The sequence below is a fragment of the Methylobacterium nodulans ORS 2060 genome, assembly GCF_000022085.1.
GTDB classification, from domain to species: Bacteria; Pseudomonadota; Alphaproteobacteria; order Rhizobiales; family Beijerinckiaceae; genus Methylobacterium; species Methylobacterium nodulans.
This window is the reverse complement of the sequence record NC_011894.1, coordinates 2,309,425-2,364,429: the sequence shown is the minus strand read 5'-3', so window position 1 is coordinate 2,364,429 and position 55,005 is coordinate 2,309,425. Positions and strand designations below refer to the sequence as shown.

The window sequence follows — 55,005 nt, the reverse complement described above, 5'->3', positions numbered from 1 at the left end:
CCTGAGCGGCTACCCGGTCACCGAGAGCGTCTTCACCCAGGGAGCCGCGCCCACGCGGGTCGATCCGAACGGCGACTTCGAGGTGGAGCAGATGTACGTCCAGTACCTGATCCCCGAGCCGCAGCGCGCCATGTATCCGTTGCTGATGTGGCACGGGGGCGGCCTCACGGGCGTCACGTGGGACACCAAGCCCGACGGCCAGCCCGGCTTCATGCAGTACTTCTTCCGGGCCGGCCATCCGATCTACGTGTCCGACGCGGTCGAGCGGGGCCGTGCCTCGTGGGCGCGCTACCCCGAGATCTATAAGACGGCACCGTTCTTCCGCACCAAAAAGGAGGCGTGGGAGCAGTTCCGGATCGGCCCGATCTATGCGACCGACCCATCCGAGCGCGCCGCCATGCCGGGAGGGAAATTTCCGGTCCAGGCGTTCGACCGGTTCGCTAAGCAATTCGTCCCGCGCTGGACGAGCAACGACGGGATCACGCAGCGCGCCTACGACGCGCTGATCCAGAAGGTCGGTCCCGCCGTCGTGATGGTGCATTCGCAGGCCGGCAATTTCGGGTTCCACGCGGCCCTGAATGCCCCGGACAAGGTCAAGGCTCTGATCGCCATCGAGCCGGCGGGGGCGCCCGCGCCGGGGCCCGACCTCGACCGGCTGACCGCGATCCCGATGCTCATCATCTGGGGCGACAACATCGAGCGCGAGCCTGTCTGGGTGCGCCAGCAGCCCTTCTCGCTCAAGTTCGCGGCCGACCTGAAGGCGCGCGGCGGCGATGTCGAGGTGATCGAGCTGCCGAAGGTCGGCATCACCGGCAATGATCACATGATCATGATGGATACCAATTCCGATCAGATCGCAGGACTGATCGAAGATTGGATGAAGAGGAAGGGGCTCACGCAATAGCCCGATCCGCTGCGGGGCCGCAAGCGTCTCGCAGCCTTCGCGAACCGCGATGGCGGCTTCCCGAATGACCATTATGGCGGGGCGCCACCGCGGGGTAAGGCAGATTCAACTTCAACGATCGTGCGACGGCGCGGTACCGGGCGGGACGGCCCGGGCCGGACGCGGCGGGAGGGGACAGGATGGAGGCGAGCCCGGGGCCGAAGACCCTCGTGGAGAAGATCTGGGACCGTCACCGCGTGACGACGCGCGAGGACGGGCAGGACCTGCTCTTCATCGACCGGCACTACATCCACGACGTCACCGCGACGGCTTTCGCGATGCTGCGGGAGAGGGGCCTCAAGCCCCGCGCGCCGTCGCGGATCTTCGGCACGGCCGACCACTACGTTCCGACCCACGGCCGCGACCTGACTGCCGTGAACCATCCCGAGCGCCGGACGATGATCGAGGCGCTGACCCGGGACGCGTCGGAATCCGGAATCACCCTGTTCGGCATCGACGACTCACGCCAGGGGATCGTCCACGTCGTCGGGCCCGAGCAGGGGCTGAGCCTGCCGGGCATGACGATCGTGTGCGCCGACAGCCACACGGCCACGCATGGGGCGCTCGGGGCGCTCGCCTTTGGCATCGGTGCGACCGAGGTCGGTCACGTGCTCGCGACCCAGACGCTGTGGCAGCGCCGGCCGCGGCGCATGCGGATCCGCATCGACGGCTGGCTCGGTCGGGGCGTCACACCCAAGGACGTCATCCTGGCGGTGATCGCAGAGATCGGCGTCGCCGGCGCTACGGGACACACGGTCGAGTATGCCGGGCCGGTCATCGAGGCGATGTCCATGGAGGGACGCCTGACCGTCTGCAACATGTCGATCGAGGCTGGGGGCCGGGCCGGGATGATCGCGCCCGACGACACGACTTTCGACTACATCCACGGGCGGCCTTATGCCCCGCAGGGCGCCGAATGGGACCGCTCAATCGCCGCGTGGCGACTCCTGCGCTCGGATGACGCGACCTTCGACCGCGAGGTGACCCTCGACGGGAGCGACATCGTGCCGATGGTGACCTGGGGCACGACCCCCGAGGACGCTGTCGGCGTGACGGGCCGGGTGCCCGATCCGGAGGATGTCGCTGATCCCGCGCGGCGGGAGGGAATGGCGAGGTCGCTCGCCTATATGGGGCTGACCCCGGGCACGCCGCTGGAAGAGGTTCCGGTCGACCGCGTCTTCATCGGGTCCTGCACGAACGGGCGGATCGAGGATCTGCGCTCCGCGGCCGCGGTCGTCCAGGGGCGCAAAGTGGACCGGCGCGTCGAAGCCTGGGTCGTGCCCGGCTCCTCACAGGCCAAGGCCCAGGCTGAGGCCGAGGGGCTGGACCGCATCTTCAAGGCGGCGGGCTTCGAGTGGCGCTACGCCGGCTGCTCCATGTGCCTCGCCACCAACGGCGACACGGTCGCGCCGGGACAGCGCTGCGCCTCGACCTCCAACCGCAACTTCGTCGGCCGCCAAGGGCCTGGCGCGCGCACGCACCTGATGAGCCCCGCCATGGCGGCAGCCGCGGCGGTAACGGGGCACCTCACCGATGTGCGCCGGCTGATGGAGGCCTGAATGGAGCGGCTCGACAGACTGGAATCGCCGGCGCTTCCCGTCGCGATCGTCAACTGCGACACCGACCAGATCCTGCCGGCGCAGTACCTGCAGAAGCTGCGGTCGGAGAATTTCGGGCCGTTCCTGTTCCGGCAGCTTCGCTTCCGCGACGACGGATCGGAGGTGGAGGACTTCGTCCTGAACCGGGCTCCCTACCGCGCAGCTCGAGTCCTCGTGGCCGACCGCAACTTCGCCTGCGGCTCGTCCCGCGAGCACGCCGTCTGGGCGCTCTACGATTACGGATTCCGTGTCGTGATCGCGCCGAGCTTCGGCGACATCTTCTTCGCCAACAGCCTGAAGAACGGCCTCCTGCCGATCGTGCTGCCCCAGCAGGTCGTGTCGGCGGAGCTGGAGGCGCTCGCCCGCAACCCGGGCGCGATGATCGCGGTCGACTTGCCCGAGCAGACGGTCCGGCTTTCCGGGGGCGCGATCCACAGCTTCGAGGTCAATGCCTTCGCCAAGCGGTGCCTGCTGAGCGGCCTCGACGAGCTCGGCTATACGTTGGCCCATTCGGACGAGATCGACGCCTTCGAGGCGCGTTACGAGAGCGGGCGCTGAGCGGCTCGCGCCTGAGACGACACGGGAGGACGGGAATGACGATAGCGGTCATGGGCGGCGATGGCATCGGCCCGGAGGTGACGGCGCAGGCCGTCAAGGTGCTGCGCCACATGCTGCCCAACGCCGAACTGGAATGGGCGCCGATCGGCCTTGCGGGCATTGAGGCCCGCGGCAAGCCGCTCCCGGACGAGACGCTGGCCCTGGCCAAGCGCGCCGACGCGATCCTGCTCGGTTCGGTCGGCGGGTCGGTACGCGGCCTTGACGAGGCGCGCCTGCCCCGGGCCGAGCGCCCGGGTACCGGCCTCCTCGACCTGCGCGAGGCGCTCGTCCTGTTCGCGAACTACCGTCCGGCGGTCCTGTACCCGGAGCTGATCGGCGCTTCGAGCCTGCGCCCCGAGGTCATTGAGGGACTCGACCTCATCATCCTGCGGGAGCTGAACGGAGACGCGTATTTCGGCGAGCCGCGCGGCATCACGACGACGCCGTCGAACGAGCGGGTCGGCATCAACACGATCCGCTACACCGAATCGGAGATCGAGCGCATCGCGCACGCCGCCTTCCGCTGCGCGCGCGGCCGCCGGAAGAAGCTGTGCTCGGTCGACAAGGCAAACGTTCTCGAGGTCATGCAGCTCTGGCGCGAGGTGGTGACGCGCGTCGGGCGCGACTACCCGGACGTCGAGCTCTCGCACCTGTTCATCGACGCGGCGTCCATGGAACTCGTGCGCAAGCCCACGCAGTTCGACGTGATCGTGACCGGCAACATGTTCGGCGACATCCTGTCGGACGCTGCCGCGATGCTCACCGGCTCGATCGGCATGCTGCCCTCGGCCTCCCTGGGACACGACCACCGCGGCCTGTACGAGCCCGTGCACGGCACGGCGCCCGACATCGCCGGCAAGGACATCGCCAACCCGCTCGCCGCCATCCTCTCCGTCGCCATGATGCTGCGGCACAGCTTCGGGCTCGAGGACAGGGCGGCGCAGGTCGAGGCGGCCGCCCGCGCGGTCCTGGCCCAGGGTTACCGCACGGCCGACATTCAGCAGCCGGGCTGCCGGCTGGTGGGCACGCGCGAGATGGGCGATGCCGTCCTGGATGCACTGCGGAGCGCGTCATCGCACTAGCATCGCGCAGGGTCCGGCCATCACCGCCACAACGAGAAAAACAGCCCGGAGGAAGCAGAGTGAGGACAATCACCTTAGCGATCCTGTCGACCGCGCTCGCGATCGCCGGGGCGCCGGTCTCCCAGGCCGAGGAGAAGCCCGAGAAGACGGAGGTGCATATCGGGGCGGCGTCGACGGGAATGACTTACTTGCCGCTCCTCGTCGCCAAGCAGCGCCGCTTCTTCGAGGATGAGGGCATCACCGTCACGATCGCAGCCTTCTCGGGCGGCTCGAAGGCCCTTGAGGCGCTGCTCGGCGGTTCGAGCGACGCGGTCGCGGGCGCCTATTCCAACACCCTGACGATGGCTGCGAAGGGGCAGAAGCTCGTGACCTTCGCGGCGCAGGTGAACTGCCCGGCCTGGATCTTCGGGCTCGCCAAGAAGAACTTCGGCAAGGTCAGCTCGATCGCCGACCTGAAGGGCAAGCGGATTGGCGTCTCCGCGCCGGGGTCGAGCACCCACATGGCGGTGACCTACATCCTCCACAAGGCGGGGCTGAAGCCGGAGGACGTCTCGTTCATCGGAGTCGGCCAAGCGGCCGGCGCGGTCGCAGCGATCAAAGCCGGGCAGCTCGACGCCCTGATCGTCAACGACCCGGTCGCGACGCTCCTGATGGATGCGGGCGAGATCCGGCCGCTCGCCGAGATGCGGACCGAGGAGGGCAACAAACAGGTCTTCGGCGCCGACTATCCGGAATCGAGCCTCTACTCGACCAAGGCGTTCATCGACAAGAATCCACGGACCATCCAGGCAATCACGAACGCGATCGTCCGCGCCGAGCAGTGGATCGCAAGGGCCACGCCGGAGGAGGTCGCGGCCTCCGTTCCGCCGGAGTACATGGTCGACGACAAGACCCTCTACGCGAAGGCGTTTCAGAACAGCCGCCGCTGCATTTCGCAGACCGGCCAGCTCTCGGCGGAGGGCGCGCGGACGGTCAAGGAGGTACTCGCCGCCTTTGAGCCTAGCGTCGCCAAGGCGGCGATCAACCTCGAGGCTACCTACGACAACAGCTTCGTCCAGCGTGCCGCGGAGAAGCGGCCATGAGCGCCGTGGCCCGCCGCGTCGCGGCACAGCCCGCGCGCGCCGCCGAGGCGCGCGAGGCCGTCTCCTTCGCCGGTGTCACCTGCACCTTCGCAGGCCAAGGTGGGGGAGGCTCCACCTACACCGCCGTGCAGGATGTCAACCTCGTGATCCGCGAGGGCGAGTTCGTGTCCGTGGTCGGGCCGACCGGATGCGGGAAGTCGACCCTCCTCAACGTCGCGGCCGGGCTGATCGCCCCCTCCTCCGGCACATTGCGGGTGTTCGGGCAGGATCTCGGCGGCGGTCTCAACCGCGACGCCTCCTACCTGTTCCAGGTCGACGCGCTGATGCCGTGGAAGACCGCCGAGGACAACGTCGCGGCCGGGCTGCTCTTCCGTGGGACGCCCAAGGCCGAGGCGCTGGCGACGGCCCGCGACTGGCTGGTCCGGGTAGGCCTCGACGGCCACGGACGGAAGTATCCGCACCAGATGTCGGGCGGCATGCGCAAGCGGGCCGGCCTCGCGCAGGCCCTCGCCCTGAACCCGCGTATCCTGCTGATGGACGAGCCCTTCAGCGCGCTCGACATCCAGACGCGCCAGCTGATGGAGAACGAGCTGCTGCAGATCTGGTCGGCGGACCGCAAGTCCGTGATCTTTGTGACGCACGACCTCGAAGAGGCGATCTCGCTGTCGGACCGCGTCGTCGTGCTCTCCGCCGGACCCGCGACGCGGCCGATCGCCGAGTTCGAGATCGATCTCGAGCGGCCGCGCGAGGTCGCGGAGATCCGCATGACCCAGCGCTTTCTCGAACTGCATGCAGCGATCTGGGACGTCCTCAAAGGAGAGGTGCTGAAGAGCTATGCGCGCAACCGTCCTTGATCCGCGCAACCGCGCCCTCGTCCAGGCCGTCCGCCTCGCGCTGCTGCTCGGTGGGGTGTTCCTGTGGTGGCTCCTCACCGCCCTCGACCTGATCCCGGTCTTCTTCTTCGGCGACCCCGTCGGGGTGGCGAGGCAGCTCGCCACCTGGTTCGCGTCGGGAACGGTGTTCACCCACCTCTCCGTCACCCTGATCGAGACGCTCCTCGCCTTCGGGATCGGGACGGCGCTCGGGCTCGGGATCGGCCTCTGGTTGGCCCTGAACCCCTTCCTCGCCGAGGTCTTCGACCCCTTCATCAAGGCGTTCAACTCGATGCCCCGCCTGATCTTCGCGCCGATCTTCGCGCTCTGGTTCGGGCTCGGCATCTGGTCGAAGGTGGCGCTTGGCGTCACCCTCGTCTTCTTCGTCGTGTTCTTCAACGTGTTCCAGGGCGTGCGGGAGGTGAGCCCCGTGGTCCTGGCCAACACGCGCATGCTCGGGGCCGGGCCGCGGCAGCTCTTGCGCCACGTCTACCTGCCCTCGGCGACGAGCTGGGTGTTCTCGAGCCTTCACAACGCGGTCGGGATCGCCTTTGTGGGCAGCGTGGTCGGCGAGTACCTCGGCTCGGAGCGGGGCGTCGGATACCTCATCCTCCTCGCCGAAGGCGTCTTCGACATCAACGCGGTGATCGCCGGTATTCTCCTGCTGACCGTCTTCGCCCTCCTCCTCGATATCGCGGTCTCCTTCCTAGAGAACCACCTCCTGCGCTGGCGCCCGACTGCCGGCCAAACCGTCGCGGCGAGTGCCTGATCATGCAGCGCAATAGCATCAACCTCGAAGGGCGCGTCGCGGTGGTCACCGGCGGGGCGCAGGGGATCGGCTTCGCGATCGTCCGGCGCTTCCTGACGTCGGGCGCGCAGGTCGTGGTCTGGGACGTCAACCCGCAGCAGCTTGACGCGGCGACGGCCGAACTCGGCGCAGGGGCCCGGGTGCGCGGGGAGAGGGTGAACATCGCTGCGCTCCGGGAGGTCGAGACCGCCGTCGCGGGCGTCCTGGCTGCGGAGGGGAGAATCGACATCCTCGTCAACAATGCCGCCATCGTGGGGCCGAACGCTCCGCTCGCCGACTACCCGGAGCAGGCGTGGCGCGACGTCATCGACGTCGACGTGAACGGCACCTTCCACTGCTGCCGCGCCGTCGTCCCGGCCATGATCGCCCGGAACTACGGGCGCATCGTGACCATCGCCTCGATCGCCGGCAAGGAAGGCAACCCGAACGCGGCCGCCTACAGCTCCGCCAAGGCCGCCGTGATCGCGATGACGAAGTCCCTCGGCAAGGAGCTCGCCGCTCACGACATCGCGGTGAACTGCGTGACGCCCGCGGTCGCCCGCACGCCGGGAGCGATGGAGCAGTCGCCCGACCACATCGCCTACATGCTGGGCAAGATCCCGCGCGGCCGATTCCTCGAACTCGACGAGGCGGCCGCGATGGTCGCGTGGCTGGCGAGCGAGGAGAACTCCTTCGCGACCAGCGCGGTGTTCGACCTCTCTGGAGGCCGGGCGACCTATTGACCGCAGCGGGCGTGCCGCGCGCTGCGGGGATGCGGGACGAGTCACGCCCCCGGCGAACGATCAGACATCCGGCGACCGAGGATCAGCCATGGCCCGCCTCCCGACGATCACGCTGACCGCCCTCCTGGCCGCGGCGGCGCCGCACGCCGCGCACGCGCAAGCCGCGCCGGAGAAGCCGGAGATCCACCTCGCCGCCGCGGGCCTGGGCTTTCCCTACCTGCCCTTCATGGTTGCGAGCCAGCGGGGCTCTTTCCGGGAGGAGGGGCTCGCCGTCCGGATCGCCGTGTTCCAGGGCGGGGCCAAGGCACTCGAGGCCCTCCTGGGCGGAAGCGCGGACGTGGTGGCGGGGGCCTACTCCAACACGATCACCATGGGCGCCAAGGGGCAGAAGCTCGTCGCCTTCGCTATCCAGGCCGATTGTCCGGACTGGGTCTTCGGCGTGACCCGCAAGAGCGCGGGCGCGATCCGGTCTGTCGCCGACCTCGTGGGCAAGCGGATCGGCGTCAGCTCGCCCGGATCGAGTTTCCACATGGGCGTGAACTACCTCCTGACGCGGGCCGGCCTGAAGCCCAGCGACGTCTCGATCATCGGGATCGGCTCGTCGAGCGGCGCCGTGGCGGCGGCCCGCGCCGGCCTCGTCGACGCGCTGATGGTGAACGACCCGGTCGCAACGATCCTCATGGCGTCCGGCGACCTCCATCCGCTCGTCGAGATGCGGACGCAAGGGGGCAACCGCGCGGCCTTCGGCGGCGACTACACCGAGGCCGCGATGTACACGACGAAGCGCTTCGCGGAGGCGAACCCGCGAACAGTGCAGGCGGTGGCCAACGCCATCGTCAAGGCCGAACGTTGGCTCGCGACCGCCACCGCGGAGGACGTCGCGCAGAGCGTGCCGCCCGATTATGTGACAGCGGACAAGGCCGTCTTCGCCGAGGCCTTCCGGCACGTCCGCTGCCTCTCCCGCGACGGCCGGATGACCTCCGAAGCGGCGAAGACCGTCCTCGATGTCCTGACCGCCTTCGACCCCGTCCTCGGTGCCGCAAAGGTCGACCTCGGTGCCACCTACGACAACACCTTTGTCGAGCGGGCCCCGAAATAGGCCCGACCGTCCCCACACGCGCGGAGAGGCAGGATGACGGACTTCCAGGTCATCGCGAGCGACCTGCAGTTTCCCGAGGGGCCCGTCGCCTGCAGCGATGGCTCGCTCTTTCTCGTGGAGATCCAGCGGGAGACCATCACGCGCATCGCTCCGGACGGAACGGTCGCGATCGCTGCGTGGACGGGCGGCGGGCCGAACGGGCTCGCGGCCGGCCCGGACGGCGCGCTCTACGTCTGCAACAACGGCGGCTTCCTCTTCCAGCAGATCACGGGCTTCAACCGGACGCGCCCCGGGGTGCATCCCGACTACGCAGGCGGCCGCATCGAGCGCTTTGATCCCGCAACGGGGGATCTGCGCACGCTCTACGACCGGTGCGGCGCCCACCGGCTGTGCGGGCCGAACGACCTCGTCTTCGACCGGCACGGCGGCTTCTACTTCACGGATTTCGGCAAGAACCGCGAGAGGGACCGCGACCACGCCGGCCTCTACTACGCCCGCGCAGACGGCTCCTACATCGTCGAGATTGCCTACCCGCTAGTGACGGCCAACGGGGTCGGGCTCTCGCCGGACGAGTCCGTGGTCTATGTCTCGGAAACCGAGACCGGACGGGTCTGGGCGTTCGATCTCGACGCGCCTGGGCAGGCCCGCAAGCACCCCTTCCCATCGCCGAATGGTGGGCGGCTGCTCTGCGCCCTGCCGGGCTACCAGCGCCTCGACAGCATGGCGCTCGACGCGCACGGCAACCTCTGTATCGGAACGCTCATCAGCGGGTGTATCACCGTCATCTCGCCCGCGGGGACGATCCTGCAACAGGTGCCGTTCCCGGACCCGATGGTGACCAACATCTGCTTTGGTGGTCCCAACCTGCGGACGGCCTACGTCACGCTCTCGGGGACCGGGCAGCTCGTGGCGGTGGCATGGCCCGAGTCCGGGCTGCCCCTGCCCTTCTCGCGGTGAGGGCGTATCGCCCCTTCATCCACGGCGCGAGCTTAGGTGCCGCAGGAGAAGCTGCACGGGTGCCGGCAGGGCGTCGCCCTCGCGCACCCCGATATGCCAGTGGCGCAGCGCCCATTCCTCGTCCAAGGGCACGGCGACGAGCGGCGCCATGGTGACGTAGCGCGCGGCGTGCTGCTCGGGCACGAGCGCGATGCCGAGCTTTGCCTCCACCATGCTCCGAGCAGGCTCGAACCCGTTAACGCGGATGCGCAGCTTCAGGGGCTGGCTGAGGTCCGCTGCGGCGCGGAGCACGAGCGCGTTGAGATAGCTGCCCATCTGCGGGCCGACCAGATCGTGCTCAGCGACTTCCGCGAAAGTGAGCTTCGGCCGGTCCCGCAATGGATGGTCGTCCGGCATGATCACGACGAGGCGGTCGGTGCGATAGGGAACGACGTGCAATCCAGGGACGACGCTGCTCCCGCCGAAGATCCCGATATCGGCAGCGTTCTCGGACACGGCCCGGATGACCTGCTGGCTCAGGCCCTCCTCCAGCTGGATCTGGATCGCGGGATACAGGTTCAGGAAGTCCCGGATGTCGTTCGGCAGGTACTGCACCACGGTCGAGAGGCTCGCGTGCAAACGGATCTGCCCCCGGTGACCGGTGGAATGGTCCAGCAGCTCGCTCTCCATCTGGCCGAGGTCGCGCAGAATGATGCGCGCGTGTTGGAGGAGCGCGTGTGCTGCCGGTGTGAGTTCCAGCCCCTTGTTGCTCCGCGCAAACAGCGGAACACGCAGCGTGTCTTCGAGCAGGGAGATACGCTTGCTAATGGCGGAGGGAGCAATGTTCTCGGTCTCAGCCGCTCGTGAGATGTTCTTGTGTTCACAGACTGCAACGAACAACTTAAGGCTGAGAAGATCGAACCGCATGCCCGCTCACCCTCCTCATCCTCCTGTTCGCCGCGTGTGAGCGCAGGCCTTGGACCAGGGGACGAGCCGCGCCCCGCAGCATAGCTCGGCGGAAGGACGGAGCCACGCTGAGCCGAATCCTGCCTGCTTTTGCCAAGGTCAGCTGTCGGAGCACAAGCGGTCTTTCCCGGCGCCATCATCGAAGGTCGGCTCGTGGCGCAATGCGGCCGTGGGCTCAGCGTCCGCGGAGGGTCGAGATCGGACCGCGCGACACGTTCTGCCCAAAAGAGAAGCCCATGACTGCAGCGGCGGGCGGGCGCGGAACGGCAGACCGTATCCGAGAGGCCGAGGCGGTCGGGATTACTGTGAGGATCGGGGGAGAGTGAGGCTTGGCGGCTCTCGCGCACGGCCTCGCCCGCGGGTAGCGCCCCGCCATGTCCGACTCACCCACCCTCGACGTCCCCTCCCCCCACCGTCCTCGAATGGAGCCGCGGGCTCGCCGGCCTGTCGCCCGGCCAGCCCGCCGTGCCCTGGCTTTAGGCCCGACGAATGGGTCGAGACGCTCGCGAACGGCCGGCGGTTCGTGGACGATTTCGGGCCGCAGGTTGGAGCATTGCGCTCCTCCTGAGGTGTAAGGCAGAACATTGCTCCGCCGGTGGGTAGCCAGACGGGCGAAAGGCTTCGCATGACCCAGGACGAACTCGAGCGGCTGCTCATCGGCCTACAGCCCGGCCAGGAAGCATGCATTCACCACGACGTGTACGCCAGCCTCTTCCCGCCAGGTGAGCCGGACGATGGCGCCCGCGGGCGATTCTACGAATTCGCTCGGCGGTATGGCTGCACGATCATGAACGATCCGCCTCACGACGAGATCTGCTTCCGCAGGGCTTCCGATTAGCAGGGCTCCAGCCCGCCTAGTCGGGCGTGCTGATGCCATGCGTTTACCCGGTATGGAAGGTGCGAGAGGAGGTCCTGCGGGTGCATCGTGCCGCGATAGCTGAGATCCAGGCTTTCGAGCGCGCCAGGGGGCGCCCTCCACAATGAGCGCTGCTGCCCCATCCGCCCAGTGAGGAACCCGATGACCGAGGACCGTACGATCGAGTACTCACCGCTCTCTGGCCCCGTCACACAGGCCGGCATCACCGTCGATGTGAAGATCTTCCGTTTCCTCGGCACAGGCGATCCCTGGACCCTGGAGGTGGTGGATCACGAGGGTGGCTCGACCGTCTGGGATGAAACGTTTTTGACCGAGCACGCAGCATACGAGGCTTTTCGAAACGCGCTCGCCCAGGAAGGGATCGGCTCCTTCGTCATGCCGCCGGAAACCCGGCACTGAATGCGCTGCTACCCGAGCCACGAGCGGAGAGCCTCCATGAGAGCCACGATTGCAGCCATCCTTCTCGGCACATTCGGCGCTGGTGAAGTTGCTGATGCACTGGCCCAGGGGTCGACCGAAGTTCCTATCCAGCGCGACCTCCAGCGCGAGCGGCGACTTGAACGAAGGCTCGGGCGGGACCGCCCGCCGGCCGTTGATCCGAACGTGACCCCGGACAATCCCGATGGGGTGGTGGGCTTTGACGGACCTCCCGGCATCTTCGGCAACGATGTCGAAGACAGCGGACCGCTGCCGCCAGGCTCGCCGGCTGACATCGACGAGGATTGAAAGCCGTGCTTTCCGATTGTGCCGACCGCTACACCGCTGAGGACCCTTCGAAGTGATCAGTCGCGGGATCACCGCCGCCCTCGGCATCGCCATCGTCGCCACCGCCCTCGTGTGGCTGCTGGTGATGCCTGATGAGCCGGAGAAGGCGCTCCAGGATGGAGCCGGCGCTGCGGCTCTCGCCACCCTCATCGTTGGCGCATCGACCAGGCGGCGTATGGAATGACGCCAGCCGAGATGCTCAGCGCGCGCCTGAGCGCGATCGAAAATGCCGTCAAGCGCATCGCAGAGGGCCAGGCGGTCGCGGCCGAAGCTGCCGAGGTTCGTGCCGCACTCCTGGACGTGCTGGACCTTGTCGTCCGCAATCCTGGCATCGATGCAGCCGTGGATGACCTGTACCGGAGCGTGCTCGCACTCATGGAGGCGACAGCTAGTCAGGATGGGGTTGGTGCGCGGCATCTCAGGCTGCTGACCGAGGCTTACACCCGTTTCAGGCAGAGGCTCGCCGCTTAGAAGCCCCTTCATCCTTATGGAGGAGAATGGCGAGCGTCCGGGCGTCGGACACCGGAGGCAGCGTGAGGAGCGGACATGATCGGCCGCGGGATCAGAACCAGTTGGGGTGCTGGGCAATGAGCGCTGATCCGCTATCGGCACCCGGCGCTTCGTACCAGCCGGGAGGCATCTCCGAGGTGTCGCGCCTCGCGAACCTCCTGGCCGAGCGCGTGCTGAGCGCTCACATGGCGGACGCTCCGGTTCCGGATGCACACGTTCGCGCCCTGGTCGCCGCAGGGCTGCTTCTCGACGAGTACGGGCAAGACGTGCCACCGCTGCTGATCCCGATCATGGATGAGCTCCGAACTGGGATGGCGGCAGAGGCCGAACCGCAGGAGCACGGAAGCATTGAGCAGGAGCAGGCTCCGGCTCGGAACCAAGGGCCTCAGGGCCAGGGCGAACTGAATGGCTGAGGCAAGCTGATAACGCCGACTGAAATCGATGCCCTCAGCCGCGCTCGGGAGCAGCTCGCGAAAAGCCGCCTCGTGCTCGCCAGAAGGATCGCCGGATCGGGAGACCTCGACCTCTCGGATGTGGAAGTTCTCACGAAGGTGCTGGCGGCCATCGAAGGCATCGACCGCGCGCTGATCGACGCTGGTCACCCGTACATGCCGACCGGGGGAGAGAGCGAGTCGGCGCCGTAGGCAGCTGGAGTCATCGTCATCGGGGAGGATAGGCTGAGGGCGAGGCTCAGGACGGCCTCCGCCGGAGGGCAGATGCACCTCTGGACGATCCCACGGCACAAGCCGGGGCGGTATCGCGGGATCCCGGTGTGGGAGTTCGGGCGTGGCTGACACCCCGACGATCGGTGAGCTGTACAAGCTCAAGCACGTCACGGACGAGCAGATTGATGCGGCCGTCCGTGACTACCTGAACCACACGATGCCCGGCATGCGGCTGATAGCGGAGGGTGTCGCCCTCTGTCTCGCCGCGGTCGTGCTGACCCAGCCCTATGCCCGCGAGGTGCTCGCATGGGAGAAAGCGACCGAAGCGCAGCGGCGCATGGCGGTGCGGACGGCGATCCTGCTGGCGAGGCCTATGTGAGAGAGTCGACCCCGCACACCATAGCGACATGGCAGGTCAACGGAGCGCTCGGCCTCGTAGTGCCGATTGGTCGGGCACTGCTCCTAAGGGTGGATCTCTGCAGGATCTGCCATACGGCGTTCGTGTGGTAGGCCTGCCGGGCAACGGCGAAGTCGACCCGGTATCTCCCCGCCTCAGCCTAATAGCCGCCCTGTGCCACTCCGACGAGGTGCCGCACCTCCTGAACCGCCTAATCGCGCCATGCCGGGCGATGCAAATTTCAACCAGAAGCTGATTTGGAAGGTGTTGCAATGCTGAGTTTTGTTGCTACACTGATTCCGCGCCTTCCTCGCAACTATTCGCCGTTAGCAGGGGAAAAGTTTCTACTCGCGATCAGATACAGCCTACTACTATCATAGCCGGAAACGCGTAGTGACTAGTCTGCATACCGTTGAGCCAAGTGCTCGGTATGTACTCCTACACAGAGCAATACTAAGTCGCGAAAATAGCGTAGCATAGACTGCAGATAAATCTGAAATAATACTATATTACGAGACCTGTGCGCCAGCAACAGGCTTTGGGTGACCAGACTTCCGCTTGCCGTCCCGACCCGTTTAGCGCGCGACATCAACCCCGATGTTCCCGCGAACATTGGCGTGGGGTAATTACCCACGGGGTGCGCGCGAGCGCGGCGTGACCCACAAGCGAGGCCGCTAGAGGGAGTTCGCCGCGCCTCTTGCCGGGAGGCGATTTGGCTGATTCCCTCGTGGGATGGGCCGCAGCGAGCTGGAACGCCTGAGCAAGCAGGAGCTGATCGAGCTGGTGCTGCGGCTGCAGCGCCCCGAGAAGACCTCGCGCACCTCGTCCAAGCCGCCCTCGACCGACCGCAAGGAGCGGCGCGAGCAGGCCAAGCCCGGCGGCGCCAAGCCGGGTCACGAGGGACATAGCCGAACGCTCAGCCCCGATCCCGACGAGATCGTCGCTCACCGCCCGGGTCACTGCCCCTGCTGCGGAGGTGTTCTGGCTCCGGATCTGCCGGCCGAGATCGTCAGCGTGTGCGAGCAGATCGACTTGCCCGCGGTGGCACCGATGGTCACCCAGCATCAACGGCTCGCCGTCCGCTGCCCGGCTTGTGGCACGCGCGTCGTCGCTCCAGTGCCGCAGGCCGCACGCGGCACGCCGTTCGGCCCGCGCCTGCACGCGGTGGCGGTGTATCTGAAGACCTTCCAGGCTCTGTCCTACGAGCGGCTGCAGGCCGCGTTGTCGGACCTGTTCGGGCTCACCTTGAGCCAGGGCGGGCTGATGAACCTGCTGCGTCGGGCCCAGAGGCAGTTCCGTGCCGATCGCGAAGCTGCGGTCTCGGCGCTGCGCCGGGCCGCGGTAGTCGCCTCGGATGAGACCGGCGTGCGCATCGAGGGCAGCAACTCGTATCATTGGGTGTTCCGCTCGGACGCAGCGGTCGTTCATCACGCGGCCTCGACGCGGGCCGCCGCGGTGGTGCACGCGATGATGGACGGACACCGGCCGTCCGTGTGGCTGTCGGACCGCTACACCGCCCAGCAGGGCCACGGTGAGCATCACCAGACCTGCCTGGCGCATTTGGCCCGTGACGTCGCCTACGCGGTCGAGGTCAGCGACGACCCCGTGCCGCTGCGCCTACAACTCTGGCTGGGAAGCGTGTTCAGCCTGGCCGAGCGCGTCACCGACCTGGCCGCCTCGACGCTCTCGGCCAAGCGCCGGGCCCTGGATCGGCAGCTGTCCGCCATCCTCGCTGCACCAAGCCGCTGCGATCTGACCCGCGCTCTGCAAGCCAAGATCGGCCGAGCCCGCGACCAGCTCCTGGTCTTCCTCGACCATCCCGGCCGCGTGGCGGTCACCAACAACGCTTGCGAGCGCGCGCTGCGCCCGGCAGTGGTGCAGCGGAAGGTGACGAACGGCTATCGGGCCATGTGGGCGGCCGCGGGTGAGGCGGACGTGCGCACCGTCGTCGACACGGCCCGCCTCTCGGGGGCCGGCACCTTCGCCACTATCCTCAACATCATCCGCGCCTGATCCTACCGCCACGGGCGTGGGTAATTACGGCGTGGGACAAAGATGGAGCATCCCGAGAACATTCTTTGGTGAGGCCATAGCTCAATTTACAAGTGATAATGGTTGATTCTCCGGCGGATATCTTAAACTAGGTGCAAAATCATCCTATTCCGCAAATATTTTTATCCAAACGAATCGCACTAAAATTGGAGGGTAAAATGTTTCCGACTCCTGAGACATCTTTTACACGCGACATTCTTGGCAATTACGCATGTAACACGTTCTCGGATGCTAGAGACAGCGGGCCCTTTGATGTAATCGTTGTAGGAGGCGGAACGTTTGGTTTAGCCTTAGCTCAGGATTTATTATTTAGAACACAGCAGCAAGGTTTTGGGTCCGTACTGGGTGATTCTTTAAGGCCAAATAGTTTCAGAATTCTCGTTCTAGAAGCTGGACCATTTACATTACCCGAGCACACGCAAGATATACCAAATTTGCAATTATACTCACCCGGGACTCAGCCGAGTTCAACCAGCGCTCTTCCCGCCACCCGCCAGGAACTAATAGCCCAGGGGCTACAATCGCAGACGATACTCGAGAATTGGGGTCTTCCCTGGAATTCGAATGAAAGATTTGGCGGTCTGGCTTACTGCCTTGGCGGAAGATCACTTTATTTCGGCGGCTGGTCGCCGCGGTATCTCGAGACGGAGATGCACAGGACGCCTGTCGGTACGATCGGCGCCGGCACATTGTGGCCTGCTGCCGTCGTGGAGGATCTCACGCTTGAGAGCACGATCAATAATGGTTTCCAGCTGCAGGCTGCGCAGCAAACGGGAGTCAGTGCATCCAACGACTTCATTAACGGTATGCTTCATGACTTCCTGCGCCAAAGGCTCTTTCTAAACTATGGCGCTGTTCCTAATGCCATCCCGCTAGCTGAGATGCCAGACTATGTTGTAGAATCTCCTGGTGATATTACTGCTGCTTTGAGCCAGCAGCTCAGTGCACCGCCTTATGCCAGCTTCCAACTTAGTCTTGCACTCGATGCTCCGTTGAGTGTTCAAGCTATAACCCGGCCCGGTTTCTTTCCTTTCAATAAGTTCAGCAGCGTACCACTTGGAATTACCGCTGCGCGCGCAGCGTTCGGCGAGGCGGGTACAGACAATCGAGCCAAACGGCTCATGATCGTGCCGAACTGTCATGTCACACGTTTGGCGACACGGCCTTACACACTGGCTACGGGCGCCGTCGTACAAGAAGTCATCCGAATAGACACCGGAAACGGATCATTAGATCTCAGTACTCCAATTAACGGAAATGTCAATCGTCGGCCTATCGTAGTACTCGCCGCTGGAGCAATTGAGAGCGCCAGGCTTGCGATGCTGAGCGTGCAAGGCGTGCCGAACAGCCCCGAGATGGGCAGGAACCTGATGGTGCACTTGCGTAAAAACGTGAGCTTTACCATCGCGCCGCTTCCTGTTCCGCTGGCGCAGCAGGAACTATCAGCTCTGTTAGTGCGCTGTCGAGCCAACCTCCCGGACGGCACGCCCGCTCACTACCATCTACAGATTACCGCATCGGCAGTGCCACCCGGAGCTGCGGGAGGCGGCCGCTCTGACGCACTGCTCTTCCAGAGCGTGCCTGACATCGACCACGTTAGAATATTTTCCCAGACCGCTCCAGGGCAGCTTGATGTCGCGATCCGCGCAGTCGGCGAAATGCTGCCCAATCTCCAGAACAACAGCGTAACGCTGCCGCTGCCAGGCGACATCGACGAGTATGGTATCCCCCGGGCCACGGTGAACATCGTGCGTAGCCCACAAGACGTTCAACTTATGGGGTTAATGGATGCCACTATTGACGCCGTGGCTGGGATCTTGGGATATGCTCAGCCGCTCAATGCTGGTGCGAGGCAGCCAGACGGCCTCGGTACAACCTACCATGAGTCCGGCACGCTGCGTATGGGAGACAACCCGTCATTGTCAGTTACGAATCCGGACGGCCAATTTCACTACGTAACCAATCTTTATGCCGGAGATGCTTCCGTCCTGCCGACCTGCGGGTCCGCTAATCCCGTCATGAATGGTATCGCGCTGCGCCGCCGCCTAGCGAGGCGGCTAGCTCCGGAGGGCGACGGCATTGGGAATCCTCCTGCTCCCGCTCGGCCGGTAGCACCGTTCTTCCGGCCTCCGATACCCGCACCGCCCGCTGCTGGCACCGTCATTCAATTGTTTGATGGACAGACGATAACAAATTGGCGAATGGCTGGTCGTGGCACGTTCCACGTCATCGATGGAGCACTGCAGAGTGTCCCCAGCTTCGACCTAGGTCTGCTCTGGTGCACCATCCCGGTGCCTCAGAATTACCGCCTAGAGCTGGAGTTTTTTACTCGGACCTTCCAGACAAACAGTGGAGTCTTTGTCCGTTTTAGGAATCCGCAGTCGACGGGGTATTACAACCCAGCATACTCTGCGGTCTTCACGCCTGGACTGCCGGCGGTAGCGGCAGGTTTCGAAGTGCAGATCGATAACACGGGTGCGCCAGACGGGCGGGCCAGACATCGAACTGGAGCGGTCTATGCCGTCAACTATCCAAATGACGGCCCAGATGACCCGGCGCTCCCTGCGGCGCAGGTGGCTGACTTCGTTAACCCGCTGGATGCGCGTGTGCTCGCGTGGAACCAGTACATAATCGAGGTGCAGGGAGATGTGATAACGGTCAATCTCAACGGCACTGCCACCGCCCGGTATACTAACACCGACCCAGCTCGCGGCCGGTTTTCGCCAGTAGAACCCACGTTTATAGGTTTGCAATCGTATGCTAATTACAGCTATACGACAGCGTTCAGAAACATACGAATTACCGTGCTTTGATAAACTGGCCCCGACATAGGGGAAAAATGATAAGCCACACTGAGCTTCTCTCAGCTGCGGTTAGAAGTGCTGTTGAATGCCGGAACTGGACACAGATCATGTGATTTGCGCTGGCGTTGAGGCGGATGCGTCTGCCTCAGCGAGAAGAGCCCGATGTCGCTCCCTCCCGGCATACACATTGCCAGACCCGACGACGCTTTCCTGGCATGCTCATCAAGTCAGCCGTGGCGCCCAGAAGGCCAATGGCGATGCAGGTCATCAATGACGAAAGGATGGGCATGACGGATACCGTGAGTTGTTCGTAGGTGGGGGTGACTCGGGTCGAGGTCAATGTGGGCGTGCTCAACCACCTCGGGGTCATCGGCCGGCCAGAGGAACAGGGCCGCGGCCACGGCCGCCAGGGGGATGCTGCCAAGAACGGCCAGGGTGGCCGGCATCCCGGCCTTGGCCCCGAGCCAGCCGGCCAGCGGGTAAGTGATGAGCCAAGCCGCGTGCGAGAGAGCGAACTGGGCCGCAAACAGCGCGGGCCGGTCCTCCGGCGCCGCCGAGCGCCGCAGAAGGCGCCCGGTCGGAGTCTGGGCCGCCGAGTAGCCGATGCCGAGCACCAGCCAGCATTCGAGCAGCACCAACCACCCGATGCCGCCCCGCCACGCCTCCTCCGCGAAGCCGAGCAGGACGACCCCGAGGAGGGCAGCCGCGGGGATCATGACGGCGCGGTCGGGCAGCCGGTCGAGCACCCGCGGCAGGGCGAGGGCCGCCAGCATCGAGCCGCCCCCGAACAAGCCGAGGGCCAGGGCGACGTCGTCCTGCGGCCGGTGAAGCAGGGCCTGCACGATCACGACCGTGTTGACGAGGACCATGGCGCCGGCCGCGGCCACCGCGAAATTGATAGCCAGGAGCCCGCACAGCCGAGGGGTGGCGAGGTAGATGCGCAGGCCCCGGGTCGTCCGCTCGAAGACTCCGCCCTGCCGCTCGAGGGGCTTGCTCGCGGGAAGCCTGACCGAAAGCACCAAGGCTGCCGAGCCGAGAAAGCCGAGGACCGTGCCCGCGAACAGGACGTGGAAGTCGACGACCATGAGGAGGGCCGCGGCCAGCATCGGGCTGAGCAGATTCTCCAGGTCGTAGGCGAGGCGTGAGAGCGAGAGGGCGCGGGTGTAGTCGCGTTCCTCTGGCAGCACGTCGGGAATTGTCGCCTGGAAGGTGGGCGTGAAGGCCGCAGAGGCGGATTGCAGGACGGCGATGAGGACGTAGACCTGCCAGACCTGATCGACGAAAGGCAGCGCCAAGGCGACCGCGGCGCGGACAAGGTCGGTCGCTACCAGGAAGGCGCGCCGCGGCAGGCGTCCGACGAAGGCCTGCGCCACGGGGGCCACGAGCACGTAAGCCACCATCTTGATCGCGAGCGCGGTGCCGAGGACGGCGCCGGCGTCCGTGCCGGCCAGCCGGTAGGCGAGCAGCCCGAGCGCGACCGTGAGCAGGCCCGTCCCGACGAGGGCGACGACCTGCGCGGCGAACAGGTGGCGGTAGGTGCGATTGGCCAGGACGCTCAGCATTGGGGTCCTGCCCTCACAGGTACTTGGCGAGCCGCTTGAACTCGCTCAGTGCGGACCGGGCCGACACCTCGCCGGACCCGACTGCGTCGCCGAGGCAATGCTCCATGTGGTCCTGGATCAGCTCGCGCTTGGCGTTGGTGATGGCGCTCTCTACGGCGTGGAGCTGCTGGGCAAGATCCACGCAGGGGCGCCCCTCCTCGATCATGGCGATGACCGAGGCGAGATGGCCGTGGGCGCGCCTGAGACGCTTGACGATGTCCGGGTGGGAGGCATGTTGCATGGCGATATCCTACCCAGGGGGATAGGATCCGGCAAACCCGAAAAGTGGTCGCGTCCAGATGCGGCCCACGTCCGCCAGCACAGTTATGCTTTTGATTTGGACCCGCTATTCGGAGAGAGGACGGCCGACCGTGCCGACCCGCACAGCGACCCAGTCCGTTGCCGCCGCGCCCGACACGACGGTGACGGTCGAGCGCCAGCGTCACCTCCATCGTCCGCCTCCACGGCTTCCGGCTCCAATTGCGAGCGGGAGACGGCGGCGAGCACTGCATTGCCGCTGTCTCGGCAAGACGGTCCGCTGTCGGTGCGAAGGCAGAGCCTCGCCGGGCTCCGACCTGCCATGAGGTGTGACCGCGATCGGGGACTGCATATCGAGGACCTGCGCAGCGATCTGGCGGGGCCTTTCGATCTCGTCGTGCCCAAGGGGCAGATCGTGACCATCGCCGGCCCGTCCGGCTCGGGAAAGAGCCTGTTCCTGCGCATGATCGCCGATCTCGACGTGAATACCGGGCGGGTCCGGCTCGACGGGCGGTGGCGCTCCGAGATGCCGGCTCCGGAGTGGCGGCGGCAGATCCCCTACGTCGCCGCCGAGCCAGGCTGGTGGAGCGACGCGATCGCCGATCACGTCGCGCCGGAGCACCGGGTCGCAGCCGAGGCGCTCGCCGCACGTCTCGGTGTCGGCGCACGCCCCTTCGCGGGACTGGTCGCCAATCTCTCGACCGGGGAACGTCAGCGCTTGGCCCTGGTCCGCGCCCTCGTGCGTGAGACGCCGGCCCTTCTCCTCGACGAGCCCACCGGGCCTCTCGATCCGGTTTCCACCACGGCCGTCGAGGCGCTTCTGCGGGAGCGTGCGGCAGCCGGAGCGATCATCCTGATGGTCTCCCATGATCCCGGTCAGAGCGAGCGTCTGAGCGCACGGGCCCTGCGCATGGCGGCGCGTCGGCTGGAGGCGGTGCCATGACCCCGATCACCCTCAGCGCCACCGACCTCGCGCTCGCGGCGTCGCTCGTCGTCCTGGATGCGGGCCTCTCGCTCGCCCTGCGCCTCAACCTCCACCGCCAACTCGTGCTGGCGGCCGCGCGCATGGTCGTTCAGCTGATCGGCGTGGGGTACCTGCTGCGCTTCGTCTTCGCGCTGAACGATCCGGTGGCGACGCTGCTGCTCGTGCTGGTGATGAGCCTCGTGGCCGCCCGGGAGGTCGCCGCGCGGCCCGAGCGGCGCTTCCGGGGCTTTGTCACGCTGGCGATCAGCCTCGGCAGCGTCCTCGTTGCCACCCTGGCGACCGCCGGCCTCGCCCTGTCGACGGCGATCCGCCCGACGCCCTGGTACGATCCCCGCTACGCCGTCCCGCTCGCCGGCATCGTTCTGGGATCGGTGCTCAACGCGGCCAGCCTGACGCTCGACAGCCTGCTCGGAGGCGTGCGGCGTGAGCGCAGCGCCATCGAGGCCCAGCTCGGGCTCGGCGTGCCGTTCCGGCAGGCTGCCGCGGGCCTCTTCCGCACGGCCGTGCGCCGCGGCCTGCTGCCGATCATCAACCAGATGTCGGCTGCGGGCATCATCACGCTGCCCGGGATCATGACGGGCCAGATCCTGGCCGGAATGGATCCCGTCGAGGCGGTGAAGTACCAGATCCTGCTCCTGTTCCTGCTGACGGGCGCGAGTGGCCTCGCGGCGCTGGCCACGGCCGGTCTTGCTCTTCGCTGTCTGACGGACGACAGGCAGCGCCTGCGCCTCGACCGCCTCGCGTGAGCGTTACGGTCCGGAACCTGCACGGCCAACGCCGCGGCTGCCGCTTGACATCGCGCGCCGCGACGGTCTTTTCTCCCACTATCGGGAAGCGATCTCCCGACGAGGCTCCGGCTGAAGAATCGCGTCCAACCTGCATTCTCTGCAAGGACGCGCCATGCCTACGCCCAATTCCATCCCTGTCGACAAGCTCGCTCGTCTCCTCGGCACCCCCGGCTGCCCGGTGCTCCTCGACGTCCGCACCGACGAGGACTTCGCCGCGGATCCCCGGCTGATTCCGGGCGCCATGCGCCGCCCCTGGGGCGACGTGGCAGCCTGGGCTGGCGCCCTGGTCGGCCGGTCCGCGGTCGTGACATGTCAAAGCGGCCAGAAGCTCAGTCATGGCGTCGCTGCCTGGCTGCGGCAGGAGGGGGTGCCGGCCGAGGTGCTGGAGGGCGGCACCAATGCCTGGCATGCGGCCGGCCTGCCCATGGTGCCGGCCGACAAGCTGCCCGCCCGCGATGCCCTGGGCCGAACCGTGTGGGTCACGCGCGCCCGGCCGAAGATCGACCGCATCGCCTGCCCGTGGCTGATCCGCCGCTTCGTCGATCCCGCCGCCGTGTTCCTGTTCGTGCCCCCCTCCGAGGTGACCGCCGTGGCCGAGACGTTCCGGGCAGCCCCCTTCGACATCGATGATCCGGACGTGTTCTGGAGCCACCGGGGCGAGCGGTGCAGCTTCGACGTGATGCTCGAGGAGCTGACCCTCGGGACCGAGCCCCTGCGCCGGCTGGCGGCCATCGTGCGCGGCGCCGATACGGCGCGGCTCGACCTCGCCCCCGAGGCAGCCGGTCTGCTCGCCGCCTCGCTCGGGCTGTCGCGGATGTATGCCGACGATCTGGCGCAGCTCGATGCCGGGATGCTGCTCTACGACGCCTTCTACCGCTGGTGCCGGGACGCCACCGCCGAGACCCACAACTGGCCCACCAACAAGCCGAAGCCGGGGGGCTGACCATGGGCAGCACCGCCGTGAACGCCGCGCCGGCTGGGGCGGCGGCCGAGGCCGGCCCGCCCTCGGCCGTCACCCTGGCCGAAGCCCTGCCGGTCTGGCTGCGGGTCGCCGCCCTGTCCTTCGGCGGCCCGGCCGGGCAGATCGCGGTCATGCACCGCATCCTGGTCGAGGAGCAGCGCTGGATCTCCGAGCACCGCTTTCTGCACGCCCTGAATTTCTGCACGCTCCTGCCCGGCCCCGAGGCCCAGCAGCTCGCCACCTATGTCGGCTGGCTGATGCACGGCACACGCGGCGGCCTCGTCGCGGGCGGGCTCTTCGTCGTGCCGGGCATCCTGGCGATCATGGCCCTGAGCTGGATCTACGCCCTCTACGGCCAGGTCGGCCTGGTCGCCGGCCTGTTCTTCGGCCTCAAGGCCGCGGTGCTCGCGATCGTGCTCCAGGCCGTGCGGCGGATCGGCCAGCGCGCTCTGAAGAGCCGGATCATGGTGGCGCTTGCCGCAGCGGCCTTTGTGGCGATCTTCTTCCTTGATGTGCCGTTCCCGCTCATCGTGCTGGCCGCCGGAGTGATCGGCTACTTCGGCGGGCGGGCGGGTCGGCCGGAGTTCCAGGCCGGCGGTGGCCACGGCGCGTCCGACACGGTCGCTGAGGGCCCTTTCCTGCTCGGTGATGACGAGCTCCCGCAGGAACGGGCAGCGCCGCGGGACACCCTGCGGGTGCTGGGTCTCTGGGCGGGCCTCTGGCTGCTGCCGGTCGCCGGCCTCCTGCTCGCCCTCGGGCCGGACCAGGTGTTTGGCCACATCGCCGTGTTCTTCTCCAAGATGGCCATGGTGACGTTCGGCGGCGCCTATGCGGTGCTGGCTTATGTCGCGCAGCAGGCGGTGGAGCATTACGGCTGGCTGAAGCCCGGCGAGATGCTCGACGGGCTCGGCATGGCCGAGACCACGCCCGGACCGCTGATCATGGTCACGCAGTTCGTGGGCTTCATGGCCGCCTTCCGCGCCCCCGGTTCGCTGCCGCCGCTCGTCGCCGGGACGCTCGGGGGCCTGCTGACCACCTGGGTGACCTTCGTGCCCTGCTTCCTCTGGATCTTCGTCGGGGCTCCTTACGTCGAGCGCCTGCGCGGCAACCGGGCGCTCGCCGGCGCGCTGGCGGCCATCACCGCGGCCGTGGTGGGCGTGATCCTCAACCTCGCGGTCTGGTTTGCGCTCCACACCATCTTCACGCAGGTGCGACCTGCTGTGGCCGGCCCTCTCCGGTTCGATGTGCCAGTGCTCGCCAGTGTGAACCCCTTCGCCCTGGTCCTGGCGCTCGCGGCCGCCGTGGCCGTGTTCCGGTTCAAGGTCGGCATGATCACGACGCTCGCGGCCTGCTCGGCCGCGGGCGTGGCCCTCCACTTAGCGGGGCTGGTCTGATGCGTCCCTGGCATCGCGGGCTCTGGCAGGGCGGCGCGGTCCTGCTGTTCAGCCTGGGGCTGGCCCACCCAGCGCCGGCCGCAGAGACATTTCGGCAGCTGACCGGGCCGCAGATCCGCGCGCGTCTGACCGGGAAGGAGGTCACCGACGAGGTGCACTGGGCCTACCGCTTCGAGCCAGGCGGTCGATTGCAGACCGTGTCCATGGGGCGAGCCCGCACCGGCATTTGGCGGCTCCAGGGCGACGCGCTGTGCCTGAATGCCGATCCCTGCCTCCAAGTCTGGATGGCTGGCACCCATGTCGAGTTCCGGCGCGACGGCGCCCTGCCCGAGGAAGGCGTGCTGCAGGCGCCGGCCCGGCGGCCGTGATGCCGGCCTGACACGAAACCTGGTCACGAAGGAGATGACCATGCGCCGACAAATAGCTTCTCTTTTCGCATTGAGCCTGGTGGCGCTCGCGCCGCCCGTGCAGGCAGCTGAGACGTGGCAGCAGGCGATCGCCACCGGCCTCGGCAAGCCCGGCACGGAGATGCCGGGCGGGGTCTACCGCGTCAGCCTGCCCCGCACCGATCTGGCGGTGACGCTCGACGGCGTGTCGATCAAACCCGCGCTGGCTCTCGGCTCCTGGCTGGCCTTTCGGAAGGCCGGCGAGAACCAGGTGATGGTGATGGGCGACCTCGTGCTCACCGAGGACGAGGTGAACCCGGTCATGACGCGCTTGGTCGAGGGCGGCGTGGAGATCACGGCCCTGCACAACCACCTGTTGCGCGCCTCGCCCAACCCCCTCTACATGCACGTCTCGGGACATGGTGAGCCCGGGAAGCTCGCCGCGACGCTGATGGGGGCGCTCGGCGCGAGCCGCACCCCGTTCGGCGCCGAGACGGCGACCGGCACGCCGCCGGCCGGCCACCCGGGCCCGGCCTCGGCCGGGGCAAGCCCGGCGCCCGCGCGGGCCACAGCTTCGGACCAGGCGCAGCCCCTCGACACGGCGGCCATCGAGGCGGCGCTCGGGCGCAAGGGCAAGCTCAACGGCGGGGTCTACGCCGTCAGCGTCCCGCGCGCGGAGACCCCGAGGGACCACGGGATGGATGTGCCGGAGGCGATGGGCTCGGCCATCGCGATCAACTTCCAGCCGACCGGCGGCGGCAAGGCGGCGATCACGGGCGACTTCGTGCTGACCGCCGACGAGGTGAACCCGGTGATCAAGACGCTGCGCCAGAACGGCATCGAGGTGACGGCTCTGCACAACCACATGCTCGGCGACGAGCCGCGGCTGTTCTTCATGCACTTCTGGGCCAACGACGACACGGCCAAGCTCGCCAAGGGGCTCGGCGCAGCGCTCAAACACGTCAAGGTCGCGTCGGGCGGCTGAGCCAGCACGCAAGGGTCGGCTCGGCCGCCCTTGCCCTCGCAAGCAGGCACATGACGAGAGGACTGGTTGCCCTCGGCGATCACGCCTGCGCTCGGTCAGAGGAGGTCAGGATGCCTTACGCCATAAAGCCGCTCGGCTGCGATCCAGCTCGGATCAAAGGCATGTCGGAACGGCTGATCGTCAGCCATTACGAGAACAACTACGGCGGTGCCGTGAAACGGCTGAATCTCATCGAGGAGCAGCTTGCCGGGCTGGATTACGAGACGACGCCCGGCTTCGTGATCAATGGGCTCAAGCGCGAGCAATTGATCGCGATGAATTCGATGATCCTGCATGAGCTGTTTTTCGGCGGCCTTGGCCAGGAGAGCGAGCCGGGACCGGTCCTGCGTAAGGCGATCGCGCGCAATTTTGGTTCATTCGAGCGCTGGCGCTCCGAGTTCATCGCCATGGGCAAAGCTCTGGCCGGCGGTTCCGGATGGGTGCTCCTGTCCTGGTCGCCCCGAGACGGCCAGCTGGTCAACCAGTGGGCCGCCGACCACGCGCACACGCTGGCGGGGGGCGTGCCGATCCTGGCGCTCGACATGTACGAGCATTCCTACCACATCGATTATGGCGCCAGGGCCGCGACTTACGTCGACACCTTCATGCAGGCGATCCGCTGGGAGAACGCGGACCGGCTATTTTTCGATTTGAGGAAGGACGACTGGACCACGGCTACTCCTGGATAGTTCAGACTAGTCGGCATCTATCGGCAGCCCCGGCGCTTTCCCTGGCTTTGAGCGGTCCCGTCATTGCGGCCAAGAATGATGTCGGGCCGAAGAGAGAAGTCCTTCCGGTGGCATCTAGAAGGCAAAGGCGCACTGGCCTCTCAACAATTTGGCAGGTTTGTTCCACATCTGCCTGAGGAGATATCCGCAAAAACACGACTGGATAGACAAAAGGAAATGGCGTAAAACTCAGGAGGCAAGCATGAAGCGCTGGTTGATCTTGAGCGCAGCCATGCTCATGGCTGCGGGAGCAGGCGCGTTGCTCGCGTTCGGCACAGCTAGGAGCCCGTCCGAGTAAGTACCTCGACGGCGGCGCTTTGGGATGATTCACTCGGCTCATGGCCAAGGTGTTTCGCTCCTGGGACGTCGATCAGGGCTGGCTGCTGCCACCCTCGCTGCATGAGTTCGTGCCGCCCGGGCACATGGCGCACTTCGTGCGCGATACGGTGCGCGAGGCGCTCGACCTCTCAGCCATTCTCGACACCTACACCGAGGAGCGCGGCTACCCGCCCTACCATCCCGGCATGATGGTGGCCCTGCTCCTCTACGGCTACAGCCGCGGTCTGTACTCGTCGCGTCAGCTCGCCCGCGCCTGCGAGGAGCGGGTTGACTTCATGGCCGTGACCGGCCTGAACCGGCCCGACTTCCGCACCATCGCTGACTTCCGCAAGCGGCATCTGACGGCGCTCTCGGACCTGTTCGTGCAGGTGCTGCGGCTGTGCCGGGCGGCCGGGCTGGTCGGCTTTGCCCACGTGGCGGTGGACGGCACCAAGCTGAAGGCCAACGCCTCGCGCCACAAGGCGATGAGCTACGGCCGGATGAAGGCGGCCGAGTCGACGCTGGCCGCCGAGGTCGAGGCTTGGCTGGATCAAGCGCGCGAGGCCGACGCGGCGGAGGATCGGGCTCATGGGACCGACCATCGTGGCGACGAGACACCGGCCTGGATGGCCGACAAGCAGCGGCGGCTGGAGACGATCCGCGCCGCCAAGGCCGCGTTGGAGGCAGAGGCTGCCGATCCGCCCGATCCGGAGGACGAGGACGGGCCGGGGGCCTCGTCGGGCATGCGCTGGCAAGGTCGGCCCTTGCGGGGCGAGGACGGCGGTCCGCCCGACCGGGCGCAGCGCAACTTCACCGACCCGGACAGCCGCATCCTGCCCACGCGCGACGGGTTCGTGCAGGGCTACAACGGCCAGATTGCGGTTGATGCGGCCCATCAGGTGATCGTCGCGCATCGGCTCGTGACGAACCCCGCCGACTCGCGCGCTCTCGTGCCGCTCGTCGACGGCGTCTGCACCCATCTCGGGCGCAAGCCGCGGGAGGTCTCCGGAGATGCCGGCTTTGCCACCGAGGCGAACCTGGCCGCGCTGCAGGAGCGACGGATCACAGCCTATCTCGCTCCGGGCCGTGCCCGTCACGGCGAGGCGGATGCAGCAGGTCGCCGGAGGCTGACGAAGATGCCCCTGATGAGCGCGATGGCCGTCCGCCTGAAGCGGGCTGGGCGCCGGAGCCGTTACCGTCTCAGGAAGCAGGTCGTCGAGCCGGTGTTCGGGCAGATCAAGCAGGCCAGAGGCTTCCGACAGTTCCTGCTACGTGGGCTCGATCAGGTCCGCGGCGAGTGGGCGATGATCTGCACCGCCCATAACCTCCTGAAGCTGGCGCAGGCCGCGCGCTGAGCCTGTGGCGCAGGAGCCATCCGCCCAGATCTCAACCTTAGTCCCAACGCATCAAACCGTTACTCGGACGGGCTCCTAGGGAGGACCGGATTCTCATCGCAGGCGACCGGCCAGTGACGGAGGATCAAGTTAGGGAAACACTGCAATCCCAGGGTTGGTTAAGCGTTGAAATCCACCGTAGCGGCGACTTTCTGCAGGTGAGAGGGGTTAAGGACGGACAAGAGCGGGACATAACTGTCGACTCCCGCACCGGACGTTTTCGGGAGGACGACGGCGATGACGATTAGAGATCCACAAGTGCTCTGAGCTACGGCATGTCATTGACTATGGATGCTACATGTGTCCCGCCCGGAACGCGCTGATGTTGTACTAACTCCGAAAGCTCTGGCAGGCAGAATGCTCACGGACTACGCCCACTGGGGCGAAACCTACATGCGGAACGGAAAGCTGCGCATCGATAATAATCGGATCATCCCATCGGGCGCTTGGATCGTAGAGAAAAATCATGTGTGCAAGAAAATTCCCGATGTTCTCAGTGCGTGCTACGAGATGTGGGTCGATCATGACTGCGTCGAGCTGCGACGGGCGAGCTCGCCTATTTTCGATGCTTACATCCGCGATCCGTAGAACAGGATGGCGCAGCATCTCGACCGCATCGTCCTACTGGCGATCCGCCTGAGGTACTCCTCGCAACTGTGATCCGGACCGCGATCATGCCTGATGCCCTCTCACACCGTTTCAAGGTTGCCATCGTCTGGTGGGGTGACGCCCGGGAGCGCGCGGAGGCGCGGCCGGAGACGAGCCGGCTCACCGCGATCTTCGCGGCGCTGGAGCGGCACGGAATCGCCGCCGAGCCGGCGGTCTGGTCGGACCCGCTCACCGACGATGTGCGCGCCCAGCTGATGGGCGTGGACGGGGTGCTGGTCTGGGTGAACCCAATCCCAGCACCGGGCAGCGGCGGGCGTGGGGTGCTGGATGATTTGCTACGGGAGGTGGCCGCGGCGGGCATCTTCGTCAGCGGTCATCCGGACGTCATCACCCGGATCGGCGTGAAGGAGGTGCTCCATCGGACCCGCGAGCTGGGCTGGGGCACCGACACCCACGTGTACAGAGATCACGCTGCGCTCGCGGCGGAGTTTCCTGCGCGGGTTGCGGCGGGCCCGCGGGTGCTGAAGCGGAACCGCGGCAACGGCGGGCTCGGGGTCTGGAAGGTTGAGCGGTCGACGGGGGCCGACGTCGCCGTCCAGGAGGCGTGGGGCGATCGTCACGGGCGCACCCTGCCGCTCGACGCGTTCATGGCGGAGCGGGTGGCCGACTTCACCGACGGCGGCACCCTGGTGGACCAGCCGTTCCAGGCGCGGCACCTAGAGGGCATGATCCGCTGCTATCTGTCGGGCGACAGGGTGGTGGGCTTCGGCCATCAGCGGGTCCGGGCCCTTGCCCCGCCCGAGGCGGGACCGGCGGAGCCCCGCCTCTATTCGGGGCCGGACGACGCGCGGTTCCAGTGCCTGCGGGGCCTGCTCGAACGGGAGTGGGTGCCGCAGATGGCCCGCCTGCTCGGCCTCGACCCGGAGGCGTTGCCGGTGATCTGGGACGCCGATTTCCTGCTCGGTCCGAGGAACCCGGCCGGCGAGGACACTTACGTGCTCTGCGAGATCAACGCGAGTTCGGTCTTTCCCATTCCGGACGAGGCACCCGAAGCCTTGGCCAACACGACCCTCAGGCGGCTCATCGCGGTCCGTGAGGCGCGTAATCGGGAAGCTATGCAGGCCCAGGTGCCCCCTCCAGAACGTAAGGCGGCCGAAGCGGAGTGACGACACTGTGTTCACGCGGTGAGGATGGAGGCTGGCATGTCCGCCTGGGTTGCTGTTCCAACTGACCTCGTTGCTGGTGTCCTGACCACGTTGCCAACCGATATACAGTCTTCGGCTGCCGAGTCAGGACCGCGTGTCGTCGATGTGCGAGATCGGACGACGCGCAGTCTTGAAGCGGTCTGTATCGCCGAGCAGGGCGATGCTTTGGGCTGGTGCAGCGCCTATCTGATCGGTGTGGCCGACACCCTGACGGCCTTTGGGGACGGGGGTCACAAGGGCGGCATCTGCAAGGCCCATTACGCGCTCGAGCAGTTGTCGGAGATCTTCCTGACTTGGACGCGGGCCCATGAGGCGCTCCTGCGGCTCGACATGTTGGCGGGAGCAAGCCTCGCGTTCCGTGAGAAATGGCCGTGCTCTCGAGGAAGCCAGCTTCTGCGGCAGCATGGGTATCGCTATGTACAACTCTACGCTCCGTCGATGAGCCCTGGTTATTCATCGCGCAACTCCGGGCCTGCGATCACTCAGGTGTGCTAGCGAGGGGGCTGCGCGAGGCTCTCGACAAATTGAATGCGAACGCGGGCTGAGTTCCGACGCGAAGCGACGGGCACCATGATCAGCTGGGCAACTCCGAACTTAACCGATCCTCAGATTAACGGAGAGCGCAGCGGTGCAATCTTGCTGCGCGTTGCCGGTTTTTCGAAGCGGTTTGGAGCAGACGTTGCGCTATCGGAGGTGGATTTTGCCGTGCGCGAAGGCGAGATCCTGGGCCTGATCGGCCCGAACGGCTCGGGCAAAACGACTCTGCTGGAGTGTCTGGCTGGACTGCTGTCCACCGATCACGGCAGCGTCACTTGGCGCGGCGAGGCCTTGCCGATCCGCTCGCGCAAGACCGTCTTGTTTTACCTGCCGGACGGCATTGCGCCCTTTACCGATCACCGTGTCGCCAACGTACTGTCGTTCTTCGGGGCGGCGTACCAGCTGCCGAAGGACGAGATCAACACGACCCTTGCGGCCCTCGGTCTCGCCCCCGTCCTGGGCAAGAGAGCTGGCGAGTTGTCCAAGGGCTACCGCCGGCGTCTGCTGCTGGCGATTGGGCTGCTGGCGCCGCACCCGCTGCTCCTCTTCGACGAGCCCTTCGATGGCCTCGACCTGCACCAGACTCGGGACGTCATGCGCCATCTGCGGAGCGTCGCTGCGCGTGGGCGGACTCTGTTTCTGTCCATTCACCAGCTCACCGATGCTGCACGCGTCTGTGACCGCTTCGTCCTGCTCAGTGCCGGCCGCGTCCGAGGCGAAGGTACGCTCGAGACGTTGCGCGCGACGGCTGGGCTCGCGTCCGACGCCGGGCTTGAGGAGGTGTTCCTTGCCCTTACCTGATCGCCCGCGCCTCCGGCGCGCGCCGCTGGCGCCACTGTTCGTGACGGAACTGCGTACCCTGCTCGCCGGCTGGGCCCTGTGGGCCGTATTGCTGCTTCTGTGTCCTGTGGTGGGTTACGGCTTCATTCAAGCGCTCGCGCTGTACGGTGAAGCGAGCCGGTCCGCCTCCTCGTTCCCGGAGCTCGCGCGCGGACTGTCACCCCTCGACGGGGTGCTGGTCCCGACCTTCGGAGCGTTCTACGTCGCAACCACTCTGCTCTTCCCGTTCGTGGCCATCCGGGCGCTTGGTGCCGAGAAGGCGGACGGCGGCCTCAAGCTAATGCTGCAGCTGCCCTACCGTTCGACGACACTCATCGCCATCAAACTTGCCGTGGTGCTTGTTGGTTGGCTGCTGACAGCGCTGCCTGGTCTTTCTGCGCTGTTGCTCTGGGCCTTGCTCGGCGGCCATCTCTGGCTGCCCGAGACGCTCACCTTGCTGCTGGGGCACCTCCTCTACGGCCTGCTGATCGCCTGCGTCGGTCTGTTCGCGGCGGCGGTGACCGATGGTCCGGCGACAGCCGCCATCGTCGCCTTGGCCTTCACGCTTGGCGCTTGGATCCTGGACTTTGCCGGCGCGGGCCAAGGGGAATGGATGCGCCGGCTGGCCGACCTTTCGCCGACCGCCGCGCTGCGGACGTTTGAGACTGGACTGCTCGCGGCTCCTGCGGTCCTCGGGATGCTGATCGCGGCGGCCGGTTTCGCCGCGCTGGCAACCCTGTGGCTGCGTCCCGGGCCGCCAGATCGCCGCCGAGTGCTGCTGTCTGCAAGTATCGTGACAGTCACACTCGCTGCCGCCGCGCTGGGTGGACAAACCAGCTTCTATCTCGACACGACTGAGAACCGGCGGAACTCGTTCGCGCCGGGCGACGAGGCGGCGTTGCGGAAGATCGCCGGGCCGTTGGCGATTACCGTGCATCTCTCGCCTGAGGACCCGCGCCTCGCAGATTTCGACCGTCAAGTTTTGGGGAAGCTGCGCCGCCTGCTGCCCAATCTCGACGTGACCCTCGCGGCGACGGCAAAGACATTGTTCTCGCAAGCCGACGACGATCGGTACGGGCTAGTGACCTACACGTATCATGGCGTCCAAGCCGAGAGCCGCTCGACCAGCCCACGCGAGGTGCTGCCGCTGATTTACGAGCTGACTGGCGTCGTAGCCGATCCGTCGGCGGCCACGGACTACGCGGGCTACCCGACCGTCGCCAATGCCAGCCTCGTCGCTCCGTGGTTCTACGGGGTGCTGCCTGCTGTCGTCGCCCTCGCATGGTGGCAGTCGCGACGGCCGGCGCGCGCCTTTCAGTTACGTGCAACAGGAGAGCGCCCATGACGTCCATCCTGCATCTGCCTCGACCGTCCCGGCGCGGGGTCGTGGCCGGCGCTGCGGCCTCCTTGGCGCTGCCGGCACTCATCCGATCAGTCTTCGCAGCCGCTCCGGGCGTTATCGATTTCTCGTCCGAGACGGTCGGTGCCGAACCGAAAGCATTCGTGCCGATCGTCGGCAACTGGGTCATCGCCGCTGACGGCGACAACCGTGTACTGGCCGTGGACGGGCGGCGTTGGCGTCCGGGCCAAGCATCGGCCGGCATCGCCGACAAGGCGCGGGCCATCTACGGCGAGCGCTATGCTGAGTTCCTCGATGGCGTGCAGGCCTACGCCTACTTCCCCTACGCGGTGGCCAAGGGCGTGGACGACTTCAGCCAGGGCGAAATCGCAGTTCGCTTCAAGGCCCTTGAGGGCCGGATCGATCAGGCTGCGGGCATCCTGTTCAACCTCAAGCCGAACGGTGATTACCTGACCGTACGTGCCAATGCTCTGGAGAACAACCTCGTATTATGGCGGGTCGTGCGGGGGAAGCGCAGCTCGGTAGAGTGGGTCCGCAACACACCTACCGCGTCACGTCGGTGGCACGATCTGCGGGTGTCGGTGAAGGGCCGCACGGTTCAGGGCTACCTCGACGGCAAACTGACGCTGACTCATGCACTGCCTGCTCCGGTCGCAGGCAAGGTCGGATTATGGTCGAAAGCTGACAGCTACGTCCTCTTCGACGACTTCACCGTCATTCAACCGAGCTGATCAAAGGGATGCTGCAACAAATGCCATTGATTTAGCCCTAACATTCACATGATTGTGAGATCAACGCGAGTTTCGTATCTCCAATTCCGGATGAGGCGCCCGATGCTCCGGCCCGAGCAACGCTCCGACGGCTTACCGCGGCCTGTCACCGCCGTACGGCCGGACAACTCTGACCTGATCGCGCGAGGCTGAATGTGACACCACATCGGATGAAACGATCATGCGCCGACTGATTGACCCCTCGCCGCTTTCAGCGTCATTACGCCCGACGACGAACCCCAGCTGTTCTTCATGGAGTTCTGGGCCAATGCCGATACGACTTGCCTGGCCAAGGGTCTGGTCGCCGCACCCCAGCACGTAAAGGCCACCCGAAGCTGAGCTGACGGGACAGTGTTCATGCGCAAGCACTGAGGCAAGCATGTTGGCCTGGTTCGTTGTCCCGATTGCCGTCCTCGCAGGTGCTCTGACGACGGTGCAGGCGGGTAGCAATGCCGCGCTGCGCAAGGGCCTGGGCGAGCCGATGGCGGCGCTCCTGGTCAACTACGCCCTGGGCTTTGGCGCGGTCATTTTGGCAAGCCTGCTTGTGCGCCAAGCCTGGCCGGGCCCCGATAAGATCGCCGGGGTGCCCTGGTGGGCCTGGGTTGGTGGACTGGCCGGGGCCGCTTACGGCCTGGCGGCCATTCTGCTGGCCTACCAGCTCGGTGCAGCCACGCTCATGGCCTCGGTGGTGACCGGCCAGGTGGACTCCTCCGTGATACTCGACCACTTCGGCTGGCTCGGGTTCGAAGTACATGCGGCGAACCTGTGGCGCTTGATCGGCATTGCCCTGATGATTGGTGGCATGGTGCTGGTCGCACGCTTCTGACCGCAGCAGATGGAAGTTCGGATGTCTGAACCCGACCTACACCCTTTCAAGGCGGCCCGAACCCATGCGCCTGTTCTTGCAGGTAAAGCCATGCCGGATCAGACACCGCGATACTGCCAATATATGACGAATACCGGTCTGATTGCGCCATTGGGCGACGAAGAAGCGAGATGTTATTATGCCATATAATGGCGATGCCGCTCGCGGCGCGCCAGCAGCGTGATCCCGCACAGAAGCCTGCGGAACGATGGCCATGCCGCAGCCCGCACAATATCAGGCCCGTCGCTCCGCCGCAGGCGGTGTCGTGGCTGTCTATCAGGACGGCAGTGCCGAACTGTCCTCGCTCCATGAGCGTGTGTCGCGCGCCGAGATTGCCAAGCGGCTCGCCGCTCTCATGAGCTTTGAATTCGGGGGCGAGTACGATCCTGCACGCCGCTATGGCGGTCCGGTCTACTTCGTTCCGAATCGGACACTCGTCGGCCTTGAGACGGCGAGTGACCTTGGGATCCGCGGTGAGCAGGATCTGTTCGGAGGCGTGGTGCCGCACGCCTTCGTGGCCACCAAGGCCATTACCCACCCGCTCGTGACCCCAGACGCGAACGCGCCTCCCGGATGGAAGCAGGCGTTCGGGGACGCGGTGCATAGCGTCGTCCTTGCCGGATTCACAGTGTTCACGCAGGAGGATGCCGTCCGCGCAACGGAGCAGCTCCTTCGGCGCGGGGGCGTGCGCCTCAAGCCGGTTCTAGCCACCGGAGGGCGCGGGCAAGTGCCGCTCTCGGATCTCGCCGCGTTGGAGGCCGCGCTCGGGGCGGTCGACCCGGGCGAGCTCTCCCGCTCCGGCCTTGTACTGGAAGAGAACCTCACGAGCACGACGACCTACAGCATCGGTCAGGTGCAGGCCTGCGATCTGCTCGTGAGCTACTACGGCACGCAGCGCCTCACGCCGGACAACGGCGGCCTCGAGGTGTATGGCGGCTCGGATCTCGTGGTTGTCCGCGGCGGGTTCGAGGCCCTGCTCGCCCTCGCCATGCCAGAGGCGGCACGGATCGCGGTGCAGCAGGCGCGCGCCTACGACGCCGCCGCATCGGCGCAATTCCCGGGCCTGCTCGCCTCCCGCAGGAACTACGATGTTGTTCAGGGGCTTGATGCGCAGGGGCGCTGGCGGTCCGGCGTCCTGGAGCAGTCCTGGCGCCTGGGTGGCGCGAGCGCAGCGGAAATCGCGGCCCTGGAGGCGTTCCATGCGGATCCGGGCCTCCAGGTTGTGCGCGCGTCCTGCGTCGAGAGGTACGGAGATGCTGCGGCTCCTCCCGCCGACGCGATCATCCTGTTCCGCGGCGTCGACGACGCAGTCGGAGCGATTTCGAAGCACGCAAAGGTCGAGCCGTATGATCCGGGATGAAAAGATCGAAATCGCGGTCGATCGCCGGCGGATCGCCGGCATCCTTGTCGGGCCGGCGACGGTCGTTCCCGGCATGCTGTTCGTCCACGGCTGGGCGGGGAACCAGGAGCAGGAGGTCGCCCGGGCGCGCGAGATCGCGGCACTCGGCTGCGGCTGCCTGACCTTCGACCTCCACGGCCACGCGGAAAGTGAGGCATATCGCGGTCCGCTGACGCGCGAGGACGATCTCCAGGACGTCGTCGCGGCCTACGATCGGCTCGCGTGCCAGGATGGGGTCGATCAGACAGCAATCGGCGTCGTGGGCAGCAGTTACGGCGGCTATCTTGCGGCAATCCTGACCTCGCTGCGGCCGGTCCGGTGGCTCGGCCTTCGTGCACCGGCCCTCTACAAGGATGAGGACTGGGCGGTGCCGAAGCAGCAGATCGACAGCCGGGCGCTCGCGGTCTACCGGCGCGGTCCCGTCGGCGCCGGCGAGAACCGGGCGTTGACGGCCTGCGCCCGCTACGAGGGCGACGTGCTGATCGTCGAATCCGAGCACGACGGCTTCGTGCCTCACCCGGCCATCATGAATTACCGCGACGCCTTTGACGCGGCGCGCTCGGTCACCTACCGGATGATCGAGGAGGCCGACCACACGTTGTCCGAGCTGTCCTGGCAGGAGGCGTACACCTCCATCCTCGTCAACTGGGCAACGGAGGTGGTGGTCGGGGCACGGGAAAGTGGCGCAGCCGCCACGGTGCACACCCACCTGCGCCCGTCACCCGCGCGCGGACGACCCCGTCCAGCCTGATGTCGGGGCCGTCGGTGGGTGATCGGCATCCAAAAGGGGCCCACTCAGCCCCAGTAATCCGAGCGCGGCATCGATCCTCATGTCGGAGGCGCCTCAGGGACGCTGGTGGCCGCCGTTACTGCCCACTTAAACGGGCTAATCCAGTCATTGTTGCCCATAATGTGCCTGCCTCTGCGCTCGACTTTGGCCAATCGAGTGACCCGGCTAAGCCGAATTGGGTGACGAAGCGGGCGTGCCGGATAGGCTGGGGGCGTCGCTCGCCGGCGACACCGTTATGCCGCCTCTTCCCGCCCGCTTCGCCGGCTCATCCTGGCGTTCGCGCCGCTCTTCGTCCACCGCTCCTGGCAACACGCCCAGATCCTGCTGATCGGCGCCATCCTGACCCTGGGTTGTCATACGGTGATGAGCGTCCTGCGGAACATGGGCTGCGCCACACAGAGGCCGTGCGCTGCCTGTCTCTCCTAGGGCCAGTGATCCCCACCACAGCGTCACCAGCGGGTCGGGTTAGAGACGTGGGCGCCCGGCCCACTGCCTTCCCGGACAAATCCGCCGCCGGGATATGCTGGGTTCATTACGCTCGGGATCGCCGAGCGGCGCGGCTGGTGCACGACCGGATCCGGCCCGCTGCCGGCGCACTACAAGATGGTCGGGCGGGACGCGCCGTGGCCGGATGAGGCGGGTAGGTCACGGCGGACGCTCAGAAGCTGCTCGCGATCTCCCTGATGCGTTGGGCAAGCTGGTAGGGCGCCATCGTGCGGAGCTCGCGGCCATGAATGAGCGCCCCTTTCTGACACCCCTCGACCACAGGCCGTCTGGGACCACGCAGACGCGAGCCGGCTTGCCTTGAGCATTAAGCTCCGCCACGGCGCGTCCGCCGGCTGCAGGAGCTTCGAGCATCTCCGAGGTGGAGATCAGGCGATCACTGCTGGCGAGCATTGTGGCTCTCTGGCTGGCCGCGACTTGTTGCACTGCAACATGACAGCGATATGGCAAAGTCTGGAGCCTGGATCAGGATTGGATGGTCCGCCCTCCGAGCCCCGAAACGACGGAGCCCGCCGCGGTGGGGCCGGGCGGGCTTGCTGGCTTCGGGTGCGGGGCGCATCAGGGTCGAAACCCAATCTGCTTGGCTATGAAGGGGCCGGTTGGGGTGGAAAGAGGCCCTCTACGCCTTCCTGCAATGGCTGGGGCTGACCCCTTCCGGACGTTCGCGGTGCGTGTGAGGAATGTCTGGTTGCGAGCGTTTTCCGGACAGTTGATTTTCTGACAGGGTTTCCTGACACAGATGGCTGAGGGGCTGGAGCGCCGGGCGGGACCCAATCCGCGTGGCAGATTTCCCGTCGTCTTCTTTACGCCGTCAGGCAAACAGAAAGAGCGGCTCGTTGCCGCCCTTCGCGTCTTACTGCTGCGCTTCGATGGCCGCGCGGGCGAATGCGTTGAGGGTTGTCACTGCCTCATCGAAGCGGTGTTCCGCCTCGGCGTTGCGCTGGAAGGCGACCCGTTGCACCAGGATCTCACGCGGCGTCGGCTGCTGCTGGAACAGCGTCATTACCTCGTCGATGAACGCGGCCAATGGGAGATACCCTTCACGGGTTGCCTGACCGGGCGTGAGGTCGGTCTGCACCGCGGGCGGCACCAGTTCGATCACCTCGATTTTGCCCTTCAGCGCCTCCCGTAGCGCGACCGTGTAGCTGTGCAGGGCCGCTTTGGTCGCCGAGTAGGTCGCGGCCGGGATGAGCGGCACGAAAGCCAGGCCGGAGGTGACGTTGACCAATGCCGCGTCGGGCTGACGGCTCAGGTGCTCGACCAGGGCGTTGGTCAGCCGGATGGGGCCGAGCAGGTTGGTCGTGACCGTCGCCTCGGCATCTTGGAGGTCGCGGACCTGATCCAGCACTTCGAAGCGCATGATCCCGGCGTTGTTGACCAGCACGTTGAGGGCCGGGTGTTCGGTCACCATGCGTTGCGCGAACTCGATGATGCCTTCAGCGCTGTCGATGTCGACGGTCATGGCGTGCATGTTCGGGCGGCCAGCAATCGCCTGTTGCAGCGCCTCCATCCGGCGGCCGGCGACAATGACAGTATTGCCGAGATCATGGAAACGGTGCGCGAGAGCTTTGCCAATACCTGAGCCGCCGCCAGTAATGAGGACGGTGTTACCCCTTGTTTTCATGAGAACGACTTTCTCTGTTGCCCTCAGAGAAAATATCGCCAATGCTCTCCGTACAGAAGTAGGCACCAAAAAGATTTATACGCACCAAACGGAGAGTGTAGGATGCGCAGGGTGTTAGCCGACCCGCAGATCGAGGCGCGGCGCCAACAACCCATCCCGGAGGAGGTCGATCCGGCCATCGAGGCCTTGGTCCATGACATCATTGGCAAGGTGGCTGACAAATGGACCATGCTGGTCCTGGAGGCCTTGCACGAACACGGCACGCTGCGCTTCACGCAACTCGGCAAGGCGGTGGGTCGGATCAGCCAGAAGATGCTGACGCAGACGGTGCGGCAAATGGAGCAGGACGGCCTAGTGCGGCGGACGGTGCACCCCGTGATCCCGCCGCACGTGGACTACGCGCTCACGCCGCTCGGCGAGAGCCTGGGGGCAGCCTTCTGTGGCGTGTGGATCTGGGCGGAAACGCACCACGCCGAGATCCAGCGGGCCCGCGAGGCGTTCGCCGCCGGCGACGCCAAAGAGGCGCGGGGACGTCACCCGGCGGCGGTCCAAAAATCATGACATTTGAACCATGCAGGCAGGCGCGATCCTGCGGACGCTCGAATTCTTCAATGCGAACTTAGGGCGGGCATCTACCAGAGGCGCCTTGCCCAGCGCGGGTTCACGTGTCGAACGCCCGACGCCGCCGGACAGGCCGAGGTTAAGCGTCTGACAAAACCGTCGTTTTCCGCACATGTGCTATGCCCTGAACTTCGAAGCATCAGCCGAGGAGTGTGGCTGGAGCCGAGGACCACTTGGGCGGCGTGCGATCGGTTCCCCGCTCCGTTCGCTGCCCACACACGGAAACATCGGGACCCTCATCAGGCTCGGCGCGTTCTGATGGCAACACCGGTCTGCCGGCTCGGCAGACCAGACGATGTGCCGTCAGTAACCAGGAGGATGTCTGCATGGCTACGAAGCAGAAAACCCTGCAGGATGCTTTCTACGAGACCCTGAAGGACGTGTACTATGCTGAAAAGCAGTCCGTGCGCGCCTTGAAGAAGTCAGCCAAAGCCGCCGAGCACGAGGAGCTGCGTCAGGCGTTCGAGACCCACGCCGAGGAGAGCGCCACCCAAGTTGAGCGCCTGCAGCAGGTATTCGAGATCCTCGGTAGGCCGGCTCGGGCCAAAACCTGCGAGGCGATGCAGGGCCTCACCGCCGAAATGGAGGAGGACCTGGAAGACTTCGGTGGCGGCCCGGCCGCCGACGCCGTGCTGGCGGGCTGCGCTCAGGCGGTCGAGCACTATGAGATCGCTCGCTATGGCACCCTCAAGACCTGGGCGATCCAGCTCGGCTACAAGGATGCCGCCAAGCTGCTCGACGAGACCCTCCAGGAAGAGAAGAAGACCGATCAGCTCCTGTCGCAGATTGCTGAGCGGATCAACGTCGAAGGCGCAGCCGGTTCGGAAGGCGCCGGCGAAGGCAAGGCAGCCTGAGATCAGAGTTCGAGGGTGGCGCCCGCGACGGCGCCGCTCCTTCGCCAGGGAGTTCAGGACATGACGAACCGGGCCCCGAAGTCGGTCAGCCTGCCGGAGAGCCCCACGGCGCATCTGGCGCCCGAAAGCGGGTTCAGCTCCGTGCTCGGACGCAACATTCACATGCTGCAGGAGCGCCGCCGAGCCGAGGAGGGGCATGCCTCTTTCCAAGACCGCCTTGCCGGGGCGATCACCCGGTTCACCGGCAGCATGGCTTTCGTGTACGTGCACCTGGCGATCGTGGCGCTCTGGATTGCTGTCAATGTGGGCTGGATCCCGCAGCTGCCGCGGTTCGACGAGACGTTCGTGATCCTGGCCACCGCCTCGTCGGTGGAAGCAATCTTCCTCTCGACGTTCGTGCTGATCAGCCAGAACCGGGCAGCGGCGGCCGCCGATAGCCGAGCGGATCTGGATCTGCAGATCAACCTGCTCTCCGAGCACGAGGTCACGCGCCTGCTGACGCTGACGATCGCGATCGCCGAGCGACTCGGCATCGAGGAGGCAAAGGATCCGCAGCTGGATGAACTGCAGGAGCACGTCGCTCCCGAGAAGGTTCTCGACGAGCTGGAGGATCGCGAGGCGTCGTGAACCGCGGTAGGTCAATCAGCCAAGAGGCGCATTCACCGTGCAGGTAACACGCGTTTAATTTCCTGACATGCAAACCTGACAGGTTTAAGCGGCTGGAAAACCGTCGTTTTGCTTACATCACAGTCTCGGTGATAATGGCCTGCCCGTCGCCATAGGTCAGAACCCAGCACGGCCAGCTCCTCAGGTCGTCAGCTTCCATCCTGAACTCCTGACTGGTGTTCGGCAGTAAGCTCATGGCTGGTCGAAGGTGACGGGAGGGAGCCGCCGATGTCGAAAGAGAACAAAGGACCAGCGAAGATGGGTACGCTGTCGTACTACTCTGTTATGAACGCGGAGCAGTTGGATTTCCAACAAAGGCGCGCACTTACGTCCGTCGTTCACGAGGCTATCCAGCTTGCCCCGAAAGCTTACGAGGTCGTGGTCGGGCGGGTCGAAGTCAGAGGCCCACACGCCGGAGTGTACGAGGTCACCGTGCGCCGGGTGGCGTAGGCTATCGGAGATGCACTCGGCCCCGATCGAATTGCCAAAGCTGCCGGCGGCGGCTCGGGGCAGCCGCTCCCTATCCGGCCTAAAGGAGGCAGAGGTATGTCAGAGCAGGAAAAGATGCACGAGGGCGCGCGCTATAGCGTCGAGAACGGAGACCAGATGGATTTCCACTTGCGGCAGTACCTGGCAGGGATCGTTCAGGAAGCCAGACAGATCGATCCCAAATCTTCCGAGGTTCGGGTCGGGCGGGTCGAGGTCCAGGGCGGAACGACGGCAAAGTACGAGGTGATCGTGCGCCGGGTCTGATAGGGCGGTCAGCGGTACCGTTTCCGCGTGACGTCGTGCAGCTCGATGCCATCGAGAGCGTGCGCCAGCTGCTGATCGGTCATCCGCTTGGATCAGGGGCAGGCCACCGCAGACATTACTCCTTCGGAGAGCCGGGTCACGACCCGGTACAAACAGGATCCCGACCTCGCCCCCAGATTGCCGTACCTGAAAGAGGCTGATCGCATCGCTTGCAATGGTGGGGGGCGGCCTGTCCGGAACCGGTCGTTTTCTGCGCACGTCCTGTTGCCGATAGTTCGCTCAAGCCTCAACCAGCAGGCGCGCGCTCCAGGCTGATCCACATCTGCCGAGGTTGGCGCCTCAGGATGCCGCCGCAGCGATGACCGCCCTCCAGTCGAGCCGGAGCACGGGACGACAGCTTTTGCGGTGTAGCCACGGCGATCGATCATCAAACAGACCTGCGGCTGGATCGCTCGCTGCCGCCATGATCCTCGTCAGACGCCTCGCAAGATCGCTCTGAAACGAGGTCTAGCTTACGAAACTTTCGGCCAGGTTCTGCGTTTCGCGCGCGAGTGAGCATGCGCTCGCTAAGTGAAAGACAGGTGCTCAACGAGGCCTGTCTAATGCGGTGTTTCACGCGCAGCAATGACCTTTGCTTTCTGAAGGAGGGTCATCATGACGAACGATAGAACACAGGCTCGGCTTCTGCCGTCCATTGTACGACTCAGCCTGGGCGCGCTCCTGATCATCTCGCCTTGGGTCTGGGGGTACGCCCAGCAGAGGATGCCGGCCGCAAGCGCCATCCTCAGCGGCACCATTATCGCTCGCCTCGGCTTGTCGGGTATCATTCGCCCGAAGTCCTGGATCGCGTCCTTCTCGGCCTTGGTCGCGGCCTGGATGCTTCTTGGACCATGGCTCCTCGGCTTCTCGGGTGAGGGCGCTGCCGCGATCCTTCACTGGATCGTCGGCATTCTCACGCTCGGGCTGGAGGCCGGCGAAGCGGGTGTCCTGAGAAGCCTCGTAGAACGGGCACGACGCGCCTCAGCGGGCGGGGGCCGGGAGCCGCTGTCATGCTGACGCCATTCATCCTGATGCTCGCTCCCGCGAGCGGCGTCCCTGTCCTGACAGCGCCCGCATTGTTTCGCGCGCTGCTGGAGCTCCGGTACCCTACCAAGCCCTCGGATCAGGTCGGCGCAACGGGCAAGCCGGCAGACACTCACGCCGGTACGCCGCGGCCAGGGAAGGCGAAGAGGTCCCGGCTGGAAAAAGGTGCGAGCAGCGCGTCCATACCGGCGCTACGCACCAGCCGCGAACGCCAGCATCCCGTGCCGGGCGCGAGGCCGTGCGTGGCCGCGGCCCGCGCGGAGAGGGTGCGCCAATCAACCAGGCTGCGAAGATCGTGATGGCGCTGCCCGTGCCGCTCCTCGAGGCACGGAGGGCGCGCCATCCTCACCGCTCGGGCGAAGGAAGAGCGTCCTCGTCGGCGGCTTTCAGGAGCGCGATCAGCCGCTTCACGCAGCCGGATGTCGGGGAGCGCCCCTCATTCAGCATGGCCTCGTCGTTCTCCAGCCAGAGGCGGGCCTCGGCGAGTTCGGCCGCCGTCGCACCGGTCTTGAGGATTTCGGAGAGGGTGAGGTCGTCGACCGGGCCAGCCAGCGCCCGCGCCTCCGACCGCGGCAGCGTGTCCGCTATGACGGGTCCTCCATCATCGTGAACGGTGACGTGCCACCACGTGGGGCCGGATGGCCGTCAATCAAGGCGACCCCGCCGAGACGGAATGCTGTCGAGCGCGAAGCCAGCGCTCAGGATATCATCCTCGGCCTCGAGTGTATCGCGCTCCAATCATCTACCAGTCGTTTCGGTGTTCCGCGGAGCGAGAAGGCGATGCGCCTACACGTTCTAAAATTTGTGCTGACCGACTCTTGAACGGGAGAGCACCGTTACTATCTCTTTGCTCGCCAAGGCTGAACAGCTTGGCACTTCGGGCGCCGGCGGGTGTCCGGCGCTCTCATATCCATGTTGCTCACTGGAGGATGTGGCTATGAGATACGACCTCTCTCCCCTCTATCGCTCGACGGTCGGGTTCGACCGATTGTTCGACATGCTCGACCAGGTCACAGATGTCGAGCCGCTGGCCGGCTGGCCGCCCTACGACATCGAGAAGATGGGCGAGGACCAGTACCGCATCACCATGGCGGTGGCGGGCTTCACCCCGGACGAGATCGAGCTGACGCAGACCGACACCACCCTCCTCGTCGCCGGCAAGAAGGCGGAGGCCGAGGGTGAGCGCCAGTACCTGCACCGCGGCATCGCCGGACGCGCCTTCCGCCAGACCTTCAACCTCGCCGAGCACGTGAAGGTCACGGGGGCGGGGCTGGAGAACGGCCTGCTGATGATCGACCTCAAGCGCGAGGTGCCGGAGGCCCTCAAGCCACGGCGCATCGCGATCCAAGCGGGCACCCCGGCGCTCGGGCAGGACGACACGCCCGCGCAGATCGAGGCCAAGGCGGCCTGAGGCGCAGACCGGAGCAACTGACGCACTGACATGGCAGGCCACTGGCCATGGGGAGGCCCCCGGTCGGCGGCTGCTTGACCCAGACATGGAGAGAGACGATGGCCGTAAGAGACCTGATCCCCTGGGGCCGGGGCCGCACGACGGCCCCCGCAACGATGTCGGGCTCCGAGGTGAGCCCGTTCCTCACCCTGCATCGTGAGATGAACCGGCTGTTCGACGACGTGTTCAGCCGCTTCGAGACGGGTATGCCCTCGCTGCTGAGCCCGCTGCCGTCCTGGCCGAGTGTCGAGGTCAGCGCCACCGACAAGGAGGTGCGCGTCTCCGCCGAGCTTCCCGGCCTGGAGGACAAGGATGTCGAGGTCCTGGTGGACGAGGACACCCTGACCCTGCGGGGCGAGAAGAAGGCCGAGACCGAGGACAAGGAGCGCGGCTTCAGTGAGCGCACCTACGGCCGCTTCGAGCGGGTGATCGCGCTGCCCTACCCGGTCGAGGACGACAAGGCCCAGGCCGTGTTCAAGAACGGGGTGCTCACCGTGACCCTGCCGAAATCGGCCAAGGCGCAGGAGCGCGCCAAGCGCATCCCGGTCAACGGCCAGGGCACGACCCAGCACTGAGCCCGCATCAGGTCCGGTGCGCCGCGCGGCGCGCCGGACCTCAGCCCCTTCGCTCGCCTGAGGGAGGGACACCATGGAGCTGCAGAGAGCCGAAGCGTCCGTTGCTGAGCGCCCGTTCTCGCCCGAGATAGAAGCCCCGGGTCCGTCGGAGCCGTCGTTCGTGGACGCGCTCGTCGACCCGCTGGGCGTGTTCAGAAGTCCGGAGGAGGTGGTCCAGCATCCCTGGTTCACGCACCAGGAGAAGCGGGCCATCCTGCTGTCGTGGGTGCGTGACGAGCTCGTAGCCGAGCAGGTCGCGTGCAAGGCCGTCCCCGGATCACCGTCCCACTCGCGCGTAGACGCGGTAATCGCCGCCTTGTCGCGGTTCGATCCCCTGGCAGCGGGCGAGTACCTCTCGGCCGTCGAGAGCCTGCGCCGGCGCCCCCGCGGACGCAAGGGCACTCGGATGCAATAGCTCGGATGCAGTAGGGAGAGAGCGGGCCATGTCGATCAGCTTCGCTTCCACCCCCGGCATCGGACACAACTCGGGATGTACGCTGCCCATCGTCCCGCCGCCGTCCTGGCCGCCGGGCACACAGGTGCGCATCTCGCGCCGCCAGCGCCCGGTCACCACTTCCGGGCGGGCGCGCGACGGCGAGTGGGTGCTGCGCTTCGAGCGACACACCGCGCCCGAGATCGAGCCGCTGATGGGCTGGACGGCCGGGGACGACACCCTGGCCACGCAGGTCGAGCTCCGGTTCGCGTCACGCGAGGACGCGGTGGCGTACGCCGAGCGGCAGGGCCTGTGCTACCGGCTCGACGGGTGCGCCGTCCCGGTCGGCTGCGCTGCGAAGCTGCCGAGCAATCGTGAGTACAGCGACACCGCTGGGCAGCTCTACGCCACGGCGCTGACGTGGATGGATGCCAGCTATGGCCGGGCGATCGTCGAGCGCCGTCCCGACTTCGAGCGGGCGCTGGTCAACCCGGCCGCGGTGTTCGGCTCGCCGGCTGAAGTGTTGCATGATCCGAGCCTGTTATTGTCCGAGAAGCGCGAGGTGCTGCGGCGCTGGGCCTGGGACGCGTGGCTGCTGGAGGTGGCCGCCGACGAGGCGATGGCTGGCGGGGAGCCCTCACAGCTGGACGAGGTGACGGAGGCACTGGCAGCACTCGACCGCGCCGAGCGTACTCGGCTCATCATCGTCACGCGCACCGACGGTGAGGAACGGCTACGGTCTGGCCTGCGAGCCTGACGACTGAAGGAACGATCTCGGCACAGCCCGCATCTTTCAGGGTGCGGCCGGCTGTTCAGCCATGAGGATGCGTCGGGCTCTCCCGGACCCCTCGATCTCGCATGCTGCTGGCCGGAGGTGTTGCGGGTCTGGTCGGTGCGGTCATCCGCGACGCGTTCAGCCGGCATCTCGACCCCGCAGTCGACTGGGGAACGGGAGCCCAGATAGCCGTGCAGGTGGTGGCCACTGCCGTCGTCATGGCCCTGCTCCTCTGGCTCATGCGCCGCATGCCTTCGTGAGGCGCGTCTCTGTTTCCGTACCGCGCCTTCTGCGAATGGGAGGTGGATCAGCAGGTGCGATCCGAGAACCTTCTAGAGGTCCGCTGTCGGCTGGCGAGCGGCCATTCCGACAGCACCGGACGAAGGTCTGCAAGTGGCGCGAAGCAGCTGCCAGCTCAGCGTCCGCAGAGGGTCGAAATCCGATCGCATGACACGTTCCACGCAATAGAAAAGCCCGCCCGCGGCGGGTGCCGGGCGGGCATCGGAGGTGCCTTGGGGCGCCGAGTCAGCGGTGGTGCTGGTCGCGGCGGGAGCCGCGAGGCTGGCCCTGGTGAGGCCCGCGGCCGCCTTGCTCCAAATCTTCGAGGCGGTCGGTGAGACGCTCCAAGACGCTGATCAGCTGGTCATTGTGCCGGGCCGTGTCCGACGCGGTGTCCTCGCGGATGGCCAGGGCCAGCTCCTTCACCGCGTCCGTCAGGTCGGCCACGGCGATCGCATCGAACACCGCCGGCCCGGCCGTAGCGGCGATGTCCCGGGCCGTCTCGGGCTTCAACGCCTCGGCTTTCCTGGCCTCCAGCCGGTAATCGAGCAGCGTCTTGATGAAGCCATTCAGCGGGACGAGGAGGCCGGGTCACCTGGGAGGGCTTCGTCCTCGCGGACAAGAAGCGGTATCAGCCTGTGCGGACGGACCCGCGCGCCGGGTTGCGCGCGCTGACAGCGGTGGCCGACGGCTCGCAAGTGCAGTGCATGCTCTGGGTCGGCGCACTGAACTCGTCCTTCATGAAGACGGACGCGCAGCAACAGGGCGACCGGGTGGAGCTCGTCGCCACCAACGACCGCGACATGGCGAAGACCGCCAAGGATGCCCGCGGGCAGCCCGTCTACGTCTACGGCGAGGTTCCCTCCAACACCTATCCGCGTCTCCAGCCGCGGGGAGTGCTCGGCGATTCGAAGTCCGTCGACACCATGGCGGTCGACGCCCTCTTCGTCGTGTCCCTCCCGTGGATCAATGCCAACGGAGCGACCTACGACAAGTTGCTCCGTGATTTCGCGGCGGCGAAGCCCGAGATCCAGGCCATCGCCAACCCCGCGCGGTGACCCGACGACCCGCCGCGGGCCGGGAATCGCCTGCAGCATCCCACCAGTACGGAGTATCGAGATGGGCTTCTTCAGCAACCTGCTTAAGAGCGGCCAGCAGGCCGTGGCCGCATCGAGGCCCGCCTGGAGGCGCTTTCCGCCGAACACGACCGGCTGATGAGCGGCTACGTCAAAGGCTTCATCACCGAGGCCGATGCCGCGGCGCGGCTGCCCGTGATCAAGGCGGAGCGGGCGAACCTGGAAGCCGAACTCGCGCACCTCGCCGATGCCGGCCGCCTCCTCACTATCGAGAGCAACGTCGTCGCGGGCTACCTTAATCAGGTCCGCGATCTCGCTGGCACGCTGAGCGACTACGCCCGGGGCGAGGATGAGGCCAGCCGGCGCCTCATCGCGAGCTTCCGCGGCCTGATCAAGAGCGTCACCGTTCTACCGGGACAGCCCCGCCGCGGGATCGAAGTTGAGGTGGAAGGCCGTCTGTCAGCGCTGGTGAGTGAAGCGCGATCCGACGGCCTTAGTGGGAGATCTGTGGTAGCGGAGGAGGGACTCGAACCCCCGACACAAGGATTATGATTCCTCTGCTCTAACCAGCTGAGCTACTCCGCCGCTCCGGGCCGGGAAGCGTCCCCGGCGTCGCGGTGGCGCGATATAGGGAGGTCGGAGGCGGCCTGTCAAGAAACCGTCGCAGCCTTCCGCTCTGGTTTTGCACCAGGCCCTCAAGCCCTCAGAGCGCGTCGCCCAGAATCTCGGCGACCTGCGGGATGTCCTTGTCGCCACGGCCCGAGAGGTTGACCACCATCAGGTGGTCGCGGGGCTTCGTCGGGGCGAGCTCGGCCACCTTGGCGAGCGCGTGCGCGGGCTCCAGCGCCGGGATGATGCCTTCGAGCAGGGAGCAGAGCCGGAACGCCTCCAGCGTCTCCTGATCGGTCGCCGACAGATAGGTGACCCGCCCCATCTCGTGCAGCCACGCGTGCTCGGGGCCGATCCCCGGGTAGTCGAGGCCCGCCGAGATCGAGTGAGCGTCGGCGATCTGGCCGTCCTCGTTCATCAGCAGGTAGGTGCGGTTGCCATGCAGCACCCCCGGCCTGCCGCCCGTCAGCGAGGCAGCGTGGAGGCCCGTCGACACGCCGCGGCCCGCCGCCTCGACGCCGTAAATCTCCACCTCCCGGTCATCGAGGAAGGGATGAAACAGGCCCATCGCATTCGAACCGCCGCCGATGCAGGCGACCAGCGAGTTCGGCAGCCGGCCTTCCAGGGCGAGCATCTGCTCCTTCGTCTCGCGGCCGATCACCGCCTGGAAGTCGCGCACCATCGCCGGATAGGGATGCGGGCCCGCCACGGTGCCGATGCAGTAGAACGTATCAGCGACGTTCGTGACCCAGTCGCGCAGGGCCTCGTTCATCGCGTCCTTCAGGGTCCGGGTGCCCGATTGCACCGGCACCACCTCGGCGCCCAGCATCTTCATGCGGAAGACATTCGGCTTCTGCCGCTCGACATCGACCGCGCCCATGTAGACGACGCATTTGAGGCCGAACCGGGCGCAGAGCGTCGCTGTCGCGACCCCGTGCTGGCCGGCTCCCGTCTCGGCGATGATCCGCGGCTTGCCCATGCGCCGGGCGAGCAGGATCTGGCCCAGCACGTTGTTCACCTTGTGCGAACCGGTGTGGTTGAGCTCCTCGCGCTTGAAGTAGATCTTGGCGCCGCCGAAATGGGCGCTCATCCGCTCGGCGAAGTAGAGCGGGCTCGGCCGGCCGACATAGTGGGTCAGGTAGGAATCCATCTCCGCCTGGAAGGCCGGATCGGCCTTGGCCTCCGCGTAGGCCCGTTCCAGTTCGAGGATGTTGGGCATCAGCGTCTCGGCCACGAAGCGGCCGCCGAAGATGCCGAAACGGCCGCGCTCGTCCGGGCCGGTGCGGAATGAGTTCGGGGTCTGGGGAGCTGTCACGGCTGCCTGTCCTTGGGAATCGGGTGCGGGGCGGCGCGCGACGGCCGGCGGTCCGGAAACACCCGCGGAGCCAGCCTTAGGACCAATCCGCCCGAAGGGCAATTTCCCCAAGGACGGCCACGCTTTCAGTGGTCCGCGCCGGGATCCGTACCCTGCCGGGCCGCGGCCACGAAGGCGCGGATCAGGTCCGGATCCTTCCGACCTGGGCTGCGCTCCACGCCCGAGGAGACGTCCACGGCGGCGGCGCCGGTGAGCGCCACCGCCTCGGCGACGGTCGCGGGCGTGAGCCCGCCGGAGAGCATAAAGGTCGGCGCGAGCCGGGCCTCCCGGATCAGGCGCCAATCGAAGGCTTGGCCGTTGCCGCCCGGCAATGCCCCCGGCGCGGGCTTGGCGTCGAGCAGGATGCGGTCTGCGGCGCCCGCATAATCCGCCACCCGGGCGAGATCGGCGAGGGTCGCGACGCCGAGCGCCTTCAGAACCCTCCGCCCGGTGCGGGCCCGGACCGCCGCCGCGCGCTCCGGGCTCTCGCCGCCGTGCAGCTGGATCCAGTCGGGATCGAGGCCGGCCATGACCGCGTCGAGGAGCGCGTCGTCGGGATCGACGAGGAGCACGACGCGCTCCGCCCTCCCCTGCGCCCGCCGCGACAAAGCCGCCCCGGTCGCGAGGTCGACATGCCGGGGGCTTCTCGCGAAATGCACGAGGCCGATCAGGTCCGCGCCGGCCGCGAGCGCCGCGTCGAGCGTCTCCGGGGTGCTGAGGCCGCAGATCTTCACGCGGACGGGGACGGGAGGCATCGTCATGCCTAGTCTATAGAGCATTTTCCGACGAAGTGGATGCCGGTTCGTCGCAGAAAATGCGGCAAAATCAAAAAGCTAGAGCAGGATCCGTTCCACCGTGAACGGATGCCGCTCTGGCGCGCGGCCGCGCCCGCCGCGCGGTCGCGAAAACGCGCAGGGCGCCGCGGAACCGGCGAAGCTCTGCCGCGTTATGCGCGCGCGAGGCCTCCGGGAGGCTCGCGGCGCCGGACGGATCCCGGCGCACCTTGGATTCACGTTGCTCATCCGGAGGATGTGATGATGAGGACCACCGACATCGCCCCCCTGTACCGCCTGACGGTCGGGTTCGACCGCCTGCTCGACCTGATGGAGCAGACGAGCCGGGTCGAGCCGATGACCGGCTGGCCGCCCTACAACATCGAGAAGACCGCCGCGGAAAGCTACCGGATCACCATGGCGGTGGCCGGGTTCGGCCCGGACGAGATCACGCTGACGCAAACCGGAACCACGCTCCTCGTCACCGGCCAGAAGAACGAGTCCGACGAGAGCCGACAGTTCCTGCACCGCGGCATCGCCGGGCGCAGCTTCCGCCAGACCTTCAACCTCGCCGATCACGTCTCCGTCACCGGCGCCAGCCTCGATCACGGCCTCCTGGTGATCGATCTCGTGCGCGAGGTGCCGGAGGCGCTGAAGCCGCGCCGCATCCCGATCGGCGCCGGGTCGCCAGCCCCGGCCCGGATCGAAGGCCGCGCCGAGGCCGCGTGAGGAGCGAGGCGGCGAGATGCATCCGAACCTCACGCGCAGCGACACGACACAAGCGGAGACGGCCGGCCTCGCATGGGCCTTCGCCGATCCCGCCGCGGTCCTGGCGGCGCCTCATCTGACCCCGCCGGAGAAGCGCGCCATCCTGGCGGACTGGGCCTCCGATGCCCACGCCGTCGATTCGGACCCGGGCTTGCGGCACCTGCCGGGAACAGCCTCTCCGGTCTCCGTCGATGCCATCCTCGAGGCGCTCCGGCAGCTCGACCGGATGGAGACCCGGCCCGCCGGACCGGCACGGCCCCTGCACTGAGCGGAGGGCCGCGCCCTCAGGCGGCGCGGCCCTCCGCGTGACGCCATACCGCCACGGCTGCCGCGAGGTCTTCCAGCGCGGCCCCGACCGACTTGAACACGGTGATCTCTTCCGGCCGCGACCGGCCGGCGACCGTGCCGCGGCAGAGCCCGGCGAGGTCGCCGCGCACGGCCTCGGCCGCGAGCGCCCCGGAGGCGACCGCGACGGCGACGTCGCCGCCCTTGGCGAGCGCGTCGGGCGTGTCGACATAGACGGAGGCCCGCTGGAGGGCGGCGTCATCCGCTTCCCGCATCTGCGGCGTGAAGGCGCCCACGAGATCCAGATGCGTGCCGGGCGCGAGCCAAGCGCCCCGAACGAGCGGGACCTCCGACAGGGTGGCACAGCAGATCAGGTCGGCCGCCCGTGCGGCCGCTTCGAGATTCTCGACCGCCCGCGCCGGCAGCCCCTCGGCGGCGAGGCTGGCGGCAAGCGCGCGGGCCGGATCCGGCCGCCGGTTCCAGATCGCGATCTCGCGCAAGGGCCGCTCGGCGGCATGCGCCCGGATCATGAAGGGGGCGAGGGCGCCGGCCCCGACCATCAGCAGGCGGCTCGTATCGGGTCGGGCGAGATAGCGGGCGGCGAGCGCCGAAGCGCCGGCCGTCCGCCACAGGGTCAGCCGGGGCGCGTCGACGAGCGCGAGCGGTAGCCCCGTCGCCCGCTCGCTCAGGAGCACGCCGCCCTGGAAGGTCGCAAGGCCCCGCGCCGCATTGCCGGGATGGAGCGTCAGCACCTTCACCACGAGATGCTCCGCATCCCAGGCCGGCATCAGCAGGAGCGTGGCATCGCCTGCGGGGTCCGGCAGCGTGTGGAGATGGCGCGGCGGCGTGGTCGTCTCCACCCGGAAGGCGGCCGCGAGCGCCGCGACCATACGGGCGGGCGTCAGCGCGGCGTCGACCTCGGCGGCGGAGAGGACTTTCACGGCAGAGCGCGATCAGGCGCGGGAAGCAGGGGCCGGCAGCGCGGCGGAGCGATCGGCCGCGATCCGCAGCCGATCGCTCTCGTGGCGCAGGCGGTCGAGCTCGCGGCTCTTCGCCCGGCGGTCGCGGCGGATCTTGCCCTCGCTGAGCCAGGTGCCGCAGCCGCCCACCACGATGCCGAGCGCCACGGCCGCGAAGATGAGCGCATAGAGCGGCACGGTCAGGCTGAAGGCCGGAGCGCCCTGCGAGAAGGGATCGAAGGACACCGTCACGGCCTGGCGGTTGGCGACCGCCAGCAACACCACGACGACGGCGATGGGAAGCAGGATCAGGCCCTTGAGGAAGCGGATCATCGGACAGCCCGGGTAAGAGGACGAATGCGGACGGAGCCCGGCGGTCAGGGCACCTCGGCCGGCTCCCGCGCCTCGGAGCCGATTCCGGCGGCGTTCAGGCGCAGGCGCATTTCCTTGCCGGTCTTGAACACGGGGATCGCCTTCTCGGCCACGGCAACGGCGGCGCCCGTGCGCGGGTTGCGGCCCCGCCGCGCTTCCCGGCGCTTGACCGAGAAGGCGCCGAAGCCGCGCAGCTCCACCCGGTCGCCGCGGGCGAGCGCGTCGGCGATCGTGTCGAGGATGGCGTTCACGATGTTCTCGACGTCGCGCTGATAGAGATGCGGATTCTGCTCGGCGATCTTGAGGACGAGCTCGGACTTGATCATGGGGTGCGGTCTCGGGCAGGCGTCTCGACGGATCATCGGAGCGCCGGCGGCGCTCTCCAGACGGGCGGGATCGGGCTCAGGGCGTCGGCGCCGCGCCCGGCCGCCAGAGCGCCAGCAGGCCACCCTGCGCGAGCGCGGCTGCGTCCTCCGTGGTGCGGCGCAGGCGGCCCGCCACCTCCTCAAGGCCGAGCAGCGAGGCCGCCGAGAAGAGATTGAAGGTCCGATCGCTCCGCGGCTTCCAATCCCGGATGGGCAGGTCCTTGGCGACCTTGCGCTCGCGCTCCAGCCAAGCCACCGCCTGCCGCTCGCTGCCGGTCTCGTCCACCAGCTTCAGCTCGACGCCCTGGCGCCCGCTGAACACCCGGCCGTCCGAAACCGCGCCGAGCTCGGCGGGCGTCAGCTTGCGCCGCTCGGCCACGAGATTCTTGAACCACACATAGGTGTCGCCGACGATGGCCTGGAGCGCGGCCCGCCCCTCGGGCGAGGTCGGATGGAAGCCGCTCGGCTCCGCCTTGAGGGGCGAGGACTTCACCTGCTCGACCCGCACCCCGACCTTGTCGAGGAGGCCCGAGAGATCGGGATACTGGAACAGCACGCCGATCGACCCGACGAGCGAGGTCTCGCGCGCCACGATGTGATCGGCCGCGAGCGCCGTGATGTAGGCGCCGGACGCCGCCGTGCCGTCCACGAAGGCCACGACCGGCTTCTTCTCGGCGAGCTGGCGCAGGTTGCGGAACAGCTCCTCGGAGCCTGTCGTGGTGCCGCCCGGTGAATTGATCGACACGATCACGCCCGACACGGCCGACGAATCGCCCACCCGCTTCATCAGCTCGCGGGTCTTCTCGCTGCCGGCGATGAAGCCGTCGATGCTGATGCGGGCGATCTGCGGGGTGATGGCCGGGAACGGGCCCCGCGCCCCGGCAGCCCGCCAGCCGACCGCGCCCGCGGCGACGATCAGCGCGCCGATTCCGACCACGCGCCAGAACGAGAGCTTCCGGCGTAAGGAGCGCCGGTCGAGGAGAAGTTCGGCATCAATGGCCATGCGGCGCTACTACCCTTCTGATCAACCCGAGGCGGGCCCCCAAGTGCTTGGTGCAAGTCCTTGGTGCGCCTCGCTCCGCGGCGCTGTTCTACCCCCGCCTGTCGCGCAGCGGCAAGAGCGCGATGAAGGGATCGGGCCGGATGACCTCCCGTTCCCGCCGCGATCCCGCGGGCCTGCCTCGGAAGTCGCGCTGCACGCGCATGCGGATCTGGAAGGCATCCGCGCTGCGGGTCGTCACGACCAGCCGGGCCGAGACCCTGCGGCCCGGACTTCGGCCGATTCGCACATCCGCCGCGCCGCCCTGCCCGGGCAGCCCTCACGCGCCCCGGTTGCCGTTGTACGTATTTTGTTCTAGCACGCGGGTTGGCGGGAGCCCCATCCGCTCCCACCTTCGCCCGGTCCAAGCCGGCCTGGACCTTGCCAGAACCGGCCTGACGCTCCCTCCTCTCCGGCTGCGCTGCGAGCCTCCGCATGGCCCCTCTCGACACGCTTTTCGACCGTGCGGCGGAGGGCCGCGTGATCGCGGTGCGCGGTGCGCGCGAGCACAATCTCAAGAACGTCGATCTCGTCATCCCGCGCGACAGGCTCGTGGTCTTCACCGGCCTGTCCGGCTCGGGCAAGTCGTCGCTCGCCTTCGACACCATCTACGCCGAGGGACAGCGCCGCTACGTCGAGTCGCTCTCCGCCTATGCCCGCCAGTTCCTGGAGATGATGGCGAAGCCCGACGTCGACCAGATCGACGGCCTGTCGCCCGCCATCTCCATCGAGCAGAAGACCACGTCGAAGAATCCGCGCTCGACGGTCGGCACGGTCACGGAG

Annotated in this window: 61 protein-coding genes and 1 tRNA gene (2 of these 62 cut by a window edge); 49 read left to right on the top strand and 13 right to left on the bottom strand. The window is 66.9% G+C overall.

Translation table 11 applies throughout. From position 1 onward, the window contains the following. From MNOD_RS10900 to MNOD_RS10855, 10 genes are all read left to right on the top strand, one after another. Nucleotides 1-904: the 3' portion of an alpha/beta hydrolase gene (locus MNOD_RS10900; RefSeq protein WP_083786670.1), read on the top strand. It extends 110 nt beyond the left edge of the window; only the last 904 of its 1,014 coding nucleotides appear in the window; its start codon lies beyond the left edge, outside the window; the stop codon is at nt 902-904. A 179-nt stretch (nt 905-1,083) separates the two neighbouring features. Next, on the top strand, nt 1,084-2,502 hold the full coding sequence (leuC, locus tag MNOD_RS10895) for a 3-isopropylmalate dehydratase large subunit (protein ID WP_015928922.1): 1,419 nt from the start codon (nt 1,084-1,086) through the stop codon (nt 2,500-2,502). Then, a complete protein-coding gene (leuD, locus tag MNOD_RS10890; protein ID WP_015928921.1) occupies nt 2,503-3,099 on the top strand; it encodes a 3-isopropylmalate dehydratase small subunit in 597 nt (198 codons plus the stop codon). Nucleotides 3,100-3,134: 35 nt separating this feature from the next. Then, nucleotides 3,135-4,220, top strand: coding sequence for a 3-isopropylmalate dehydrogenase (gene leuB / locus MNOD_RS10885; RefSeq protein ID WP_015928920.1), 1,086 nt, complete (start codon nt 3,135-3,137; stop codon nt 4,218-4,220). Between the two features lie 59 nt (nt 4,221-4,279). Beyond that, a complete protein-coding gene (locus MNOD_RS10880) occupies nt 4,280-5,302 on the top strand; it encodes an ABC transporter substrate-binding protein (protein ID WP_015928919.1) in 1,023 nt (340 codons plus the stop codon). Beyond that, a complete protein-coding gene (locus MNOD_RS10875; protein ID WP_015928918.1) occupies nt 5,299-6,156 on the top strand; it encodes an ABC transporter ATP-binding protein in 858 nt (285 codons plus the stop codon). Before MNOD_RS10880 ends, MNOD_RS10875 begins: the two co-directional genes overlap by 4 nt. Next, complete coding sequence (locus MNOD_RS10870; RefSeq protein WP_015928917.1) at nt 6,137-6,943, top strand: ABC transporter permease; 807 nt, start codon at nt 6,137-6,139, stop codon at nt 6,941-6,943. Before MNOD_RS10875 ends, MNOD_RS10870 begins: the two co-directional genes overlap by 20 nt. 2 nt (nt 6,944-6,945) lie before the next feature. Continuing rightward, complete coding sequence (locus MNOD_RS10865; protein ID WP_015928916.1) at nt 6,946-7,704, top strand: SDR family NAD(P)-dependent oxidoreductase; 759 nt, start codon at nt 6,946-6,948, stop codon at nt 7,702-7,704. 88 nt (nt 7,705-7,792) lie between these two features. Beyond that, entirely contained in the window at nt 7,793-8,803 is a 1,011-nt protein-coding gene (locus MNOD_RS10860) for an ABC transporter substrate-binding protein (protein ID WP_015928915.1), read from the top strand. Between the two features lie 33 nt (nt 8,804-8,836). Next, a complete protein-coding gene (locus tag MNOD_RS10855) occupies nt 8,837-9,760 on the top strand; it encodes an SMP-30/gluconolactonase/LRE family protein (RefSeq protein ID WP_015928914.1) in 924 nt (307 codons plus the stop codon). A gap of 15 nt (nt 9,761-9,775) precedes the next feature. Here the strand turns inward: MNOD_RS10855 and MNOD_RS10850 are convergent, their stop codons facing one another. Then, nucleotides 9,776-10,666 (bottom strand): LysR family transcriptional regulator, encoded by an 891-nt coding sequence (locus MNOD_RS10850; RefSeq protein WP_015928913.1) that lies wholly within the window; start codon nt 10,664-10,666, stop codon nt 9,776-9,778. A 664-nt stretch (nt 10,667-11,330) separates the two neighbouring features. On the opposite strand from MNOD_RS10850, the gene MNOD_RS10845 reads away from it, so the two are divergent. The 5 genes from MNOD_RS10845 to MNOD_RS10830 all read left to right on the top strand — a co-directional run bounded on the left by MNOD_RS10845 (nt 11,331) and on the right by MNOD_RS10830 (nt 12,818). After that, nucleotides 11,331-11,543, top strand: a complete 213-nt coding sequence (locus MNOD_RS10845) for a hypothetical protein (protein ID WP_015928912.1) — start codon at nt 11,331-11,333, stop codon at nt 11,541-11,543. Between the two features lie 180 nt (nt 11,544-11,723). Then, nucleotides 11,724-11,981, top strand: coding sequence for a hypothetical protein (locus tag MNOD_RS10840; protein WP_015928911.1), 258 nt, complete (start codon nt 11,724-11,726; stop codon nt 11,979-11,981). Between the two features lie 36 nt (nt 11,982-12,017). After that, nucleotides 12,018-12,308, top strand: coding sequence for a hypothetical protein (locus MNOD_RS10835; protein WP_015928910.1), 291 nt, complete (start codon nt 12,018-12,020; stop codon nt 12,306-12,308). Between the two features lie 52 nt (nt 12,309-12,360). Then, nucleotides 12,361-12,531 carry a hypothetical protein gene (locus tag MNOD_RS47980; protein WP_015928909.1) on the top strand — a complete coding sequence of 57 codons (171 nt, stop codon included), beginning with the start codon at nt 12,361-12,363 and terminating at the stop codon, nt 12,529-12,531. After that, complete coding sequence (locus MNOD_RS10830) at nt 12,528-12,818, top strand: hypothetical protein (protein WP_015928908.1); 291 nt, start codon at nt 12,528-12,530, stop codon at nt 12,816-12,818. The genes MNOD_RS47980 and MNOD_RS10830 overlap by 4 nt, the downstream gene beginning before the upstream one ends. Before the next feature lie 131 nt (nt 12,819-12,949). On the opposite strand, the gene MNOD_RS46300 is transcribed toward MNOD_RS10830, so the two are convergent. Then, nucleotides 12,950-13,459: a hypothetical protein gene (locus MNOD_RS46300; RefSeq protein ID WP_157091422.1), complete on the bottom strand. Its 510-nt coding sequence runs from the start codon at nt 13,457-13,459 to the stop codon at nt 12,950-12,952. Between the two features lie 184 nt (nt 13,460-13,643). On the opposite strand from MNOD_RS46300, the gene MNOD_RS10815 reads away from it, so the two are divergent. The 3 genes from MNOD_RS10815 to MNOD_RS42890 all read left to right on the top strand — a co-directional run bounded on the left by MNOD_RS10815 (nt 13,644) and on the right by MNOD_RS42890 (nt 18,784). Further along, a complete protein-coding gene (locus tag MNOD_RS10815) occupies nt 13,644-13,901 on the top strand; it encodes a hypothetical protein (RefSeq protein ID WP_015928906.1) in 258 nt (85 codons plus the stop codon). 750 nt (nt 13,902-14,651) lie between these two features. Next, the gene (locus MNOD_RS10810) at nt 14,652-15,932 is read left to right on the top strand and encodes an IS66-like element ISMno2 family transposase (protein WP_012631399.1); all 1,281 of its coding nucleotides are present in this window, start codon (nt 14,652-14,654) and stop codon (nt 15,930-15,932) included. 131 nt (nt 15,933-16,063) lie between these two features. After that, nucleotides 16,064-18,784: a 3-keto-alpha-glucoside-1,2-lyase-like domain-containing protein gene (locus tag MNOD_RS42890; protein WP_157091421.1), complete on the top strand. Its 2,721-nt coding sequence runs from the start codon at nt 16,064-16,066 to the stop codon at nt 18,782-18,784. A gap of 218 nt (nt 18,785-19,002) precedes the next feature. Here MNOD_RS42890 and MNOD_RS10805 read toward each other — a convergent pair whose 3' ends face one another. Next, entirely contained in the window at nt 19,003-20,337 is a 1,335-nt protein-coding gene (locus tag MNOD_RS10805; protein ID WP_015928904.1) for an MFS transporter, read from the bottom strand. 13 nt (nt 20,338-20,350) lie between these two features. Further along, complete coding sequence (locus MNOD_RS10800; protein ID WP_015928903.1) at nt 20,351-20,617, bottom strand: metal-sensing transcriptional repressor; 267 nt, start codon at nt 20,615-20,617, stop codon at nt 20,351-20,353. Between the two features lie 339 nt (nt 20,618-20,956). Here MNOD_RS10800 and MNOD_RS10795 point away from each other — a divergent pair, with 339 nt between their 5' ends. The 17 genes from MNOD_RS10795 (at nt 20,957) to MNOD_RS10715 (ending at nt 36,927) form a co-directional block, all read left to right on the top strand. Then, the gene (locus MNOD_RS10795; RefSeq protein ID WP_015928902.1) at nt 20,957-21,577 is read left to right on the top strand and encodes an ABC transporter ATP-binding protein; all 621 of its coding nucleotides are present in this window, start codon (nt 20,957-20,959) and stop codon (nt 21,575-21,577) included. Beyond that, nucleotides 21,574-22,365, top strand: a complete 792-nt coding sequence (locus MNOD_RS10790) for an ABC transporter permease (RefSeq protein ID WP_012631194.1) — start codon at nt 21,574-21,576, stop codon at nt 22,363-22,365. Before MNOD_RS10795 ends, MNOD_RS10790 begins: the two co-directional genes overlap by 4 nt. Before the next feature lie 154 nt (nt 22,366-22,519). After that, on the top strand, nt 22,520-23,350 hold the full coding sequence (locus MNOD_RS10785) for a chromate resistance protein ChrB domain-containing protein (protein WP_015928901.1): 831 nt from the start codon (nt 22,520-22,522) through the stop codon (nt 23,348-23,350). A gap of 2 nt (nt 23,351-23,352) precedes the next feature. Further along, complete coding sequence (chrA, locus tag MNOD_RS10780; protein ID WP_015928900.1) at nt 23,353-24,762, top strand: chromate efflux transporter; 1,410 nt, start codon at nt 23,353-23,355, stop codon at nt 24,760-24,762. Next, complete coding sequence (locus tag MNOD_RS10775; RefSeq protein ID WP_012631193.1) at nt 24,762-25,130, top strand: hypothetical protein; 369 nt, start codon at nt 24,762-24,764, stop codon at nt 25,128-25,130. Before chrA ends, MNOD_RS10775 begins: the two co-directional genes overlap by 1 nt. A 40-nt stretch (nt 25,131-25,170) precedes the next feature. Continuing rightward, entirely contained in the window at nt 25,171-26,133 is a 963-nt protein-coding gene (locus MNOD_RS10770; protein WP_015928899.1) for a DUF1259 domain-containing protein, read from the top strand. Between the two features lie 110 nt (nt 26,134-26,243). After that, on the top strand, nt 26,244-26,861 hold the full coding sequence (locus MNOD_RS10765) for a superoxide dismutase (protein WP_015928898.1): 618 nt from the start codon (nt 26,244-26,246) through the stop codon (nt 26,859-26,861). Nucleotides 26,862-27,238: 377 nt separating this feature from the next. Further along, nucleotides 27,239-28,573, top strand: coding sequence for an IS1182-like element ISMno38 family transposase (locus MNOD_RS10760; RefSeq protein WP_012631034.1), 1,335 nt, complete (start codon nt 27,239-27,241; stop codon nt 28,571-28,573). Between the two features lie 396 nt (nt 28,574-28,969). After that, the gene (locus MNOD_RS10755) at nt 28,970-29,200 is read left to right on the top strand and encodes a hypothetical protein (RefSeq protein ID WP_015928897.1); all 231 of its coding nucleotides are present in this window, start codon (nt 28,970-28,972) and stop codon (nt 29,198-29,200) included. Between the two features lie 86 nt (nt 29,201-29,286). Next, complete coding sequence (locus MNOD_RS10750; RefSeq protein WP_015928896.1) at nt 29,287-30,387, top strand: Cj0069 family protein; 1,101 nt, start codon at nt 29,287-29,289, stop codon at nt 30,385-30,387. A 36-nt stretch (nt 30,388-30,423) separates the two neighbouring features. Then, nucleotides 30,424-30,921 (top strand): Rap1a/Tai family immunity protein, encoded by a 498-nt coding sequence (locus MNOD_RS48895; protein WP_015928895.1) that lies wholly within the window; start codon nt 30,424-30,426, stop codon nt 30,919-30,921. 75 nt (nt 30,922-30,996) lie between these two features. Beyond that, a complete protein-coding gene (locus MNOD_RS10740; RefSeq protein ID WP_083786366.1) occupies nt 30,997-31,764 on the top strand; it encodes an ABC transporter ATP-binding protein in 768 nt (255 codons plus the stop codon). Continuing rightward, the gene (locus MNOD_RS10735) at nt 31,751-33,127 is read left to right on the top strand and encodes an ABC transporter permease subunit (protein WP_015928893.1); all 1,377 of its coding nucleotides are present in this window, start codon (nt 31,751-31,753) and stop codon (nt 33,125-33,127) included. Before MNOD_RS10740 ends, MNOD_RS10735 begins: the two co-directional genes overlap by 14 nt. Next, the gene (locus MNOD_RS10730) at nt 33,124-33,873 is read left to right on the top strand and encodes a LamG domain-containing protein (protein WP_015928892.1); all 750 of its coding nucleotides are present in this window, start codon (nt 33,124-33,126) and stop codon (nt 33,871-33,873) included. Before MNOD_RS10735 ends, MNOD_RS10730 begins: the two co-directional genes overlap by 4 nt. A 418-nt stretch (nt 33,874-34,291) precedes the next feature. Continuing rightward, nucleotides 34,292-34,738, top strand: a complete 447-nt coding sequence (locus tag MNOD_RS10725; protein WP_015928891.1) for a DMT family transporter — start codon at nt 34,292-34,294, stop codon at nt 34,736-34,738. Between the two features lie 304 nt (nt 34,739-35,042). Beyond that, nucleotides 35,043-36,137 carry a DUF3182 family protein gene (locus tag MNOD_RS10720; RefSeq protein ID WP_244424701.1) on the top strand — a complete coding sequence of 365 codons (1,095 nt, stop codon included), beginning with the start codon at nt 35,043-35,045 and terminating at the stop codon, nt 36,135-36,137. Further along, nucleotides 36,124-36,927 carry an alpha/beta hydrolase family protein gene (locus MNOD_RS10715; protein ID WP_015928889.1) on the top strand — a complete coding sequence of 268 codons (804 nt, stop codon included), beginning with the start codon at nt 36,124-36,126 and terminating at the stop codon, nt 36,925-36,927. Before MNOD_RS10720 ends, MNOD_RS10715 begins: the two co-directional genes overlap by 14 nt. Before the next feature lie 1,396 nt (nt 36,928-38,323). On the opposite strand, the gene MNOD_RS10710 is transcribed toward MNOD_RS10715, so the two are convergent. Beyond that, nucleotides 38,324-39,094 carry an SDR family oxidoreductase gene (locus MNOD_RS10710; RefSeq protein WP_015928887.1) on the bottom strand — a complete coding sequence of 257 codons (771 nt, stop codon included), beginning with the start codon at nt 39,092-39,094 and terminating at the stop codon, nt 38,324-38,326. Between the two features lie 102 nt (nt 39,095-39,196). On the opposite strand from MNOD_RS10710, the gene MNOD_RS10705 reads away from it, so the two are divergent. From MNOD_RS10705 to MNOD_RS47975, 10 genes are all read left to right on the top strand, one after another. Next, nucleotides 39,197-39,655, top strand: coding sequence for a winged helix-turn-helix transcriptional regulator (locus MNOD_RS10705; protein WP_015928886.1), 459 nt, complete (start codon nt 39,197-39,199; stop codon nt 39,653-39,655). A gap of 386 nt (nt 39,656-40,041) precedes the next feature. After that, nucleotides 40,042-40,569 carry a YciE/YciF ferroxidase family protein gene (locus tag MNOD_RS10700; RefSeq protein ID WP_015928885.1) on the top strand — a complete coding sequence of 176 codons (528 nt, stop codon included), beginning with the start codon at nt 40,042-40,044 and terminating at the stop codon, nt 40,567-40,569. Between the two features lie 60 nt (nt 40,570-40,629). Next, nucleotides 40,630-41,196, top strand: a complete 567-nt coding sequence (locus MNOD_RS10695) for a DUF1003 domain-containing protein (RefSeq protein WP_015928884.1) — start codon at nt 40,630-40,632, stop codon at nt 41,194-41,196. 585 nt (nt 41,197-41,781) lie between these two features. Beyond that, entirely contained in the window at nt 41,782-41,988 is a 207-nt protein-coding gene (locus MNOD_RS10685; RefSeq protein WP_015928882.1) for a hypothetical protein, read from the top strand. A 654-nt stretch (nt 41,989-42,642) separates the two neighbouring features. Continuing rightward, nucleotides 42,643-43,044, top strand: coding sequence for an SPW repeat protein (locus MNOD_RS10680; RefSeq protein WP_015928881.1), 402 nt, complete (start codon nt 42,643-42,645; stop codon nt 43,042-43,044). 964 nt (nt 43,045-44,008) lie between these two features. Continuing rightward, nucleotides 44,009-44,482, top strand: coding sequence for an Hsp20 family protein (locus MNOD_RS10670; RefSeq protein ID WP_015928878.1), 474 nt, complete (start codon nt 44,009-44,011; stop codon nt 44,480-44,482). A 98-nt stretch (nt 44,483-44,580) separates the two neighbouring features. Then, complete coding sequence (locus MNOD_RS10665) at nt 44,581-45,096, top strand: Hsp20/alpha crystallin family protein (protein ID WP_015928877.1); 516 nt, start codon at nt 44,581-44,583, stop codon at nt 45,094-45,096. Nucleotides 45,097-45,169: 73 nt separating this feature from the next. After that, nucleotides 45,170-45,550, top strand: coding sequence for a hypothetical protein (locus tag MNOD_RS41305; protein WP_015928876.1), 381 nt, complete (start codon nt 45,170-45,172; stop codon nt 45,548-45,550). Between the two features lie 28 nt (nt 45,551-45,578). Beyond that, nucleotides 45,579-46,325 carry an NADH dehydrogenase ubiquinone Fe-S protein 4 gene (locus tag MNOD_RS10655; RefSeq protein ID WP_015928875.1) on the top strand — a complete coding sequence of 249 codons (747 nt, stop codon included), beginning with the start codon at nt 45,579-45,581 and terminating at the stop codon, nt 46,323-46,325. A 101-nt stretch (nt 46,326-46,426) separates the two neighbouring features. Further along, entirely contained in the window at nt 46,427-46,603 is a 177-nt protein-coding gene (locus MNOD_RS47975) for a hypothetical protein (RefSeq protein WP_015928874.1), read from the top strand. A gap of 265 nt (nt 46,604-46,868) precedes the next feature. Here MNOD_RS47975 and MNOD_RS10650 read toward each other — a convergent pair whose 3' ends face one another. Continuing rightward, nucleotides 46,869-47,135: a hypothetical protein gene (locus MNOD_RS10650; RefSeq protein WP_050783304.1), complete on the bottom strand. Its 267-nt coding sequence runs from the start codon at nt 47,133-47,135 to the stop codon at nt 46,869-46,871. Nucleotides 47,136-47,284: 149 nt separating this feature from the next. Between MNOD_RS10650 and MNOD_RS10645 the strand changes: the two genes are divergently transcribed. Continuing rightward, the gene (locus tag MNOD_RS10645; RefSeq protein ID WP_157091419.1) at nt 47,285-47,680 is read left to right on the top strand and encodes a type 2 periplasmic-binding domain-containing protein; all 396 of its coding nucleotides are present in this window, start codon (nt 47,285-47,287) and stop codon (nt 47,678-47,680) included. Nucleotides 47,681-48,206: 526 nt separating this feature from the next. Here MNOD_RS10645 and MNOD_RS10640 read toward each other — a convergent pair. The 3 genes from MNOD_RS10640 to MNOD_RS10630 form a co-directional block, all read right to left on the bottom strand. Further along, nucleotides 48,207-48,283: transfer RNA gene (locus MNOD_RS10640), tRNA-Met, on the bottom strand. A 118-nt stretch (nt 48,284-48,401) separates the two neighbouring features. Further along, nucleotides 48,402-49,622 carry a tryptophan synthase subunit beta gene (gene trpB, locus MNOD_RS10635; protein ID WP_015928872.1) on the bottom strand — a complete coding sequence of 407 codons (1,221 nt, stop codon included), beginning with the start codon at nt 49,620-49,622 and terminating at the stop codon, nt 48,402-48,404. Nucleotides 49,623-49,747: 125 nt separating this feature from the next. After that, nucleotides 49,748-50,416: a phosphoribosylanthranilate isomerase gene (locus MNOD_RS10630; RefSeq protein ID WP_015928871.1), complete on the bottom strand. Its 669-nt coding sequence runs from the start codon at nt 50,414-50,416 to the stop codon at nt 49,748-49,750. A gap of 282 nt (nt 50,417-50,698) precedes the next feature. Between MNOD_RS10630 and MNOD_RS10625 the strand changes: the two genes are divergently transcribed. Further along, nucleotides 50,699-51,163, top strand: coding sequence for an Hsp20 family protein (locus tag MNOD_RS10625; protein WP_043750838.1), 465 nt, complete (start codon nt 50,699-50,701; stop codon nt 51,161-51,163). A gap of 16 nt (nt 51,164-51,179) precedes the next feature. Next, entirely contained in the window at nt 51,180-51,470 is a 291-nt protein-coding gene (locus MNOD_RS10620) for a hypothetical protein (protein WP_015928869.1), read from the top strand. Between the two features lie 16 nt (nt 51,471-51,486). On the opposite strand, the gene lhpI is transcribed toward MNOD_RS10620, so the two are convergent. The 4 genes from lhpI to sppA form a co-directional block, all read right to left on the bottom strand. After that, nucleotides 51,487-52,428 (bottom strand): bifunctional Delta(1)-pyrroline-2-carboxylate/Delta(1)-piperideine-2-carboxylate reductase, encoded by a 942-nt coding sequence (lhpI, locus tag MNOD_RS10615; RefSeq protein WP_015928868.1) that lies wholly within the window; start codon nt 52,426-52,428, stop codon nt 51,487-51,489. A 12-nt stretch (nt 52,429-52,440) separates the two neighbouring features. Further along, complete coding sequence (locus MNOD_RS10610) at nt 52,441-52,779, bottom strand: LapA family protein (RefSeq protein WP_015928867.1); 339 nt, start codon at nt 52,777-52,779, stop codon at nt 52,441-52,443. A gap of 44 nt (nt 52,780-52,823) precedes the next feature. After that, complete coding sequence (gene ihfB, locus MNOD_RS10605; protein ID WP_015928866.1) at nt 52,824-53,144, bottom strand: integration host factor subunit beta; 321 nt, start codon at nt 53,142-53,144, stop codon at nt 52,824-52,826. 76 nt (nt 53,145-53,220) lie between these two features. Continuing rightward, nucleotides 53,221-54,186: a signal peptide peptidase SppA gene (sppA, locus tag MNOD_RS10600; RefSeq protein ID WP_015928865.1), complete on the bottom strand. Its 966-nt coding sequence runs from the start codon at nt 54,184-54,186 to the stop codon at nt 53,221-53,223. Nucleotides 54,187-54,657: 471 nt separating this feature from the next. On the opposite strand from sppA, the gene uvrA reads away from it, so the two are divergent. Next, a protein-coding gene (gene uvrA, locus MNOD_RS10595; RefSeq protein WP_015928864.1) for an excinuclease ABC subunit UvrA crosses the window boundary here: on the top strand, nt 54,658-55,005 show its 5' end (the start). 2,565 nt of this gene lie beyond the right edge of the window; only the first 348 of its 2,913 coding nucleotides appear in the window; it begins with the start codon at nt 54,658-54,660; the stop codon falls past the right edge of the window.

Bases quoted from the DNA above. Each gene is read 5' to 3' on its own strand.
- leuC (WP_015928922.1), top strand. From the start codon at position 1,084: ATGGAGGCGAGCCCGGGGCCGAAGACCCTCGTGGAGAAGATCTGGGAC.
- leuD (WP_015928921.1), top strand. From the start codon at position 2,503: ATGGAGCGGCTCGACAGACTGGAATCGCCGGCGCTTCCCGTCGCGATC.
- leuB (WP_015928920.1), top strand. From the start codon at position 3,135: ATGACGATAGCGGTCATGGGCGGCGATGGCATCGGCCCGGAGGTGACG.
- MNOD_RS10875 (WP_015928918.1), top strand. From the start codon at position 5,299: ATGAGCGCCGTGGCCCGCCGCGTCGCGGCACAGCCCGCGCGCGCCGCC.
- MNOD_RS10870 (WP_015928917.1), top strand. From the start codon at position 6,137: ATGCGCGCAACCGTCCTTGATCCGCGCAACCGCGCCCTCGTCCAGGCC.
- MNOD_RS10865 (WP_015928916.1), top strand. From the start codon at position 6,946: ATGCAGCGCAATAGCATCAACCTCGAAGGGCGCGTCGCGGTGGTCACC.
- MNOD_RS10860 (WP_015928915.1), top strand. From the start codon at position 7,793: ATGGCCCGCCTCCCGACGATCACGCTGACCGCCCTCCTGGCCGCGGCG.
- MNOD_RS10855 (WP_015928914.1), top strand. From the start codon at position 8,837: ATGACGGACTTCCAGGTCATCGCGAGCGACCTGCAGTTTCCCGAGGGG.
- MNOD_RS10850 (WP_015928913.1), bottom strand. From the start codon at position 10,666: ATGCGGTTCGATCTTCTCAGCCTTAAGTTGTTCGTTGCAGTCTGTGAA.
- MNOD_RS10845 (WP_015928912.1), top strand. From the start codon at position 11,331: ATGACCCAGGACGAACTCGAGCGGCTGCTCATCGGCCTACAGCCCGGC.
- MNOD_RS10840 (WP_015928911.1), top strand. From the start codon at position 11,724: ATGACCGAGGACCGTACGATCGAGTACTCACCGCTCTCTGGCCCCGTC.
- MNOD_RS10835 (WP_015928910.1), top strand. From the start codon at position 12,018: ATGAGAGCCACGATTGCAGCCATCCTTCTCGGCACATTCGGCGCTGGT.
- MNOD_RS10830 (WP_015928908.1), top strand. From the start codon at position 12,528: ATGACGCCAGCCGAGATGCTCAGCGCGCGCCTGAGCGCGATCGAAAAT.
- MNOD_RS10810 (WP_012631399.1), top strand. From the start codon at position 14,652: ATGGGCCGCAGCGAGCTGGAACGCCTGAGCAAGCAGGAGCTGATCGAG.
- MNOD_RS10805 (WP_015928904.1), bottom strand. From the start codon at position 20,337: ATGCTGAGCGTCCTGGCCAATCGCACCTACCGCCACCTGTTCGCCGCG.
- MNOD_RS10800 (WP_015928903.1), bottom strand. From the start codon at position 20,617: ATGCAACATGCCTCCCACCCGGACATCGTCAAGCGTCTCAGGCGCGCC.
- MNOD_RS10795 (WP_015928902.1), top strand. From the start codon at position 20,957: ATGAGGTGTGACCGCGATCGGGGACTGCATATCGAGGACCTGCGCAGC.
- MNOD_RS10790 (WP_012631194.1), top strand. From the start codon at position 21,574: ATGACCCCGATCACCCTCAGCGCCACCGACCTCGCGCTCGCGGCGTCG.
- MNOD_RS10785 (WP_015928901.1), top strand. From the start codon at position 22,520: ATGCCTACGCCCAATTCCATCCCTGTCGACAAGCTCGCTCGTCTCCTC.
- chrA (WP_015928900.1), top strand. From the start codon at position 23,353: ATGGGCAGCACCGCCGTGAACGCCGCGCCGGCTGGGGCGGCGGCCGAG.
- MNOD_RS10775 (WP_012631193.1), top strand. From the start codon at position 24,762: ATGCGTCCCTGGCATCGCGGGCTCTGGCAGGGCGGCGCGGTCCTGCTG.
- MNOD_RS10770 (WP_015928899.1), top strand. From the start codon at position 25,171: ATGCGCCGACAAATAGCTTCTCTTTTCGCATTGAGCCTGGTGGCGCTC.
- MNOD_RS10765 (WP_015928898.1), top strand. From the start codon at position 26,244: ATGCCTTACGCCATAAAGCCGCTCGGCTGCGATCCAGCTCGGATCAAA.
- MNOD_RS10760 (WP_012631034.1), top strand. From the start codon at position 27,239: ATGGCCAAGGTGTTTCGCTCCTGGGACGTCGATCAGGGCTGGCTGCTG.
- MNOD_RS10755 (WP_015928897.1), top strand. From the start codon at position 28,970: ATGCTCACGGACTACGCCCACTGGGGCGAAACCTACATGCGGAACGGA.
- MNOD_RS10750 (WP_015928896.1), top strand. From the start codon at position 29,287: ATGCCTGATGCCCTCTCACACCGTTTCAAGGTTGCCATCGTCTGGTGG.
- MNOD_RS48895 (WP_015928895.1), top strand. From the start codon at position 30,424: ATGTCCGCCTGGGTTGCTGTTCCAACTGACCTCGTTGCTGGTGTCCTG.
- MNOD_RS10740 (WP_083786366.1), top strand. From the start codon at position 30,997: ATGATCAGCTGGGCAACTCCGAACTTAACCGATCCTCAGATTAACGGA.
- MNOD_RS10730 (WP_015928892.1), top strand. From the start codon at position 33,124: ATGACGTCCATCCTGCATCTGCCTCGACCGTCCCGGCGCGGGGTCGTG.
- MNOD_RS10725 (WP_015928891.1), top strand. From the start codon at position 34,292: ATGTTGGCCTGGTTCGTTGTCCCGATTGCCGTCCTCGCAGGTGCTCTG.
- MNOD_RS10715 (WP_015928889.1), top strand. From the start codon at position 36,124: ATGATCCGGGATGAAAAGATCGAAATCGCGGTCGATCGCCGGCGGATC.
- MNOD_RS10710 (WP_015928887.1), bottom strand. From the start codon at position 39,094: ATGAAAACAAGGGGTAACACCGTCCTCATTACTGGCGGCGGCTCAGGT.
- MNOD_RS10705 (WP_015928886.1), top strand. From the start codon at position 39,197: ATGCGCAGGGTGTTAGCCGACCCGCAGATCGAGGCGCGGCGCCAACAA.
- MNOD_RS10700 (WP_015928885.1), top strand. From the start codon at position 40,042: ATGGCTACGAAGCAGAAAACCCTGCAGGATGCTTTCTACGAGACCCTG.
- MNOD_RS10695 (WP_015928884.1), top strand. From the start codon at position 40,630: ATGACGAACCGGGCCCCGAAGTCGGTCAGCCTGCCGGAGAGCCCCACG.
- MNOD_RS10685 (WP_015928882.1), top strand. From the start codon at position 41,782: ATGTCAGAGCAGGAAAAGATGCACGAGGGCGCGCGCTATAGCGTCGAG.
- MNOD_RS10680 (WP_015928881.1), top strand. From the start codon at position 42,643: ATGACGAACGATAGAACACAGGCTCGGCTTCTGCCGTCCATTGTACGA.
- MNOD_RS10670 (WP_015928878.1), top strand. From the start codon at position 44,009: ATGAGATACGACCTCTCTCCCCTCTATCGCTCGACGGTCGGGTTCGAC.
- MNOD_RS10665 (WP_015928877.1), top strand. From the start codon at position 44,581: ATGGCCGTAAGAGACCTGATCCCCTGGGGCCGGGGCCGCACGACGGCC.
- MNOD_RS41305 (WP_015928876.1), top strand. From the start codon at position 45,170: ATGGAGCTGCAGAGAGCCGAAGCGTCCGTTGCTGAGCGCCCGTTCTCG.
- MNOD_RS10655 (WP_015928875.1), top strand. From the start codon at position 45,579: ATGTCGATCAGCTTCGCTTCCACCCCCGGCATCGGACACAACTCGGGA.
- MNOD_RS47975 (WP_015928874.1), top strand. From the start codon at position 46,427: ATGCTGCTGGCCGGAGGTGTTGCGGGTCTGGTCGGTGCGGTCATCCGC.
- MNOD_RS10630 (WP_015928871.1), bottom strand. From the start codon at position 50,416: ATGCCTCCCGTCCCCGTCCGCGTGAAGATCTGCGGCCTCAGCACCCCG.
- MNOD_RS10625 (WP_043750838.1), top strand. From the start codon at position 50,699: ATGAGGACCACCGACATCGCCCCCCTGTACCGCCTGACGGTCGGGTTC.
- MNOD_RS10620 (WP_015928869.1), top strand. From the start codon at position 51,180: ATGCATCCGAACCTCACGCGCAGCGACACGACACAAGCGGAGACGGCC.
- MNOD_RS10610 (WP_015928867.1), bottom strand. From the start codon at position 52,779: ATGATCCGCTTCCTCAAGGGCCTGATCCTGCTTCCCATCGCCGTCGTC.
- ihfB (WP_015928866.1), bottom strand. From the start codon at position 53,144: ATGATCAAGTCCGAGCTCGTCCTCAAGATCGCCGAGCAGAATCCGCAT.
- sppA (WP_015928865.1), bottom strand. From the start codon at position 54,186: ATGGCCATTGATGCCGAACTTCTCCTCGACCGGCGCTCCTTACGCCGG.